Source organism: Ruegeria sp. HKCCE3926, assembly GCF_017872515.1.
In the GTDB taxonomy this organism is placed as follows: domain Bacteria; phylum Pseudomonadota; class Alphaproteobacteria; order Rhodobacterales; family Rhodobacteraceae; genus Ruegeria.
Window position 1 is genome coordinate 1 of the sequence record NZ_JAEDOU010000002.1, and the last position, 57,671, is coordinate 57,671.

Below are 57,671 nucleotides of genomic sequence, written 5' to 3' on the forward strand. Positions count from 1 at the left end.
TAGGGTCAGAATTCATAGCCAAAAAGATGACGGTAGCCGCCTGTGCGATGGCTGAGAGGAAGACCTTTGGGCACCTGTCGTATCGGGTAGCCACACGTCGCCAATCTTTCAACCTTCCGAACATGATCTCGTATCACTGCCCGACAGTGCATTGCACAGCAATGTCACGAGAGGGGGGTTGCGACTATGTAGCGACGCTTGTCGTACTTCACCGCTTTTTTTGGCTGCTTCCGGCTTGGGATGCACATGCGTATCCCTTTGTCTTTCAACGTTTCCCGGAACCAATCAGCGTCATATCCGCGATCTCCGAGCAGCCATTCGACATCTGGCAGGCTGCTCAACAATGCTCGTGCGCCGATGTAATCACTCATCTGCCCAGGCGTCACAAACATGTTGAGTGGGCGCCCCCTCGCTGTCGCGGATGACACGCCGTTTGGTGTTCATGCCGCCCTTGGTTCGGCCCCTCTCGGCAGCATCCTTCGGATGCGCCTGCCAGGCAGTGAATCAGGTGTCCACGCCCCCTTTTTGACGCTCATGCTGGTCGCTGTGCGGTGCGCCTTCAGGTAGGTCGCGTCCACTGCCCGGCAGTCGAAACGCAGTTTCGATGAGAGGGGATCATCACGGTCTTATCTTCTCCGTGCTCAGCGGCCAATCCGGCCATCATCCGGGCGAAGATGCCCTTGCCGCTCCACCGTTTCCAGTGGTTGTAGAGCGTTTCCCGGGCTTACGCGGCCCCACTGGGGCCACAGTCCCCTTCAACTGTGCGGGCCGTATTCCTTCGGCGCATCGCGCCAGCGCAAACCATTGCGACTAATGAAGACTATTCCGCTCAACACCCGCTACCTGGGCGTCGGTCAGCCAAAACAGATCAGACATGTTCACCGCTCGTTCTTCGCCCGCGCACGTGAGGTTAACGGTTTGCCGCGCAAGATCGTCATCGACAAAAGTGCTGCCAATACAGTTGGCATCACGGCAATCAACAAGATGCTCAAAAGCTTTGGTTGCCCGATCCTGATTGAGACGGTCAGGCTGAAATACCTCAACAACATCATTGAACAAGACCACCGCTTCATCAAACGAAGGATCAGACTCATGCTGGGGTTCAAATCACTCGTTTCAGCCGCATCTGTCCTGGCAGGCATAGAATTGGCAAACATGATCCGCAAAGGTCAATTTGCGCCCGGGCTTCGTCCGTTTCAGCAATTTATCCAGCTGGTGGGGTATTCGCCTCTCAAGTTTCGTCTATACAACTCTCAAAGAAATTTGCGACAGAACCCGCGCAAGTCCGGCGACCTTTCAGCCGGCCAGTTTCACCTTCCGCAAATAAGGCCGGATCTCTTCCCAACCTTGCGGGAACAGTTCCTTGGCGTTTTCATTCGGAATTGATGATGGAATGATCGCCGCACCACCAGGCACCCAATCGGCGGGCAGGGCCACGCATTTCGCGTCGCTGGTTTGCAGCGCATAGATCACACGCAGGATTTCTTCGAAGTAGCGCCCAACGCTGATGGGATAGGTCATGGTCAGGCGTAGCACCTCGTCGGGGTCGATGATGAACACCGACCGTACCGCGGCGGTTTCGGACTGCGCCGGGTGGATCATCTGATACAGTTTGGCGATCTTCAGATCAGGGTCGGCCACGATGAGAAAGGTCAGGTTCGTATGCTGGGTGTCGTTGACGACTTCGATCCAGCGCAGGTGTTCGGCGACGGTGTCGGTGCGCAGACCGATGGGTTTCACGCCACGCTCGGAAAATTCGTCGGCCAGCTGCGCAGTGCGGCCCATTTCAGTGGTGCAGACCGGAGTAAAGTCGGCGGGATGGCTGAAAAAAACGCCCAGTCGTCGCCGATCCAGTGTTGGAAGGAAAACGGGCCGGTCGTGGTGCCGGCCTGGAAATCGCGAACAACGTCCCCAAGAAGCAAGGTCATTGGTCTTCCTTTCGGTCTTTTGGGCTTTGTTTCATCGGTTCAGGTAGTTCCGTGCCGCATCCCGGTCAGTGACAAGATCGCCGAGCTTGCTAATAAATTATATTTAGAATAGAGGTTTAGAAAAGAGACGTACATGAAACTCACATCCTATTCCAATTTCGCTCTGCGTTCGTTGCAGTTGGCGGCGCTCAAGGCGCCGAACCGCATCCGCGTAGACGATGTCGTGCGCGTGCACGGGCTGGCCCGACCGCATATCGTGAAGATCGTGCACGAATTGGGCCGCGCCGGTTATCTGGAAACCACGCGGGGTCGGGGTGGTGGGTTCCGGCTGGCCAAACCGGCCGAGGACATCGTCATCGGCGATGTCATTCGCCTGACCGAAGGGCCACTGGACGTGGTCGAATGTTTCAATCCTGAAAAAAATACCTGTCCGCTGATCGGAATATGCAAGCTGTCACAGGCGATTCAAAAAGCGACCCGGGCGTTCATGGCGGTGCTCGATGATCTGACCCTCGCCGACATCGCCGCAAACCGGGGTGAGTTGCTAAACCGCATCGCGCCGATCGAGGAGGGCATCGTGGCACCCATGCGCAAGGCAAGATGACGATCACCGACTGGACCGAGCGTTTCCACGGCACCAGCCGCCTTCCCAAACCGGTACGGGAAAGGTTGCGGACAGCCGCCCGAATCCTGAGTTTCCCGAAGGGTGCCCAGGTATTCGGGCCCGACAATGTGCCCGACAGCCTGCTCTTTCTGTATCACGGCCGGGTCCGGGTCTCTCAAAGGTCGGATTCCGGGCGCGAGATTGTGTTGTATCGAGTCGAGGCCGGTGAAAGCTGTGTACTGACCACAGCCTGCATGTTGGCCGAAGAAGCTTATAATGCAGAAGGTATTGCCGAGACCGATGTCGTTGCCGTGGTTCTGCCGAAACTCTCGTTTGATCGTCTGGCCTCGGAAGAGGATGCCTTTCGCCAGTTTGTCTTCGAGGCCTATTCGCGCCGATTGATCGATCTGTTGCGGGTGGTGGATGATGTGGCCTTCGGGCATCTGGACGTGCGCTTGGCCGAGCGTCTTCTTGTCTTGGCCGAGGGGGGCGATGAAATCCGGGCCACCCATCAACAGCTTGCCAGCGAGCTGGGCACTGCGCGCGAAGTCATCACGCGGATTTTGCAGGATTTCCAAAAGCGCGAGATGATCAGCCAATCGCGCGGACGGATCACTTTGACCGACAAGCCCGCATTGGAAAGACAGGCTCAGGGCGTCTGAAAGTTGCCAAAGGGTTGCGGGTTTCGTGACTTTGTCACTGAACTGGTGCTTTGAAAGTTATATTTGCATTTCAACTTTAGATTCGCGCCCAAGGTGTCGAGGCCCTGAACAGAATCTCGGTTGCGGGCGGACCAAAACCCAGGAGACGGAAATGGATGACCGCAAAAACATCCCGAAGCTCGGCGGCATTGCCCTTGCGGCGCTTGCCGCTGCGGCGGTCGGTGCGCTCGGCACCTGTTTTCTGCGGCACGATGCACCCGGCCGCAAGGCTGGAAGGGCCGGCAGCCCGATGCGGCATCGCCACACAGCGGAAGAGCAAGGCCATGACGACGTGAACACGCCGGGGTTGCGCGGCCGAAATGCGACGCCCGAGGAAATCGCCAAACTGGCAGCGATGTTCCGCAACTTCGATACCATCACGCGAAATGTCGAAAACCTGCCGGACGGCATCCGTACCGTCACCCGGTCATCGGATACCCGGGTCATGGCGGCCGTTCACGAAATGATGATGACGGGCGGCTGACAAAGGCTCGACTCGCGCCCAAGAGGAGGCACGAATATGAACGATCAGAAGTCTATTGACACGCACAACCAAAGGATGACGGACGCGATCGCGACGCCGATTGGCGCCTATCCTGTTGACCAAAGCGTCAAACCCGAGGTTCAGGGGTTCTATGACGAGGCGACGGCGACGATCAGCTATATCGTCAAGGACCCGACGTCGAACGCCTGCGCGATCATCGACAGCGTGATGGATATCGACTATGCGGCCGGCAGGATCACGTTCGACCATGCCGACCTGCTGATCGTCGAGATCGAAAAGCAGGGTCTGAAGCTGGAATGGATCATCGAAACGCATGCACATGCGGATCATTTGTCGGCGGCGCCCTACATCCAGCAGAAGCTGGGCGGCATGATCGGCATCGGCGAGAACATCAAGATCGTGCAGGAGGTGTTCGGCAAGATCTTCAACGAAGGCACCGAGTTCCAGCGCGACGGCAGCCAGTTCGATGCGCTGTTTACCGATGGCATGACCTACAAGATCGGCAACATGACCGCCTTTACCATGCACACGCCGGGCCACACGCCGGCCTGCATGGTGCATGTCATGGGCGATGTGGCTTTTGTGGGTGACACGCTGTTCATGCCCGATGGCGGCTCGGCCCGGGCCGATTTCCCGGGCGGGGATGCCGGCACGCTGTATGACTCGATCCAGAAGGTGCTGAGCCTGCCGGACGAGACGCGCCTGTTCATGTGTCACGACTATGGCCCCAACGGGCGGGACATCCGCTGGGAAACCACCGTGGCCGAGGAGAAGGCGCACAACATCCATGTGGGCGGCGGCAAGAGTCGGGACGAGTTCATCAAGATGCGCACCGAGCGTGACGCGACGCTGGCCATGCCGACACTGATCATCCCGTCGATCCAGGTCAACATCCGCGCGGGCGACGTCCCGACCGATCAGGATGGGAATCAGATGCTCAAAGTTCCCGTCAACAAACTCTGATCTGCGGAGGTAACATGGATATCAGGAAAATATCAGACGCACTGTCGGTCTCGCCGCAGATCACGCCGGGCGACATGGCAACCGTCAAGGCGGCGGGGTTTCGGGCGATCATCTGCAACCGGCCCGATGGCGAAGGTGCCGATCAGCCCAGCTTTGACGAGATCGAGGCTGCGGCCCGGAAACATGGCCTTGAGGCGCGCTATGTCCCGGTACAGAGCGGGATGGTCAAGGATGATGACGCGCAGGCATTTGGCCGTACCCTGACCGAGTTGCCGGGCCCGGTTCTGGCCTATTGCCGGACGGGCACGCGCTCGGCCACGTTGTGGTCGCTGCACGAGGCAGCGCACAAGCGGCCCGTCTCCGAGATTCTGACGGCCACCAAGTTCGCCGGTTATGACCTGAGCGGCGTCGCCCGCCGAATCGCCAATGGCGGCAAGACCCCGACCGACACGGGGGATGCGTCCTTTGACGTGGTGATCGTAGGCGGCGGCGCCGGGGGCATCGCCACCGCCGCCAGCCTGCATGCGCGCAAATCCGACTTGTCGATCGCCATCATCGACCCGTCCGACGTGCATTATTATCAACCCGGTTGGACACTGGTGGGCGGCGGCGTATTCACGCCCGAACAGACGGCCAAGACGATGGGTTCGCTGATCCCGAGGGGAGTCAAATGGATCAAGGCCGCTGTGGCCGCGTTCGAGCCGCAGAACAACGCCGTGATTCTGGATGGTTGCCGGGTCGTCAAATACGACCGTCTGGTGGTGTCTCCGGGGCTCAAGCTGGACTGGGGCGCGGTTGAGGGGCTGGAGGAAACGCTGGGCCGTAACGGGGTGACCTCGAATTATCGCTATGACCTGGCGCCTTATACCTGGCAGTTGGTCGAAGGGCTGAAGGCGGGCCGCGCGCTGTTCACCCAACCGCCGATGCCGATCAAATGTGCCGGCGCGCCGCAGAAGGCGATGTATCTGTCGGGCGATGCGTGGGTCCGGCGCGGGGTTCTGAAGGATATCGACATCCAGTTCATGAACGCGGGCGGGGTGCTGTTCGGGGTAAAGGACTATGTCCCGGCGCTGATGGAGTACGTCAGGAAATACGACGCCACGCTGAATTTCTTTCACAATCTGGTTTCAGTGGACGGTCCCGCGAAAACGGCCACGTTCACGGTGGCCAAACCCGATGAGCAGCCCGAGCAGGTGACGGTCGAGTTCGACATGATGCATGTCTGCCCGCCGCAGGTGGCGCCGGACTTCATCCGGGTCTCGCCGCTGGCCGATGCGGCGGGTTGGGTCGATGTCGATCAGGCGACGCTGCGGCACAAGAGCTTTGACAACATCTGGTCTCTGGGCGACGTGATGAACGCCCCAAACGCCAAAACCGCGGCCGCCGCGCGCAAGCAGGCGCCGACCTTGGCCGACAACATCCTGGCCGATATCGAAGGGCGCTCGCCGGTGGCGGCCTATGACGGCTATGGCTCGTGCCCGCTGACGGTGGAGCGCGGCAAGATCGTGCTGGCCGAGTTCGGGTATGGCGGTGTTCTGAAACCCAGTTTCCCAAAATTCCTGATCGACGGCACCAGACCCAGCCGCGCGGCCTGGTTCCTCAAGGAAAAGCTGCTGCCACCGGTCTATTGGTCGGCAATGCTGAAGGGCAAGGAATGGATGGCCAAGCCCGAACCGTTGAAAGTCGCGGCTGAATAAGCCGCCCACCCCCGAAACCGACGCAAGTTCTGTCCTGTCTTCGCGCAAGTCAGGCCTTGATCTGGCGGTCAGAGCCATCTCGTGCTGACCGCCGCCTTTTCAGGACGAAACCCCATGCAGAGCCTTTATCGTTACCTTCCCATTCTCGACTGGGGCCGCCGGTATGATCGGGCGGCGCTGTCGAACGACCTGATCGCCGCGGTGATCGTCACGATCATGCTGATCCCGCAATCGCTGGCCTATGCGCTGCTGGCGGGGCTGCCGCCCGAGGCGGGGATCTATGCCTCTATCGTGCCGATCATCCTCTATGCGGTTTTTGGAACCAGTCGGGCGCTGGCGGTGGGGCCGGTGGCGGTGGTGTCGCTGCTGACGGCAAGCGCCGTGGGGCAGGTGGCCGAGCAGGGCACCGCCGGATATGCGGTGGCGGCGCTGACACTGGCCTTTCTGTCAGGCGGGTTCCTGGTGTTGCTGGGCGTGTTCCGGCTGGGCTTTCTGGCCAACTTCCTGTCGCATCCGGTAATTGCGGGCTTCATCACCGCATCGGGCATCCTGATCGCCACCAGCCAGCTCAAGCACATCCTGGGGGTCAGCGCGCATGGGCATACTCTGCCCGAGATGCTGGGATCGATCGTTGAGAATCTCGGCCAGACCAACGGGATCGCCCTGGTGATCGGCGTGCTGGCAACGGCCTTCCTGTTCTGGGTGCGCAAGAACCTCAAACCCGCGCTGCGACGCATCGGGGTGCCACCGCTGCTGGCGGATGTGCTGACCAAGGCCGGGCCAGTGGCGGCCGTTGTGGCAACCACCGTTGCGGTCTGGGCCTTCGGACTGGACGCGCGGGGTGTCAAGATCGTCGGCGAGGTGCCTCAGAGCCTGCCGCCGCTGACCCTGCCGGGACTGTCTTCGGACCTGATCGGCGCGCTGCTGGTGCCCGCCATACTGATCTCGATCATCGGCTTCGTCGAAAGTATTTCGGTTGCGCAGACGCTGGCCGCCAAGAAATGCCAGCGTATTGACCCGGATCAGGAACTGATCGGCCTTGGGGCGGCCAATCTGGGCGCCGCGTTCTCCGGGGGATACCCCGTTACGGGGGGATTCGCACGATCGGTGGTCAATTTCGATGCGGGCGCCGAAACCCCTGCGGCCGGTGCCTTCACCGCCATCGGGTTGGCGATAGCCGCGCTGTTCCTGACCCCGCTGGTCTACTTCCTGCCCAAGGCAACGCTGGCCGCTACGATCATCGTGGCGGTGCTCAGCCTGGTGGATTTCTCGATCCTGAAAAAGACCTGGGGCTATTCGCGGGCCGATTTTGCCGCCGTGGCCGCCACCATTCTGCTGACCCTGCTGGCCGGGGTCGAGACCGGCGTGGCCAGCGGTGTGGCGATCTCGATCCTGCTGTATCTGTACAAGACTTCGCGCCCGCATGTGGCCGAGCTGGGGCTGGTGCCGGGCACCCAGCACTTCCGCAACATCCTGCGCCACAAGGTCGAGACCGACCCCACGCTGGTCACGCTGAGGGTGGATGAAAGCCTGTACTTTGTGAACGCCCGCTTCCTCGAGGATCTGATCCAGTCGCGCGTGACCGAAGGCTGCGAGATCTGCAACGTGGTTCTGATGTTCTCGGCGGTGAACGAGGTCGACTTTTCGGCGCTGGAAAGCCTCGAGGCGATCAATGACCGCCTGCGCGACATGGGCGTCGGTCTGCATCTGAGCGAGGTCAAAGGCCCGGTCATGGACAGGCTGAAACAGTCCCACTTCCTCGACGACCTGAACGGCAAGGTCTTTCTGTCACAGTATGACGCGTGGAAATCCCTGACCGACCGCGAACCGGTGCGCGCGGCGGAATAGCCCTGTCAGATCAGTTCTTCATGGGCCTTGCGCGCGATGGTTTCGATGACCTGGCGACCGGAGCGGCCCACCATGGAATATTCCCACCGCCCATCCTGCCAGAACACGATGCCCAAATCCCCGTCGCGCCGGTATTGAAACGAGGTTCGAGCTGGGTCCGTGGTCAGATTGGCAAACAGGCTGAGGCGGTCGCCGGATTCGTTTTCGTACAGGAAGAAGGCCGCCGGGCCTTGGCCCAGTGGCAGCAGCCGACCTCCGATCAGCCGGTAGCCGGTCTCTCCCAGTTCCGGCGCGATCACCGGCGCGCCCAGCCGGTTGCTGAGCCAGGTTTGCAGATGCTCGCGCTCATCGGCGAACACCTCGACCGGGTGCAGAACCTCGGGTGAATAAAGGGCGTGTGCCGCTGCCGCCTGAATTGGTGCCTGCGCCATCAATTTCTCGGGCTTGACAGAATCCCGCGACAGGAGCAGACCACTGCCCAGACCCAAGGCAAAGATCGCCACCGCTGCGGCCAGCCGCCCTAACACACCGTGACTGGTGCCCTCGCGCGCCCTGTGCATCAGCCGGTCCAGTTGCGCGGGATCGGGCTGCGGCACCGAGATGCGCATTATTCCCGCCTGCCGGATCATTGCCGCCAGCCGCGTACGGTCGGCGGGATGTGCGGCAAGGTGCCGGTCCAGACGGTCCTGCTGAGATGGCGTCAACTGGCCGTCGACTGCGGCCTGAATCAGAGTGTCCATGTTCGGTTCGGTCGTCATGTCATGCTCCGCAATCGTGATTTGCCCGCCTGTTCTTCCGGGGCTTGCAGCCGTGTCCGGGCCCGGGACAACCGAGACATGACGGTGCCCTGCGGGACGCCCAGCAATCGGGCGGTCTCGGCATAGGTCAACCCCGCGATGGTGACCGCCAGCAGAACAAGTTTCTGATCCTCCGGCAAGGCGTCGATCCGACGCCACAGCCAGCGCAGTTCCAATCGCTCTTCGGCGGTCGCCCCGGGCGAGACCAGTTGATCCAACGCCCGAGGATCGGTTTCGGGACGGATCGCAGCGCGCCGCCGGTCATTGCGAAAACAATTAAGCAGGATTTTCATCGCCCAGGGCTTGACCGGGTGGCCCGGCCATCTGAGCCCCTTTTTTCGGATCGCGCGCAAGACCGCATCCTGCACCAGATCGTCGGCCAGGTCGCGATTCCGGGTCAGTGAAAACGCAAATCGCCACAGATCGGGCAAGGCGTCTTCGAGTTGCTGGTCGAATGTCCGTGTCATCGTCTAAGCCAAAGGCGGCCCGGTCGGACCGCCCCCTGGCGCCGCAATCAGGGCCGCGCGGTATGCCACACGCCCTTAACGCCGTCGCCGGTCATTTCTCCGGGTTGCTTGTCCTTGATCCACAGATACAGCGGTTGGCCCTTGTAGGCGACCTGCATTGTTCCATCGTCGCGCTGGATCAACGAATAGTTCTTGGGCAGTTCGGTTCCCGCGGCTGCGGTCAGCGGCGGCCAGTTCACTGCGCATTGATCATAGCAGTAGGACTTGCCCGTTTCGTCTTTGTCGAACGTATAAAGAGTCATCTTGTTGGCATCCATCAAAATAGTCTGATCGCCCAGTTTCCCGGTCAGGACCGGGGCGTCGCCAGCTGCGGCGGCGGTTGCAAGGGCGCATGCCATCAGGGTGGATGCGGTCAGCGCAAAAGAAGTGCGGGTCATTCGGGTGTTCCTCCGTGTCGGGCGTCTGCATCATCGCAGACATGACACTTACACGCAGGCGATCGGGTTTATTCCCCCGGGCTTGAATTTTATTCGCGCCCGGCAGGGTCATGCGTGCCGCGCCAAATGCCGGTTGATTGGACAAAGACATCGGGAAGTGGATGTCGCGTCGCTGCGGAGCGATCGGAACATCGTTGATGCCGCGCCCGGATCGCCCAGCAACATTGCGACAGCAGGACCGGTGATATACCGGCCAAAGTCGGCGACTCTCACGCCGGTCACCGGAAGATCGGAGAACGGCTTGCGCGTGGTTCCTCTGGGAAGTTGTTGAACCCGGATGCCTACAGGATTTATTGACCGGCCAGCATCCAGCCTGCGGCCTTTTCTGCAATCATGATCGTGGGCGAATTGGTGTTTCCACTGGTGATCTCTGGCATGATCGAGGCATCAACGACGCGCAGCCCAATCACCCCCTTCATGCGCAAATGCGAATCGAGAACGGCGGTTTCATCATCCTCTCGGCCCATCTTGATCGTACCAACCGGGTGAAAGATCGTGCTGGCGATGTCGCCTGCCAAACGGGCCAGTTCCTCGTCGGTTTGATACTGAATGCCCGGCTTGAACTCTTCCGGCTCGTAAGCTTCCATCGCGGGCTGAGACATGATTTCGCGTACCTGCCGCAAACTTTGAGCGGCAACCCTGCGATCTTCGTCCGTGTCGAGATAATTGGGGGTAATCTGGGGCGGCTGACGGAAATCCGAAGACGCGATGCGGACATGCCCGCGGCTGGTCGGATTCAGATTGCAGACGCTGACGGTGATGGCGGGGAAATCATGCAGGTCTTCGCCAAACGCCTCAAGGCTCAGCGGCTGGACGTGGTATTCGAGGTTGGCGTGTGGTCTTGCCGGATCAGACCGGGTGAAAGCCCCCAACTGGCTGGGCGACATGCTCATCGGGCCAGAGCGCTTCAGCACATATTCCAGTCCGATCTTGGCCTTGCCTATCAGCGAATTGGCCAGGGTGTTCAGCGTCTTGGTGCCCTTGACCTTGTAGACCGCGCGAATTTGCAGGTGATCCTGTAGGTTCTCGCCCACACAGGACGCATCCATAACGACATCAATTCCGTGCTTTTTCAGAAGCGCCGCCGGGCCGATCCCCGACAGTTGCAGGATTTGCGGCGAGTTCACGGCGCCCGCAGACAAAACCACCTCCTTTGAGACCTCGACCGCAACGGGCTGTCCTTTGTGGCAGACAACTGCCCCGGAACAATGCAACCGACCGGTCTCGCCTGTTTCGAAAGTCAGTTTCTCAACCTGCGCCTCAGTCCAGATCGTCAGGTTCGGGCGCGACTTGGCGGGACGCAGAAATGCCTTGGAGGTATTCCAACGCCAGCCAGAACGCTGGTTGACGTCGAAATAGCCAACCCCGGCATTGTCGCCGGTGTTGAAATCATCGGTCTTGGGGATGCCGTATTCGACCGCGGCTTCGGCAAAACTGTCCAGAACATCCCAGCGCAGTCGCTGTTTTTCCACCCGCCATTCGCCGCCATGCCCGTGCAGATCGGAAAACCGACTGTTGTCGCCGGTGCGCGGATCGGCGCCGTCATCCAACCGGTAGTGGTTCTCATGAGCCTTGAAGTCGGCCAGCGCGTTTTCCCAGTTCCATGCCTCTTCACCGGTGAGCTTGGCCCAGTTGTCATAGTCACGAGCCTGGCCCCGCATATAGATCATCCCGTTGATTGAGGAACACCCGCCCAGCGCTTTCCCGCGCGGGTAAAGCAGGCTGCGCCCGTTCAGCCCCTTAGCGGGTTCGGTTTTGTACATCCAGTCTGCGCGCGGGTTGCCGATGCAATAGAGATAGCCAACCGGAATGTGTATCCAAGGATAGGTATCGGGCTTGCCCGCCTCAAGCAGCAAAACCCGGTTCCCTGGATCGGTGCTCAGCCTGTTGGCCATCAGGCACCCGGCCGAACCGCCGCCAATCACAATATAGTCGTACCTGTTTGCGCCATCAGACATCTTTGTCTTCCACCTGTTCTGTCTTTTCGTTGCCAGTTGTGCGCCAGAGGGAACAAGGTATGCTGTTCTCTTGCAGGCTGCACGATTATGCGGCACGTTTTCTCCGCCACAAGCCAACGATGTGGTTCACGCCCCCTCCCGGAACGCTGGTTTTACCGATCTCTGCGGGAGCGGCAGGCAAAAAGCTAATGACAATTTGCACAATACCATATTAGTAAATTTTATATGGACCGGTTTTCGAGCATTAACACCATCCTGGCCTTCGTGACGGTGGCCCGGGAAGGCAGTGTTTCACGCGCAGCCGAGGTGCTGAACCTGACACAGCCGGCCATCAGCCATCAAATCAAGCGTCTATCCGAAGATACGGGGCTTACCTTGTTCAACCGAACCGCTACCGGGTTGCAGATCACTCATGACGGCACTGCGGTATTAGCGAAGGCTCAACACGTCCTCGATGCAGTCAGTGATTTCCAACGCAGCGCCCGCCTGCGCGTTGGGCGCTTGAGTGGAAAACTGACGATCGGTACGATCGTCGATCCGGAGTTCATCCGGTTGGGGCGTCTGTTGGCGAATTTGCGCGCAGAGCATCCTGATGTTGAAACCGAACTGAAGCACGGGGTCAGCGGAGATATTTTGACATGGCTCAAGCGGGGTCGGGTTGATGCCGGGTTTTACTTGTGTGGGCCCGATGACCTATCCAGCATCGGGTCGGACGGAGACGATCCGGTGCATGCCATCAAGTTGGCCGAATTCACGTATCGCGTGATCGGACCGGCTGGCTGGCAGAAGCAGGTGGAAGAGTCCGACTGGTCTTCGCTTGCAGCCCTTCCTTGGATCGGCACGCCCGAAGCCTCTGTTCACCATCGCCTTCTGGCCAAAGTTTTCGAACGTCACGCCTGCCGCCCGAACGTGGTTGCGCTGGTGGATCAAGAAGCTTCGATGCTTGAAATGGTCAGGTCCGGCATTGGCCTGAGCCTCTGCCGCGAGTCCATCGCGCTGCATCAAAAGCAATCCTTCGGGCTTGCCGTCTGCAATTCCGTGTCTGTTCCTGCGTGTCTGAGTTTCGCGGCATTGGAACGTCGCAAAGACAACCCGATGATAGCCGAGACATTTGACCTGTTGCTCCGGTCCTGGTGATCGCGTCTGGGAGGTTGCAAAATACTTCTGAGGCGTGTTGCAAATTGCCATCCGGCGCGTTCTGCGCGTGGTACGGCGGGCGGCGCTATAAACCTGGTCGGCCCCAAGTGCCATGTTCTGCACAGACAGCAAGTGAGCAAAGGACAACTTATTGCATAGTGGGGTGGGTTTCAAACAATGGGTGGTGACGATATCGGCCCGGCTGCTGCGAAGACCATGCATGGTGCAACCGTGCCGCCTTCGTTTCTTGTCGCGTTCCACGCCAAAAACATTGGGAAAGACGTTCAGACAACCTATGATCTGATCCCGGGCGACGACAAGAAACGACACTGGGTCGAGGACGGCGATACGTGACGCTTCATCGGCTGTAACCTCTTTGGCGAGCACCCCGAAACGAAGACCGAGTTCTGCAACCCGCACATAAGATGACGGCAAAGCTCATACGGGAACGGTCAAGCGATCCTGTAATTGACCAACCAAAATGGCAGAGGTCGCGGACTGACTCTGCCTTGTCAGTTTATCTGCCAAAGAACTCAACCACCGCATCCGACGATGCTTTTACCGCCTCGGGTTTGTAGTAGAAGTCCACGTGCGAGAACTGATCAAATGCCAGTTCCTCGTGCTTATTCGTTAGCTTTCCGACAAATTGCGTTGAGCTAGGGGCGGTGAAGGCCGTACTGCTGTAGATGGTCAGGGATGGCTGCACGATCTTGTCGGCTTAGACTTCTCCGATGGAAAACAGAGACTGCATGCCCCGACCGCCGATGAGCATGTTGGTATAGGTCGGAACCGCCTTCGGCCCTTTGACCCGGATCGTGACTTCGTCGAGCAATTGAAGGAAGCCTTGCGGCGCTGCATTGGGGTGATTACGGAAGAGACGGCCATCGGACTGAATCGGATGGTCATCTCAGAATTGATCCGTGACCTTGACCGGCCCCGGCAATTCTTCACTGAAACCGCGACACTTGATTACCCAATAACCAGGCTGTTCAGCGAAGCCGTGGATGTGGGCGTTATCCGAAAGGCTGATCCGGTTTTTGCAACCAACCAGCTATTGGCGCTGGTAAAGAACTTCTTTTTCTGGCCAGAGTTCTTCCTCGGTAAAAACCCGACGCCCAAAGATGTTTTGGACGATTGCGTCGCGATGTTTCTGGCGCACTACAAAGCAGACGTTTGACGCGTGATCGCGAACGCCCGCTTCGTACCGCGAAATGCACCTTCGAAAGGTTCAGGACTTTGCACCTGCGGCCAAAGTCCGGTCTGGCGGGCGCCGCAGAAGCGATGACCGGTCTGGGCCGCCCATGTCGATGCGTCATAGAACCAAAAGGTCGTGGTCATGCGTTGCATCTTGAACGACGATTAATCGCTTGAATTCGCCCCGCTTTCGGAGTTCATCCTTTCATCCAGCGTTTTCAGAAGCCTGTTCAAGTCTTTGGCTTCTGCCGAGGTTAGTCCGCGCAAAAGGCGATGCTGTGTGTCGACATGATCGACGACGGCTTTCTCGATCGTCGCAAATCCGGCTTCTGTCAAACGGATCAGAAACCCGCGTTTGTCTTCAGGGTTTGGCACCCTCTCGACGAGGCCGTGTTTGACGAGTTGATCGATGCGATTGGTCATTGTTCCCGAGGTCACCATGGTCAGATCCAGCAATGCTCCAGGGGATAAGCCATCGGGTTTTCCGGATCTGCGCAGGGTCGCCAGGACATCAAAGCTGGCGGCGTTCAACCCATGAGCCTTCCAGGTTCTTTCCATTTCGCCCCGAAGCTTGGAAGTCAATCGTGACAGCCGACCGATGATTTCCATCGGTCCGACATCAAGGTCGGGCCGGGCCTTGTTCCATTGGGCAATGATGCGGTCTACGTGGTCCATGAAACTATATTGCGAAGTTATCTCTTGACGTCAAGATAAATGGATATATCTTGACCTCAAGATAATGGAGATCCGCGATGAGACATCTCGACATTGCACTAACAGCCATTGCGCCGCTGGTTTGGGGCAGCACCTACTTTGTGACGACGGAATTCCTTCCTTCAGGGTATCCGGTGACGATGGCCGCCCTGCGCGCTCTGCCTGCCGGCCTTCTGCTGCTGGTAATGGCGCCGCGCTTGCCGAAAGGAATTTGGTGGCTGCGCATTTTCGTTCTCGGCGCGCTCAACTTCACGCTTTTCTGGGCCTTTCTGTTTATCGCAGCCTATAGGCTGCCTGGAGGGGTCGCGGCGACAGTCGGTGCGATACAGCCTCTGATCGTCGTGTTCCTGGCCGCGCTGCTGCTTGGGACAGCGATCAGAGCGTCGGCCGTGATGGCTGCCTTGATCGGCATCTTTGGTGTCGGGCTGCTTGTCCTAGGGTCAGGTATAAGGCTTGATCCCATCGGTTTGATTGCCGGAGTTTGCGGGGCGGCCTCGATGGCGGCAGGCACGGTCTTGACTCGGAAATGGCAACCTCCGGTGCCGCTGCTTACCTTCACCGCCTGGCAACTGACCGCCGGCGGTCTGTTGCTGGTGCTTCTGGCCGTCTTCATCGAGCCGCCGCTTCCAACACTGGATGCACGGAACCTCTCAGGCATCCTCTACCTAGCGCTCATCGGGGCTGCGCTCACCTATATCCTGTGGTTTCGCGGTATCTCACGGATAGAGCCAGGGGCCGTCTCGGCGCTTGGTTTTCTCAGCCCGCTCGCCGCCGTTCTGATCGGTTGGGCATTGCTGGGTCAGGCGCTGACACAGATGCAAATCGCCGGCGCCGCGCTTGTCTTTGCAGCAATCTGGGTTGGTCAAAGAGCGGCGCGTACCCGCCCATCTGAGCTTTTGAAAATCTCCATCCGCCACCCATTGTAAAGGAGAACTCCGATGAAACTCATAGTATTTGGTGCCACCGGCAATGTCGGTTCTCGCGTCGTAACGGAAGCGCTTGCTCGCGGGCATCTCGTAACCGCAGCTATTCGAAACGAGGCAGCGATTGCCAAGCTGCCCGAGGGTGTCAGACCGGTCATCGCGGATGCGACAGATCCCGCAACCCTCGTCGCAGCCATGGAGTCTCAGGACCTTGCGATCAGCGCGTTGCGCTCTGCGCCCGGGCGCGAAGGCGAGATCGTGGCTCTGACACGTTCGATCCTAAATGCTGCTTCACGCACGGGTCTTCGGGTGATCATCGTTGGCGGCGCCGCGCGCCTGCATCTGCCAAAGGGCAGTCCGCATACGGTTCTGTCAGATCCGGATTTCTTGCCTGACAACATCGTTCCAACAGCCCGCGCATCGATGGCGCAATGGGAGCTCTGCGCCTCTGAAACATCGGCAAATTGGACTTATGCCAGCCCTCCAGCCCTTTTGCAGCCCGGCCCACGCCTGGGCGCGTTCAGAACCGGCACCGACACGCTGCTGGTCGATGAACTGGGCAATTCGGAGATATCGATGGAAGACTTTGCCGTTGCGCTGGTAGACGAGGCACAATCAGCCAATTTCCAGTGTGCTGCGTTCACGGTCGGTTACTAGCACTTGTTCAAGAGCGCCAGGGAAAGGCAGACCGGCCAGCCGACCAGCAGGCCGGGCAGGGACCAGCGGGAGCGGGTCAGGCCAGATAAACCGTTTCACCGGTTTCAATTGCCTGTTGTGCCGCTTGCCCCATCCTGACAGCCCAGAGGCCGTCCTTCAAACTTACATCCGGTTTTGCTGTTTCGCCACGAAGCACGGCCAGGAACCCTTTGTGCTGATAATAGGTCGACCCATTGTGATCCCCTGCCGCCAAAAGGGTGGAGTCGACCGGAACGTCCATTGATACCGGACCTTTGGGGTTGCGCGGGCTCAGGATCACCTGCGGCAGCGGCGGGGCACCCAAATGGTCGGGCCAGAATCGTCCGGGTCCGGGAACAAACGCCTCGATCTTGGCGTCCGGTCCGACGGCCGATATTTCTTCTTGGTAGCGTGCGCCTTCGGCAAACATGCAAAGTTCCAACATCGCGCGCGCGCCCGAAGCAAAGTCGACCAGAACATAGCCGTGATCCAGAATATCCGGGGTTTGACCGTCGTAACTTTCGTCCAGATGGTTCACCGCCTGCCCGCCACTTGCCGTGATGCGCACCGGATCGGATCGCAATATCAGACGCATCAAGTCGAAGAAGTGGCAGCATTTCTCGACGAAAGTACCGCCAGTATTTCGGTTGAACCGGTTCCAGTTGCCGACCTTGTCGAGGAAGGGAAAACGATGCTCGCGGATCGACAGCATTTTCACCCCACCTGTCGCCTCGGCCTTGTCGATCAAAGCAGCGATAGGGGGCATATACCGGTATTCCATCGCAACCCAAATCGGGCAGGGGTAGTCGCGCTGCAACTGCTCGAGCCGGGGCGCGTCCTGCGGGTCGGTGAACAATGGTTTTTCTACCAGAAGCGGCAGAGGACGTGTTTCAGCGATTTCGCAGATCTGGTCCACATGAAGATGGTTCGGGCTGACAATGACGACGCAGTCCAGTTCCTCTACCGCCAGAAGCTGTTGCACGGAACCTGCCATGGTTGCAGTCGGCGCAATTGCCTTGGCGGCTTTTGCCATCTCCTGATCGGGTTCAAAGATCGCAGCCACACTGGTACCTTCCAGCAATCCGATATTGTGCAGGTGCTCTTGCCCCATCATTCCGCATCCAATCAGCCCGTAATTGATGGTCCGGGTCATGTGCGTTTCCTTCTACTTCAGACGTTGAACGTAGTTGGCCCGATCCGGGTCGAACCAGGTTTTTGAGAATTCGACGGGTTCGGCGCTTTCCGACCAGCTGAACCGCTCGATGTAACCGACTGCTTGGCCGGCTGGCTTGGTGAAGTCAGAAGGTGTCCAGTCCGGTAGAGGCCGGACCGAAACCCTGTCTTCGGCTCTTGCGATCCAAAAGCCCAACTGGCGCTGATAATAGCGATAGAGCGAGTCGGACAGCAGGCTCTGGTCGATCAGGCCCGCTGATTCGTCCAGCCAGATTTCTTCGACAGCGATGATTGTATCATTCAGGTAGCGCATCCTCCGGACACGCGAACCGGCGTCAGAAGCACCGAATTTTGGCAGACCAACCGGCTTTTTCAGATGGTCAACCGACAGGATATCCGCACGAGGCAGGCCACCCCCTTCGGGCAGTTCCAGCCTAAACATTGCATAGACGCTGCTTTGCGTACCGGTCTCGCGTATGTAGTTCCCCGAGCCTTGGATTCGCTCCAACATCCCCTTTTTTTCTAGCTCTGAGAGCGATTTTCGCAGCGTCCCAACCGAGACATTCAGCTCTGCGGCCATCTCGCGCTCGGGCGGCAATCGTTCACCGTCAATAAGGCGACCAGCCGCGATGTCACGGATCAGAAGTTCCGCGATCTGAATATATACCGGCAGAGCATTGGGGTTTCGGTTGGATGCAGGCACGGCAGACGCTTCACTCGGTCGCAGGAAAAATTGATACACTATTGATCTACATCAAAGCGATTGCTACGCAAGAGGAAAGTCAAAGATGTACGGAGCGTGAATCAAATGAGCATCGTCCCCATCACATCCCCCGATCTGGATGCGGCCGAAGTTTCGTGGTTCGCTGCCCTGTGTTCCGATGATTACCAGTTCCTTGGCGTTCCCGACGGTGACCTGCGGTCGAGTTGGAAGCATTGCTCGAACATTGTGAAAGAGGCCGAAGCGCAGGGTTTTCGCAACATCCTCTGCCCGTCCTCCTATCAGGTCGGTCAAGACACGCTGAGCTTTGTCGCCGGCTGCGCTCCGATCACCGACCGGATCAACCTGCTGGCCGCCGTACGCTGTGGCGAGATGCAACCGATCATGCTGGCCCGCACCATCGCAACGCTGGACCACATGCTGAAGGGGCGTTTGACGGTCAACATCATCTCATCCGACTTTCCCGGTGAGAAGGCCGACAGCGCGTTCCGCTATCAGCGCTCGCGCGAAGTGGTGGAGATTCTGAAACAGGCCTGGACGCAGGATGAGATCAATCATGCAGGCGAGGTCTACAACTTCTCGGGCCTGACCACCGACCCGGCCAAGCCATATCAGACCGGCGGCCCGCTGCTTTATTTCGGCGGCTATTCTCCCTCTGCCCTGGACCTGTGCGGTGAGCATTGTGACGTCTACCTGATGTGGCCTGAAACCAAGGATCAACTGGCTGAACGGATGAAGGCCGTTCACGCCGTCGCTGAAAACTACGACCGCACGCTGGATTACGGGTTGCGTGTCCATATGATCGTTCGCGATACCGAGGCTGAAGCACAGGAATACGCGGATTACATCGTCTCGAAGCTGGACGACGAATATGGTCGCGCCATCCGCGAACGGGCGCTGGATTCGACCTCGCTGGGGGTGGCGCATCAGGCCAGAAACCGCGATCTGGCGGATGAATACGGCTATGTCGAACCCGGTCTCTGGACCGGTGTTGGCCGGGCACGGTCTGGTTGCGGTGCCGCTCTGGTCGGATCGACGGATCAGGTTATGTCGAAGATCGAGGAATACCAGAAGATGGGCATCCGCGCTTTCATCTTCTCGGGCTACCCGCATCTGGACGAAGCCCGCCATTTCGGCGCCCGCGTGTTGCCGAACCTGAAAACCTGTTCCCTTCCCGAAGCTTACGGAAGGGTTCCCAAAACGACCCCGGCCACACCGCTGGGCAACGGAGAACGCCGCTGATGCAACGTGTGAAACTATCTGACTCGCTGGAGATGAGCCGCCTTGTCTATGGCATGTGGCGGTTGGGCGATGACAGTGACACGTCCGCGGGCCATGTCGAGGCCAAGATTCAGACCTGTCTGGATCAGGGTATCACCACCTTCGATCAGGCCGACATCTATGGCGGCTACCAGGCCGAGGCCGTGCTGGGTGCCGCCCTGCGCGCCAATCCAAACCTGCGTCAGAAGATGGAGATCGTCACCAAATGCGACATCGTCGCGCCGGTTGGCCGTTACGCGGATGCGAAGGTAAAATACTACGACACCTCGCGCGCCCACATTCTGAAATCGGTCGACACGTCGCTGTCGGAAATGGCGATTGACCACATCGATCTGCTGTTAATCCACCGCCCGGATCCCATGATGGACCACCATGAAACCGGAGCCGCCCTGGATGAGGTTGTCGCCAGCGGCAAGGTCGGCGCGGTGGGTGTGTCCAACTTCCGCCCGTGGGATTGGTCGTTGCTGCAATCGGCGATGAATACGCCGTTGGTCACCAACCAGATCGAAATTTCTCTGGGTCAGATCAGCCCATTCACCAACGGTGATTTGGCCTTTCACCAACAGCATGGCCATCCGTTGATGGCATGGTCGCCGCTGGGTGGAGGCTTGTTGATGGCCGGAAACCCGCCGGTTGGGGTCGTTGCCGATGAAATCGCAGCCGGGTTCGGCGTAGATCGCGCCGCCGTCGCTGTGGCGTTCCTGCTGGCCCACCCGGCCAACATCCTGCCGGTTCTGGGCACCAACAATCTGGACCGGATCAAACGCGCCTCGGACGCATTGAAAGTCAAACTGGATCGCGAAAGCTGGTTCCGCCTGTACGAGGCGGCACTGGGGCACGAGGTACCATGATGAACGCAATCTCAAAGGACATGACTCGCACCTTCATTCCACATAAGGACGACACACGTACTCTGCGCGACGCCTTCGGCCGCTTTGCAACCGGTGTCACCATCGTGACCTGCAACAGCGCGGACGGTCCGGTCTGCATCACCGCCAACAGCTTTTCGTCCTTGTCGCTTGACCCACCGCTGATCATGTGGGCCGGAGACCGCAACTCGCGTCGCTTCCCCTATTTCCACAAGGCCCGCCATTTCAGCGTGCATGTGCTGTCGTCGGACCAGGCCGAGCTGTGCTTCGGCTGCTCGAAAGACGCATTTGCACTGCGGGACATCAGCCACGAGCGCTGTGAGAATGGGACGCCGGTGTTGGCGGATTGCCTTGCGCGGTTCGAATGCGAACAGCACGCGTATCACGATGCAGGCGATCACGTTATTGTGGTTGGAAAGGTTCTCAAGGCCAGCATGTCGGATGGAGACGCGCTGACATTTTATGCCGGGAAACTCGGCCAATTCGCGAAAGTCTAAGCGCGATTTGATGACCGTGGGGGACACCCACGGCTGACCAAGGGAGGATCCGCATGGGCGGACTGGCATCGGTGCTTGCACCGATTGCATTCGTGAACGAAACCGTGCTGCGTCTGGGCCGGGCGTTTGGTGTTGTTGCGATTGCGCTCATGGTGATCGCAATCTTGATCCAGGTGTTTTTCCGATACGTTCTGGGCAATGCGCTGCCGTGGCCGGATGAGGCAGCGCGGTTCTGCATGTTGTGGATGACCGGTCTAATGGCGCCCACCGCCTTTCGGCGTGGCGGCTTTGTGGCCATAGACATGCTGGAACGCTTCCTTCCCCGTATCATCGGTCAAACGCTGAATCTGTTCCTGCTTTTGCTCTCGTTCGCCGTCCTGCTGGTCGCGGTCAATATCGGCTGGTCCGAGGTTACCGGCTTTGGCGGAAAATTCGCCACTGCCGCGCTGTATTTGCCCACCTCTTTCGGGTTCGATGAATGGTATCGCATTCCGCGCAGTTGGATGATGGCATCGCTGCTGGTGGGGATCATCCTGCTGATCTCGGTGAATATCGAGCTGATCCTGCGATCCTTCATCACCTTGCTGGGCGGCGGCCACCTGTTGCCTGAAATTCCTGATGCGGCAGTGGGGGCCGAATAAGTGCTGATCTGGTTCCTGCCCACCTTCCTGATTTTCCTGCTGATCGGCCTGCCGGTCTTTTTCGCTTTGCTGGCGGCGCCCGGTATCCTGCTGTGGCTGAACGGCCAGACGAACGACATCACGTTGCTGTATCGCAATGTCTATAACGGCATGGACAGCTTCCCTCTGATGGCGATCCCCTTCTTCATGCTGGCCGGAGAGCTCATGAACCGAGGCGGCATCACCATCCGCCTTGTCGAGTTTTCGCAGGCTCTGATGGGTCATCTGCGCGGTGGTCTGGCGCATGTGAACGTGCTGAGTTCGATCCTGTTTGCGGGCCTCTCGGGGTCCGCCGTGGCGGACACCTCGGCGCTAGGGTCGATGCTGATCCCGGCGATGGAGAAACAGGGTTATACCCGGAAATTCGCCGCCGCGATCACGGCGGCAAGTTCCGTGATCGGGCCGATCATTCCGCCCTCGGGCATCATGATCATCTACGCCTATGTGATGGGCGAAAGCGTGGCCGCGTTGTTCCTTGCGGGGATCGTGCCGGGCGTGATGGTCGGTGTCGGTCTGATGCTGATGATCAAACTGATGGCCGACCGCTATGACTTCCCCGTCGCCAGCCGCAAATACACATGGCCCGAGCGGCGTCAGGCCAGTTTGAAGGCCTTTTTCCCATTGATGACACCGGTCATCATTCTGGGCGGTATTCTGGGTGGTATCTTCACACCGACCGAGGCTGCGGCAGTCGCCGTGGGCTATGCCTTCATCATCGGGTTCTTCATCCTGCGGACATTGACATGGAAAGAGGTCCCCGAGGTGCTCAGCAATGCAGGCATGACTTCAGCCGTTGTTCTGCTGCTGGTTGGTGCTGCGATGGCGTTCAAGACGGTCGTCAGCCTCAGCCATGCGCCGGAACAACTGGCCTCGCTGATCCTCAGCCTGTCAGAAAACCCGCTGATCCTTTTGTTCCTGATCAACCTGCTGCTGTTCATCGTCGGCATGTTCCTGGACGCAGGCCCCGCGATCATCATCCTTGGACCAATCCTTGGACCGATCTTCACCAGTCTCGGCGTCGACCCGATCCATTTCGCCATCATCATGAGCGTCAACCTGACCGTCGGCCTCGCCACCCCGCCAATGGGCCTTGTGCTGTTCGTGGCCGCCGCCGTATCGCGCGAACGGGTTGAAACCATCGCCAAGGCGATCCTGCCGTTCCTGGCGGTCGAAATCATCGTGATTTTCCTGATCACCTACATACCCGCACTGTCCATGACGATCCCGAGGATAACGGGATTTGCCAACTAACTGAGTTCCACAGGGAGGAAACGCATGCTCAGAGAATTCATCAAAACCGCAGCGGTGGCCACATCGCTGGTGGCGGCGTCCGCCATGGCTGCGACAGCCGCCGATTATACGCTGCGCGCAACCGCAAATTCGAACGAAAACGATGAGGATTATGACGGTCTGATCGTCTTCAAGAACTATGTCGAATCTGCCTCGAACGGCGCGATCGAGGTCGAACTGTTCATCGGCACACAGCTCTGCTCGAACGGGGCCGAATGCTTGCAGGGCGTGGCAGACGGCACCATCGACATCTACATCTCGACCTCGGGCGGTGCCTCAGGCATCTTTCCTTACGTGCAGGTTCTGGACCTGCCTTATCTGATGGCAGATGACCGCGTTGCCGAGCATGTCCTGTCGGGCGATTTCACCCGCACAATGCGCGACATGGCGCTTGAGGACTCTGGCGGCGCGATCCGTCTGATGACCATCGGCAACACCGGCGGCTGGCGCAACTTCGCCAACACACAGCGCCGCATTGCCGAGCCCGCGGATATGGAAGGTCTGAAAATCCGCACCGTCGTCGCCGACCTGCCGCAGGAACTGGTCAAGGCGCTGGGTGCGTCGCCCACCCCGATCCCGTGGCCGGAACTGTTCACCAGCTTCCAGACCGGTGTCGTTGAAGGATCCAAGAACGGCATCACCGACATCATGGGCATGAAATTCCCGGATGCGGGCCTGCAATACGTAACGCTGGACGGCCACGCCTATATGGGCGCATTGTGGTGGATGAACAACGCCAAGTTCCAGGAGATGCCCGAGGATCTGCGCCGCGTCGTTGTCGACGGGTTTTATGCCCTGCAACAGGCCACTTTCGCCTCCCCCAAGCGCAAGTCGATCCAAGCCTATGAAGATTTCGTCGCCGGTGGCGGAGACCTCTATGTGCTGACACCCGATCAGAAGGCTGCGTTCAAAGAGGCCGCAACGCCAGTCTATGATTGGTTCCAGTCCAACGTTGCGCGTGGCGACGAGATCTTTGCTGCACTGACCGAGGCGGTCGCGGCGGCTGAGGCGGACGTCAACGCCGCTCGTGATGCGGATCTGAAGTGAACGGTTGGGCCGGGCTTTGCGGCCTGGCCCTCACCGAAACGGGTACATCCACCCTTTGTAGTCGTTGACCAGAACATGCGCCTTTTCGATCTGCTCCGGCGACATTTTCTTGACCACTTCCTCAAGGCTGATCGCCGCGTCGGGGTCGCCGCCAATGGCGCTGAGCGTGTACCACATATACGCTCGCACCAGATCGGGCGCGGGCATGCCCAGACCCAATTCATAGTACCAGCCAACGCCCGATTGCGCCCCCGGATGCCCCTTCATCGAGGCGCGCAGATACCATTCAAAGGCCCGTTCGTAATCCTGCTCGACTCCCAAACCCAGCCCGTACATCACGCCGATCAACTCTTCAGCCTCGGCGTTGCCCGAGCGCGCGGCTGGAAGAAGTTCCTCGCGCGCAGCTGCAAACTGTCCGGCTTCCATCATATCGCGCGCTTGTTCCAGTTCAGCCAGAGCCGGAGACGCAAATACGCAAAGAGCAAAAACAAGCTGGCGCATGGGATGGTTGCCTTCTTTTGGGTCGGGGCCGCTGTGGCACAGGATTTGCCGCGCCCGCTGACCGATGATGACTTTATCCCCTTTGATATGGAACAGGCCGCCATCGGTCATCAACTGTTTTACGACCCGATCCTGTCAGGCAACCGCAACATCGCCTGCGCCCATTGTCACCACCCGGATTTCGGCACTTCGGACGGGTTGTCGCTGGGCATAGGAGAAGGCGGGCAGGGGTTGGGGCCGGACCGCACACCCGGCACCGGGGCCGACAGAATACGCAAGCGCATCCCTCGGAACTCTCCGGGCCTGTGGAATCTTGCGGCCAAGGACATACACACCGTCTTTCACGACGGCAGGCTGAGCATTTCCGACGTCTACGGCAACGGCTTCAATTCCCCGGCGCAGGAGTGGCTGCCCGAGGGCCTGAACTCCCTGCTGGCGGCACAGGCTCTGTTCCCCCTGACCTCACAATTCGAGATGGCGGGCAATGTGGCCGAAAATGAAGTCACAGGCGCGGTGCATGATCGTATCGACAACGGCTGGCCCATTCTGGCGAAACGCGTCCGCACCGATCCGCGCTATGGTCCGGCCATCGTCGCCGCCTTTGATGAGGTCGAGACGACCGAGGACATCATGATCACGCAAGTCGCCAACGCTCTGGCCGCTTTCATGGCGATCGAGTGGCGTAGCACTGACAGCCCGTTTGACCACTATCTTGCGGGCGACATGAATGCCCTTTCACCTGCGCAAATCGAGGGGATGAGGCTGTTCTACGGAAAAGCCCGCTGCTCCGCCTGCCACCGCGGACCGCTCATGTCAGATCAGAAGTTCCATGCACTGGGCTTGCCACCCTTTGGGCCGGGTCGCACCCGGCAGTGGGATCCCTTCGTCCGGGATGTCGGCCGCATGGGTGAAAGCAACCGCCTTGAGGATGCCTACAGGTTCCGTACCCCTATGCTACGCAATGTTGCCCTGACCGCGCCTTACGGTCACAATGGCGCTTTCCCCGATCTTGAAAGCGTCATTCGCCATCATTTGGATCCGCAGGCCAGCCTGGACAAATGGACCCCTCTAATGGCTGCCTTACCCAAGGTGCCATGGTTGCAAAAAACGGATTTTCTGGTTTGGCAGGACCAATATGAAATGGCACGTCAACGCAAGAAAATTGATATTGATCCGATCCAGCTTGCGGAATTGGAAATCGAAAACCTGATTGCTTTTCTGCATTCGTTGACAGGTCGCAGCGTAGACTCTCCGATATTCGGTGTGCCGAAAGGATTTACTCCTTAGGGTCAGGATGCATTGATTTTCAAAGCGCTGCATGATTCACGGTTCGAAAGACGGAGCGGTGATATGAGCGACCTTTTCTGGCTGACTGACGAGCAGATGGCCAAACTTTCCCCTTTCTTCCCGCGGTCGCATGGCAAGCCACGGGTCGATGACAAGAGGGTGCTGAGCGGGATTATCTTCATCAATCGCAATGGGTTGCGGTGGCGTGACGCTCCCAAAGAATACGGACCGCACAAGACGCTTTATAGCCGGTGGAAGCGTTGGAGTGAGAAAGGTATCTTCGCTCGGATGATGGTCGGCTTGGCAGCCGAACACGGCGAGGAAAAGACCGTGATGATCGACGCGACCTATCTGAAAGCACATCGCACCGCGACCAGCATGGCCGCGAAGAAGGGGGGCGTGGTCGCCTGATTCACTGCACGGCAGGCGCATCCGAAGGATGCTGCCGAGAGGGGGCCGAACCAAGGGCGGCATGAATACCAAACTGCATGCTATCTGTGACAGCCAAGGGCGACCGATCAGCCTTTTTGTCACCGCTGGCCAAGTCAGTGACTACATCGGTGCGCGAGCGCTACTGAGCAGTATTCCAGATGTCGACTGGCTGCTCGGGGATCGTGGCTATGATGCAGACTGGTTCCGAGATGCGTTAAAAGACAAAGGGATACGCGCCTGCATCCCAGGTCGAAAGCAACGCAAGACAACCGTGAAGTATGACAAGCGCCGATACAAACGGCGCAACCGTATTGAGATCATGTTTGGTAGGCTCAAGGACTGGAGGCGCGTAGCGACACGTTATGATCGCTGTCCCAAAGTCTTCCTCTCCGCAATCGCACTCACAGCAACCGTCATCTATTGGTTATGAATCCTGACCCTAGGTCCGTTTCGAGCCGATCCTCAACGGCATTATCCGTCCCGGTATGACGACCTCGCCAGATTGGTATCGCTTGGGGTGTCCTCACACTCGACTCTTAATCTGCCTCACTCCACAAGGATTTTGAGACGCAAACTTGTATTGCCCTCCTTCCGAGACCCACGCATAAGCGTGGGTTTTCGTTTTTCTGGATGTAAGCTTGACTTGGGTTGTGTATTTGACAGCAACGACAGAAATGTGATCCGCGCCGGAAGCCGGGCTTTGCACAGTGCGCGTATCTGCGCGCCGTCGGATTAATTAAGCTGAAGACCGTGGCCAAGCGTTCGCAATTTACGACCCCAATGATGGGCTGAGCCGCAAACCTCCAATGCCAGCCACTCAGCGTAGGACCGTCTATCATAAATGGGAGTGACTTGGTGCGCTTGATTTCCTTATTAAGGATCCGTCGCTCGGTGGCTAAAACGCAGTGTACCTGAAAAACGCCCTTAGCCAGATCCAGACCTACATTTCTTCTCCGTAATTGGATGGCTCCTCTCTTTGCAGTCGATAACAACTGCACTTTGGCGCGTTCGATGCCGACGAAGGAGGAACTATCCACCTCATCCGGTAAGGACCGATTACTTCAAAAAGAGCGTTTGAAGTAGCAGTAATTCAGACTGCGAGAAGTAACTTTTGTTGGCGGAAAGGTAAGTTAACTGGTCAAAAGGCGAAATATCTCTGCATTTGACAAGTTGATTTCATTGGTCGGAGTGAGAGGATTCGAACCTCCGACCCCTGCCTCCCGAAGACAGGGGTTTTCCTTAAAAATATGAATAATATTGACCAACTTGCACGGAACGATCCGTAAACATATATAGAACCTACGCAATTTCGTGCAATCTTGAATGAATTGCACTCGTCCATCTTGCACTAATTGTATTGAGGTTCAAGAAAAGACGCTTCATATCAATGCGACCAACCTGCCATTGGAGACATTGCCACTAAGCAATCATGAATACCACGTCTTCGGTCTCTTGGGCGGTGAATCTCACTTCGCCTTCGCTGTCTGAATAGGTAAGTCTCAAGGCGGGGGTCTCCTGTTCTTCTTCATCTTCATTTTCATTTTCATTTGAATTTTCCTCTTCTGTTTCAGTTGCTCCAGAAGAGTCGGACTCTTCACTGTCCTCTGTTTTAGTCTGAGTACTCTCCTCGTCTTTCAAGGAGTCGCGAAATTCCCAAATACTAATCTGACGAGATTCCGGTGTTGTGTTGTCTTCGAAGGAAAATACTGTCCCATCACTGCGCAGTATCACGTGACTTTCGGAACCATCGCCCAGTTTCATGATTGTTGAGTACCCAATAATGTCGCCATTACTGTTGATAATTTTAGTATGTGAAGTAGCCAATAAATCTTGTTTTTTTGATGTGTCGTTCGTTGTATCGAAAACCATTGTCAAGAAACTCAGAGTCTGGCCCGACATCCCAACTCCTTGTTCCACAAGGAACGATAGAAACTCGATTGCTGCTTCATTCTGGATCATTTCCAAAAACTCTGGATGGCTCTCCTTGAATGTCTCCCACATCACCATCCATGCTTCGACAGTTTCCGGGTCTCCGATATCTCTAGGCGTATAGGCATGGATGTTTAACTGAGCGGACTGATGAGTTGTTGAACCGGGGGGCGTCTTTGTCCCAAGGTCCTTAAAAACCTTTGTGGGAGCCCCGCTACCTCCAGAGCTACCGCCTCCATACCACTTGCCCGCTCCGCCTAGCGGGAACGGAGCCACCGCAAGTGACTTAGCGGTTATTACTCCAACACCAAGATAGTTCTTTGATTTTGAGCCACCTATCCCAAGCTTCTTTAGAAGCGGGTCTTTGCCATACTTGTTTATAAAATCGTTATAATCTTGATTGGTTCCAAATGAAGTCAATTCAACCTCCTACTACCAAGAATATGCCGCCAAATTGTGATTGAGGGTTAATTTCCCTACTACACCTCTTGCTATTTTCCACAGTTCTTGAATTGCCAAACTGTGCAATTTTCCAACGTGTCTGGCCCATACACCTTCTTATGTGTTGCAATAAAAAAGTTGTCCTCAGGAATTACACGGCAATCCTTTGATTCATCAATAGAATTTGCAATAACGATGTAATTTTCGCTCGTCGTCACCCATGCAGCATTTTGATCCGCGATTATTGTTTTGAAGTTAACTACTGGAACTTTCTGCTCGCCTCCAGCATCTCGCACAATAACGCTTTCCCATATATCACTATCTTCAAACTGTAGGCTGATACTGTCATTCAGAACACCTGGGATTTCGAGGCAGTCTTTTTTTGTATAGAGAAAGAATTCATGAATTGGTGGAGAGACTAGATCAGTTGTCCGTTCGAGTTTTACGTGCCAATCTACGCAACGCACTTGCGCGCTGGCAAACAGTGTAATGGTATTGCCTTGTCGAACTGCTTTGTATTTTCCGTTGATCAATTGCTTGGACATAGAACAACTTTCTACTTGCAAATAAACTCAACCTTACCACGGGAATGCCGCTAATCAAGGTTGGGGTACTGTTTGGTTCGTACTGAAGGTATGCCATTAAGTCTTATCCTGCTCAAACACCGCAAGGATGTGATCTACGTATCGTTCTTGTGCAATAGAAATCGTTTCGCATGGAGCATTGAAATCCAGTCAACCCCGAACTACCCATGGGTGCATTGTTTAGTTCAAAATCATCCAAGGGGTATAAATGGCGTTCACAAATCTAGGTCGAGTTCTTGCTGTTCTGGCAATAGTGCTCGGCGTACTACGGATTGCTACTGCAATCGTGGTGCTGGCATCAGATGACCCCGCGAGCGCCGCCGGATCGATCTTAGGTTCAAAGTCCACTGGACAGGCAATTGACCAAGGCCTTTACACAATCGTCTTCGGTATCTTGGTCGGCGTGTTGACTGACATCAGTAGGTCGGTCGCCAAACTGCGACCCGACACGTCTGACAAAACTACCTGAGCTTACCCCGCACGGCATGGCGCGCGTGCGGGAAGCATTGGATGCTATTGAGTATTGGTAACGCGCCGTGCTACCAATATTTTCGGTCTGTACCGTGATGCTCTTGGCGATGGCAGTTCGGGCAAAGAGCGACCATATTCTCTTCGATATCTAGGCCACCGTCGCGCAGCCATTTCTTGTGATGAACTTCTAAGAACCAATCACCGTCAAGTGTCTCAAAGCCCCGTTCGCCACAGCTATCACAAAAACCGTTGGCTGCGTCTTTGACCTTCCTGCGTAGTTCAGAATTTCTAACAAACTGGTTTACGACAGCTTGTCGCTTCTGCTGCTTGAGATCATCCTTGCCCGTGTCGGGTGTTTGAAAACCGTTCCGCTGTTCTCTTCTATCTGGTGGCCAGAAGACAGTGTGTGGAGCCTGTAGTTCGGACAGGTCGCATCCTGCTACGCCCAATGTTCTTTTTGTCTGTGTGTCGAATTTTACAACGGGAAAGCCCATCTTGGCCAAGTCACGTTCATATTGCGAAGTGCTAAAACTTCTGGGAAACTCGTTACTTTTGGAGGTTTTCGAAATCGCGGCGGCGAGCGACATTACCGCTTTCAGGTCCCACAATTCGTGGTCAACAGGGCAGAGGACATAAGTGGACCTTGAGCGAGTCCGGTGTTTTCCGGGTTTTCCAGACTTCAACCGTTCCAAGGCTTCTTGAATGTCTCGTTTCTTGATGCTCATTTTATGCAGCAACCCCAATACTATGTGTTTGTAACCTATAAGGTTAGGATCCATCTTTCCGGCGTCGCCAGCAGTGTCAACCGTAGCGCTGAGTAAGAGTGTGAGCCCTCTATTGGGGAACTTTCCATTGCCTGTATCGTGACCCGTTCTATCGCGTTTTCGAGCCTCTGCGTTACAAGGTCAAAATCCCTGAACTAGGGTTTATAATTGGTGCGCATTTTCATCTCTTCGATGAACAACGGAAGTTCATCTTCCATCGCGCGGTCAAAACTACCGTGCCCGTTAAAGGGTAAATCGTGCTCCCTCGTTCCAGCTTGTTGATGCTTGATGAGCAGCCAATTCGAGAAATGGATGAACCCTTCAATACAAACGTCTGTAAGGTACTTACCAATAAAAGCGGCATTTCGGAACTCAGGGTCCACTGGCATTTTGTCACCATGAACGATTTCACTTCGCCTTGAATAGAACTCCGCAACCTTTCCATTCAATTCTGGACGCCAGCCAGAGTACTCAAGAAGAAGGCGCGAACGTTTCGCGAGTTGTTGTTTCTTACCTTGTTCTTTCGTCACGAAGATGGATTCGAGGCAGTTTGAAAAGGCGACTATTCTCTCGGCGTCACTGATCTGACTATTGCCAAGGTCGAGCCAAATCATTGCGGTAACAATCTTTGACTCAAGATAACTCCATTGCCCTAGATTCATTGCTTTGTTCAGAAAGGCTCCGAACAAGAGAAACCATGATCTTGAGCTCTCACCTAGCAGACGCACTACTACTTCTTCGTCCGTCCCGGTGGCGATGAATTGACGCCTCCACCCTAAACAAATCTTGGATGGGTCTTCACCGCTCGGTTCGGATGTAAGACTGTAGCGCAATAGTCCCGGCATTGATTGCTTCTCGTTGCCCAGCCATTGCGCATGCTCCCGTTCAAGGCGAGACTTGATAGAAGCAATGGCCAAGCGCACTATCAAAAAAGCCCTATCTTCGGAGCTTTTTTCATCAAATCCATCAATACGAACATGTGCGACCCAGTTCTGTACTTGATAAAATGACTTCAGCTCATCGACCTTTAGTGAATTGTCGGTTCGAATTCTCTTTGCGTCATTCTTTAGAAAGTACTCTTTTTTGATAAACGTGACTGGGCCAATCTTGAATGTTGTTACGCCCTTAATGCTTGGAGCTATGCAAGGAATATAGAACTCTCTGGGCTTTAAATGGATCGACAACGTTTTCCTTATACAGTCTTCAACGAAGTCTCGTTCGTCAATCTCTTTCCGTTCCCAGATCACACGCCCAAGCTCTTCTGAAAGTAGCTGAAAAAAGGGGTTAATTTTGACCTTTCCTACCAAGCGCTCGTCACTTGCTACAATTGCGCGCGAGAGGGCGGCTAGCTCGTCGTGTGCAGCCTTACCTATCAATCGACGCCGGTTGTCAGGAAATGGAATGTCGTAGGTCCAGCCCTCTTCTGTAATGAGCTGCCTGAGCTTTGTGATATTCGTTGAAATCTCTGAATAGCGAACCAGTTCACTAAGCACAAAGTTGAATGTTTTTCGGATTTGGCGTTTGGTTGGTCGCTTCGCCATTGTTGTGATCTTTCGACAGCGCTTTAAATTAGTTTCTTGTCCCCCGGCATCTAGGGAATCTTGAACACCCCCAGAATTTATTGCCTGCATTCGGTCCTTTTTTTGCAGTACGCCGGACCATCCGTGAACCACACGCTGGGCAATTGGGAGTAGTCGGTTTTGACATAGACGGAGCAGTCTTTCGAGGTGGCGGCGAGTGCTGAATTGTGGCCGAACTTGGTTTAGTTCGGGTGAAAGGTCGAGGTTGATAACTAGGGGATTTTACTGGATTTGACCTCCCAATTGCCGGAAGCGAAAAGGATACATTTGAGCTTGGGACGCTACCACCGAGATGCAAAATGTCTTGCGAAGCCTCTTCCCGACGCGCAACTGCAGCCAAAAGACCTTGATCTCGTTGGGCTGTCGAAGCCAAGGCGTCTACTCGGCTTTGGGCAGCTCGGAGTGTTTTCAAGCCATTGTGTATTTGCGCTACTAGCATACCCTTGTGGGCGGAAAACTTTGCTTTGAGGGCATTTTCGTCCGTGGCATCCTGAGCATTTGGTGCCGCATTGTATCGAAAATCTGCCTCCAACACACGCCTCCAAGCCAACAGTTTGCGGGACATAACCGTTCCAAATCCGGGAACGCCATTAACGGCTGCAAAGGATACATCAGCGGCAGTTTCGATGCCGAATGAAATGAGTTTTGCCTTCTTGGCCGGACCGATACCTGAAATCTGCGCGCCTCGAATTGGATGACGGTCGAGGAAGGAGATTAGCTGGCGTTCCTTTCGGGTAGATTTGAGTTTTTGTAATTCACGATTCAAATCGCTATCAAAACTATTGTACGAAGCGATTGCAGCTTTCGTATCACTTTGTACTTTTAGAATCTCTGCGAGACCACTTCTCTGAATAATGCTGTTCAGTTCGTGCTGAATGTTATCATCGGCCAGAGCAAACGCGTCTCTAAATGGCTGCGCGTCAACTTGCCTATCTCCTATCATTGACCATCCCCATCCACCTAGGCCCAACCATAGGAACCAAGCGGGGGAGGCAAAGATCAGGCCAGCAAGAGCGCCACATATCAACAAGGCTCCAAACAGCGCCTTACCTTGCTTTGAGCGTTTGGCCTCTTTGAGTTTTGAGCTTGTTCCAGCACTGGGTGAACTTTGAGGGATTAGGTCGTCGAGTGTAGGGAATTTGAAAGCTAGAATTTCCCGGATCGCCTGTTGGGTCGCGCGAGTATCTGTAGGGTTACTATGGGCGGCAACAGACAAATTTGGGAACATGTCGAAGCCGCTGGTTCCGGCTAGCGAACACCAAATACATTTTTTGGCACCAGTGGGGTAGTAGTGCGTCGATACCCTACTACACCTGCTCAAATTTCCTTCGAGTTTGGTTAGTGCATCTATCCAAGAGGACGCGCTGGGGCGATCCTGCGCACGGGTTCCGAATGCTTTTTCAAAGTTTTGGACTATGCCTTCAGGAAAGATGTCGAGCGGTAGTGTGCCGGGGGGCGGAGACGTCTGGGTTTCCACCCTCCGCGTTAGCGAAAAAGCGAAGCGGTTTTGGGCAATGGCTTCACCCATGGAAATATCCGGTCCATTGTACCGCCCCGCGTAGGGATGCCGCCCCATGAACAGTAAGTGGAAGATCGCGACTGCTAACCCGAAGTTGTCATGGCCTACGGTTCGATCCACAGACGCAAAGTTCTTCCCGTGGAGCTCTGGAGGTGTAAATTCAGGAACACCGACAACACAAGGATAAGCTTGTCCGTTCAGATTAAACTGGAAGCTATCGGCGTCGATAAGCGCTACAGTGGCATCATTTCCGACAAGTATGCCGGAATGGTTCAAATCGCCGATCACGCAACCAGTTTGGTGAACTTTTCCGACTGCCCGCGCAACGTTTGAGGCGGTATGAATCAGGAACCGATAATCAGCCTTCGGAAAATGACGCTGCCGCGACTTTGGACTATACAACTCGTGCAGCGGGCGGTAGCCCGAAACCAATCGCATCACAAAACCCAAGAATCCGCCTTGTTTGTCTGTGATGACTTCACCGGGGTAAGCGACAAGGTCGGTCTTCGATGCGAGACCTTCACTGACCATTGCGCGTACTTTGCTCTCCCGTTTCGTTCGCAAATCCGGGTTGTAGATTTTGGCAGCTTGTCCTGACCGCCCGTTTATCGCGTAGACTTCGCCTTCGCCCCCTTTCCCAATCAATTCAGCGATTGAATAGCGCTCGTTTCCGACAATAATTTCTTGCACCCTATCCTCCGGAAATGAGGATGAGCGTTTTGTCGTCATCGGTGCGTTCGCAGACCGAAGGTTGACCTAGGTATGCCGCCAGTCTTTCTGATAGCTCAGTTAAGCGCCCTTGTCCGATTGCATTGTCAATTGGACGCAGCATCGGATTAAAAAATTGAGGATGCGCGACCTCTTCTTGATACGCCAATGCCAAGTCGCCAACACCATCTGAGAACAACGCAAATGCATCATGCTCAGTTGGCCGCCGGGTGATAGTCAAACGAGGTTCTGGGTCATCGGTTACGAAGTACGTACTCGACGCGTATTCTCCGTTTTCAGGCCAACACAGAACGTCCCAACCGTCGGGCATCCTACCCACTACGGCACTGTCACCCACCTGCATGGTTAGGGTTTCATCGGGTGTAACTAAAACAGCGGCCAATGTTGCAGCAAACTGCCGGGGCGTACTCTCTTTTCGTACGGCTGCTGCGGCAATGCGATCCCTTAGTTCGTCAATCCAGTCGGTTAGCACTGCATCGTCTGGCACTGTGGAATTTTTGCGCATCCATTCGCGAAAATACACGGTCAAGGCTCGGCAGATAAGCCAAGCGCCTTGCGCCCCAAACTGTGCACTACCAGCTCCATCCGAAACGACAGCAAAAATGCAATCATCCCTGAGTGGGGAGACCGCATAGGCGTCTTGCAGCCTGCTGCCGGATCGTATGTGGGACGTACCGATAACGGACGCTGACGCCCATTTCCACGTCACTCGATTACCCCGCTACAGCCCAGCCGTCTGGGGCAGTAGGATTTGCAAGCGGAACGGCGTCACCGGGATTAGATTGGGAAACAGCGCTAAGCGAACTGGACAGCCAAAGAAATAGCTCTTTGAATGCAAGACCTTTGAGCTTAAGAGGTTGCCGTGTGGCAAGCTGAGAAAGAACTCCCATGTCCGCCTGTTCGACTCCGACCCCATAGAACATGAATTCTTTGCGCTCTTCCCCTTCGTGAACGCGGCGTTTGGCCTCGTCCCAATTGTCAGTCGGTGCGCCGTCCGTGATTAGAAAAACCCACGGGCGATAGTATTTTACGCCATTTTCCCGATACCGATCCTTACGCTGACGTAGCATGTCCAAACCGGTCACGACTGCTTCACCCATTGGAGTGGCCCCGCCAACTTCAAGAGTTTCTGGATAAAAGCAATCCACCGTAGCGAAGTCAGATCGGTTCTCGACTGGCCCAAAAGTTACCATTGCCAACTCGACGCGTTTGGAGGCCATCGGGTCATTTAGCAATTCTTGGCGTAATGTGGCCAACCCCTCGTTTAGCTCCGCTATCGGCGCGCCGTTCATCGAATAAGAGGTATCCAACAACAATACGACAGGGCATCGCTGCTCTGGGTTCTCAGCAAACTCTGCATCGCTAAATGGCTGCTGCTCAAAATCGTCCATTTTTGTCCTCAAAATTTCTCGCCAATCGTCTTCATCCCCTCGTGGGTTCTCAGATTGATAGCACAACTATAGATTAGGGAAAGCTGCATTCTGTATGCAGTTTCCGAGACATATTGACCGACGATTGCATTGGATCAGAACGCCCTCGAATTTGGCGTCAAATAGCGGACCGTGACCCGTCTGGCTTTTGACATTTTTTCTAATTTGTGGTAAACATAACAGCATAGGGACGAGACACCGGGGGTGTCTCAACCGACGCCGGGGGCGTTGTAATCTCATTTCATAAACAAACACTTGGAGGGGCTATGAGCCACGGACTCCATTGCATTGGCACGGCTGAACTGTGCCATGCCTACAGTATAACTTCACGGACTGCGCATCGCTGGCTAAATGAGCGCGATCCCGCGCCGCGCCATCGCGAGGGAACTGAGCAATTCTATGCGCTAGCGGATTTGGTTCCCCGCGTAGCCGATCCATTTCCCTTGTTGCACTATTCGCGTCAAGCGGGTGTCGATATACCTGCCGACATTGATCTGGGGCCAGCACCTCAGGCCCGGTCGAAGCGCCTGTCGGCCTCTCTCAGTGATGCTCAACGTGAACGAGCCGCCGAAATTCAGAACAGCTTTCGGGAGGCTATAGCACGCGTGTTCTGGGAGAAAGTTGTGCATTTGGATGCCACCTTTCTCTCTGACGTTTTGCTGATCCATCCCGCCGTAATTCACGCAGTCTTTGGCGATGACCTTCCCGCTGATTGGGAAGATTTTTGCATCGCCTTCACTCTCAAGAACACCTCAATCAAGGGCATTTGGCACTTGGCGAAGACACACACTTATCAGGAAGGACATAGGAATGTCGCATGAATCTGAATTTTCGATCACGGAAGAGATGATCGAGTTCCATGAAGAGTCCACCGGCGCGACGGAGGCTCTACTGGAAAATTTGAATAGTGCCAGCGCCGGTGCACGGCTGTCGTCAATTGTTGCGAAGGTTACGGCCATTGTGGCCCGAGAATACGGCGTTGAGATTGCGCCGGATCAGGCTCTGACGCTACCCGGCGTTAAGGCGGCAGTAATCGGGGGCGGTTCAGTGGAACGCGACACGATCATTACCAGCGCACGTAACAAGATTCCTGCTGTGGCATACGCCGCAGGGAACTGGGCAAGAGAACCGGGTGATGAGCTTCAGCAGCCCGCAAACTGGGACGATCTGCCGCCCGCTGAAAAGATCAATTGGGCGCGTCGCCATGGGCTGGCGCAATGAATGCCCGCCGACGGGCCTTTGCACGGTATCATCGCCGTTGCCAGCTTTGGCATGCACATAAATTTCTTTGTCGGGATTATACAGAATTCCGTCAGAGGCTTCCCAAAATTGAGGCCGCGATTGCTGCCCAATTGGACGCCGAGTTTCCTGAGTTTGCGCTAGGCGTTCCCAGCTAGCGCAGCATCGTGCCCCGGTTTGGCAACTATGTTGCCATGCCGGGGTGCGCCAACCCAATTAAATGAGACGCAAAAATGAGCAGCACCTACATTGAGCGCACGAAACAGCGCCGTGAATGCGCGCGCCTTATCCGGGCCATGACGACCAATCTCGACCTGAAGTACGGGCGCGGCGCTTACCGCATCCCGATCAAAGTCGCGAAGCGGCTTGAGGAGATCGTTGGACAAGATTTCAGCGACATCATGCAGGATGCGGGATTCTACCGCGATGCTACCGGCCGCTCGCATGGCAAACCGGGTATCTGGAGGACGGGCGGCAGAACCCAGCATGCTGGGGAATCGATTCGGGATTGGAACCCGAAAACTGCTCGATTTTGGGCAATGCTGGGCGCGGCAATGGGTCATTTCGCGCCTATTAGTGGTTGAAATCAGTACAACCCAAAATTTTTCCGAGATGGAAAAGTCACATAGAATGACAAGGTAATTGTCATTTATTCTGACAATATCGCTTTAGTGCTCAATTATCCCTCACCAAGTTTTACTTGAAGTAAATGTTTTCCGGTATCTGCCTAAATAAGTGGCGAAATCGAATGTGACTTTTTCTGACACTTGGAAAATCGGGCGGTGACCGAAGTTAAAAATTATGTTGTTTAACAATTAGTAAGCGTCTAGCTCAAAGGCGTCCCGCAATCATAGCGAGAAGTTAACTACGGAAGGGAATAATAAATGGAAGACTACGGCGGCGCTATTTGCGTGATCGGGCAGAAGATAAAAAACACCTCAGAATTGGACATGGGTATTTCAAGTAGTAGGGCGGAATTGAGGGCGTACTGCGCGGAATTGATTTCTCAAATTGATAAGGTCGGATAATGGACGTCGAGAAAGACCCCATCATTGAAGCCGCTGATACGGCCCTCGGCGCGATGCATTGGGATGGTCATGACCCTCAGCCCATTGGCGGTCTGATTTTAGTGCTGTCCGATGCATTGAACCACGCAGGATATGCATATCGGGATGTGGCGATCATGCTGGAGAAAACCGCAGCATTCCTGAAGGACTTTGAGGCGGGGCGCGTGTGATGATGGCCAAGCATCTGCCTGAACCGGACGACCAGTGTGAGAACACGTCGCCGTACCTCTACGCCGAAGAAGAATTGGATTGGGAAACGTACGCCGAAAGTGTTTTTGACTCGTATGTCGAGAGCGAGATTGACGCCTACTTGGAAGGCGCAGCGGTGAGCAATGCCCCGGATCACGATGAAGGCGAAATGCTTGCCCCGCCGTCCAATGGGCAGAGGCGTCGGCGAGGGCGGGGCGTGTGACGAACTGGAACGGACCGCGTTAGCGGTCCACCAACAACAACATAGGAGACGAGCAAATAATGACGGCAATAAAGAAGGTCGTGGATAACACGCACCCGTGGAATGCAGGGGATACGTGGAACCACGCCTATATCTACGGCGAGGCGTCTACCGAGTTTGACGACCTTATGAATCGCCCTGCGCCGTTGATTGAACGGCATTGGGGGCAGGACAATCCGAAGACTCGGGGATGGCGTGCAAAGAGTAAGACGTGGGGTGAATGGCTCGGTGACAGCCTAACGTATCACCGTGAAAGCGACAGGAAGGGCGGTGCGGGCTATGTATTCGGCGCAAGCGCAAATGGTGAGCGTAAAGCCGAAAACATGCGTGGCATGGTGGCCATCGGATTGGACGTGGAGCCAGAACAGCCGCTGGACGATGTGATTGACATTTGTGAGGCGTCGGGCTTGGCAATTGTCCTATACACGTCGCACAACTTCGACAGGACCTCGGACACTGCACCCGTAGACACTATTCTTAAGCACGGCGACGATGTGACTACTGACACTATTCGAGCTTATCTGCGGAGCAAGAACGCCTATTCAGAGAGCTTTATTGAAGAGTGCGAGTTGACCAACCCCCGCGACGATGTCGATGGTAAGATTCAGTGTGTGTGGTCTTGCCCGCCTTTGCAGAAGATGCGCGTTATCGTACCGTTTGAAAGGCCGGTGGACGTCACTGCACTGGATACCAGTCCGAAGAAGGGGCAGGGAATCTGGGCGAGCAAGGTCCGTGGTCTTGCTGACATGCTGAGGCTGCGGATTGACCCCGTCGCAACGGACCCCAGTCGAATTCTTTACCTTGCCAAGCACCGCCCCAACACGGAATGGTATTGCGCAGTCTTTCGCGGTCGCCCGGTCCAGTGGGAAGAAATTCCCGAAATGCAGAAGGGTGCGGACAACCCGTTCTTGCAGGCGGGCGGCGTCAAGAGCGGCTCAACCATTCCTGATGTGATCACTAGCACCGGAGTCGATGTGACCGCGCTTTATCGGCGCTACGGTAAGCGATGGTTGCTGGCAGATATGTTGGAAAATACGGACGCGGCAAAGCAGCAGGCTAGCAACGGCCTGCATGTTGAATGCCCCTTTTCGGACAGCCACACGACCGAAAGTGCGGTTAGTTCCACCACCGCATGGAACGCTCCTGATACTGAGCAAGGCTTCGCTAAAGTGCTTTGCTTGCATTCGTGTAAAGATCGTTACCATACCGTCGATTACATCGCCCAGTGGATTGAAGATGACGTTATTGATCCTGATTGGCTGGAAGACCCGGCATTCATGGTTGATGCCCCTGACCAGCCCGGACGATTTGAAGAATTGACCTCTGATGAAATCGCGGAACAGCGGGTACAAGAAGCAGAACAGGCCGCTGATTTTGAGGCGCAGGCAGCGGCATTCGACTACGACACCGCCAGCGAAACGGACGTTGAATCCTTCATCGACGAGGCTTACGCCGCAGGTATCGAAGATGCCGCCATGCGCGAGCGGATTTCGCAGAACCTGTCCAATAGCACGCCTCTGCGTATTCAACAGGTCAGGGATATGTGGGTGAAGCTTGACCGTGCTGCACGGGCTGACGCCCGCCAGCAGCTAGCCGAAGCACGGCGCAATTCCACCCCCGCGCCATATATCCCGTTGGAAGATGCTACGACCGAAACCGTCGAACGTGCCGCAGAAACCGCAGGGTGGTTGCCGTCATTTGTGACCTACAAGGGCGGTTGGTTCTACGCGCCTGACTTCGAGAAGCCGGAAGCGCAGCCCATGCGTTTGTGCCGCGCATTTGAAGTCCCGCACGTGGCATTTGGCGAGACCGAAGAAGGCCGGATCAATGAAATCACCATTCGCTACCGCCACCGGTCGGCGCAGCGGGGTATCGTCGAGTCTGTCTATTCCATCGGGGACGCCTTCCGGGATTCGGGTAGCCTGATTTCCCGCCTTGCAGACGATGGTCTCGAGATCGACGCCATGGCCAAGATTCCGGTTCTGGTGGCGTTGCTCAAGTCGGTACAGACCGACAACGAAGCGGTCTTGGTACAGAAGGCCGGATGGTATGGCGGCACCTATGTCTCGCCTACGGGGCGCGTGGTGAATGCAGGTGCGACCCGGTACATTCTCGATCCCAAGGCCCGCGTCAGCGGGGAGACCAAGGGAACGCTTGCGGATCACTTTGGATACGCCACTACCGCCCTGACGGGCGTCAACGGCAAGTATTTCATGCCCGGTTATTTGTCCGGTCTGGTGGGGATGGTTGTCGATTTCATCGAAAACGATGTATCCCCGATCCTCGCCCACGAAGGGGACGGCGGACGGGGAAAGACGTCAGCAGGTAAGGCCGGTGCTGCCCACCATGCCCCGCCCGATAGCACCGGACTGTTCAACAAGGCCGACGCTACGCCCGCGTTTGTGGAGACCAAGGCTGAACAGTCGAATGGTTCCGTCCGGGTGATGGACGAAGAAGGTGCATCAAAGCTGGATGCAGCCGAAAAGCAGCGCGTCTTGATGCAGTGGGCCGAGGGCATGGGTAGGGGACGTGCGACGGCGGACGGTGGAACTCGCCGCACGCGCACGTGGCGCACTTGTTTTGTAACTACCGCTGAGCGCGACATGTTGCGGGTGTTTGAGGCGGCGGGCGTCGATACCAAGACGGGCACGATTGCCAGGACGTTCTCGGTCAATTTCACCAACGCGGCTGAGTTGGACCCCCACAGTGATGAATTGGCAGCGATTAAGGCCCTGTCCGGGGATGACAAGGCCCCCGCCGTTTATGGCGTCACTGCACCGGTGTTTGCCGAAGCTCTTGCGAAGTTGGGGAGGGAAACGGTTAAGGCGCGCGTGAGCGCGATTATGGATGACTGGGCCGATTTGGCGGTTGGATCTTCTGCTCGCCGGGTCGTTAGGTTCGCCGCGATTTTTGCTGTAACTGGCGAGATCGCACAGGACGCCAGTCTATTTAGCGCGGATGTTCCCGTTCTCAACTACATGCGTGAACTTCTGGAAGACAACATGGATGCCCGCATGGTGCATCTGGACACTGACCGGCAGCAGTTGGAAGCTTTGCGCAGTGCTATCCGCAGGGGTATCCAGACGGGTAGTATTGTAAGTATGCACGAAGATCGCGAGTTCAATCGGCAGGAAGTTTTCGGGTATTATGGGCATCTATCGGAAAACGGTCAGCCAGACGACAGCGCCGCCCGGAAGCAGCAGGACCCGGAAACGGAAATGCGTATTCGGAGCTATGTTCTGCCTGTTGACCGGTTGGGGCCTTTGGGCATCACGACTGATCCCAAAGCCCTTGCAAATCGACTGCGCGATGTGGGCGGTCTGATCGAAAGAAAGAAGGGTGAACGTAAGCAGTGGTTCCATGACTACGTTCCCGGAGAGGGCCGGGGTAAGAACATTCGGGTATCGGGGGAATTCGTCCACGGCTAGGATGCTTCAAGGGCGCGTCAGCGCCCGTTTGTCCAAATGGCAAAGTATTGGACAAACGAACGGACAAATGAAAACTATTATTTTGCAATACCTTGCGTGCCGTTTGTCCATTTGTCCGTTTTGTCCGTCCAAATCAGCATAGAAGGTCTGATAAAGAACACCTAGGGCGGGTGTGTTTTTTCGCTCCTTCTGTTTAGCGAAGGTGTGACGGCTTAGTATATTTGGACAAATAGACAAATGGACAAATGAATACGAAAGGACCATGAAAATAAGGGGTTTCAAGTCGTTTCTCATTTGTCCACCATTTGTCCGCCCTGCCAAACGTGGACAAATGAACTTTTATACCGACCCCGAAAGCTTGTTTTCTGTTGCCCGCGCTAGTGGGTTGCTGCCCGCCTAAATATTGATAGTCTTGGCACATATGGGGCATGCTATCGACCTTGCAACCTTCCATCGTGGGGCGGATGTTCGTCTTTCATGCTTCCTTCGGTTTCTTTGATTTACGGATGATGAAATGACCAAAGATAACAATAGCAGTAGTGGAAATTCCAATAGCAGCACCGGCACTCGTACCGGCAACGAGTCCGGTGGTAGTAAACCTGCTTGGACAGGCAGCGGTGTACAGAAAGGCGGCGCATCCACCAATACACGCGGCGGTGGGGGCGGCAAAGAAAAGTGAGACCTCGCCCCGGCGTAGCCATCGGCTTTTGCGTGCGTTTTGGTTCTCGTTGATCGCAACTGCATGCAGCATTTCGTTCGCTTGATCTTGGCTAAGCTCCAACCAACTTTTGGGGCTTTTCAAGAAATAGTCGATGTCCTCTACTTTACGGCTAGTCGGGGCAAGTATCCCGCTTTCAACGCGAACCGAAAGCATCACTGCCGTGAAACACCAAGTAGAAATTAGCAAACAGGCCGCGAGCGCGCTGCCGCCCACGAGCATGGCAAGGGGCAAGGTGTTAACCTGCTTTGTAAGGTATCCGCAAATTGCTATGAAAGACGGTAAGGTGACCGTCAGCCAGTATTTTGCCTTTGCGTCAATGTCGCGGAAAGAAGATTCATGGTAGTTGAGTAGTTTCTGAAACTCCGCTTTTAATTCTGCGTATTTTTCTAACTGCTCATTTGTTTTCATCTTCTTCCCTCAATCCGTGTGGGGACTTTCTCATCATCTCCGGAGTAGGGCAACCGGTCCGCCCAGTAGCCCTCGGGAAGCTATTCTGCAACTTGACGTAGGGCAGTATTGTTGACGCGTAATTAACCGACAGAACGATCAAGTAAGGTGTTGAAAAGACTCGAGAATCATGCCTCACGGCCGTTACAACTGGCGTAGGGAGCCTTGGGCTAGATGTAATATGGAGGCATTGCCGTGAAGATCGTCGCATATATCCGAGTATCGACAGATAAACAGGGGCGAAGCGGCCTAGGGCTGGAAGCGCAGCAGGCAGCTATTGCAGCTTTCGCCAAGACCGCAAACGCGGCGACAGTGGCAGAATTTCAAGAGGTGGAATCCGGCAGAAACAACGCCCGCCCAGAGCTTGAAAAGGCCCTCAAAATGGCGCGTGTGATGGGGGCCAAACTCGTAATCGCCAAGCTGGACCGACTGAGCCGCAATGCTGCGTTTCTCCTTAAATTACAGGATTCGTGCGTCGATTTCGTGTGCTGTGACATGCCCGATGCCAACGCCCTGACTGTGGGGATTATGAGCGTGATTGCCCAAGCTGAGTCCCGGATGATAGGCGACAGAACACGTGCCGCCATGCAGGCTGCAAAGGCTCGCGGGCAGAAGTTTGGCAATCCTAATGGCGCAGCCGCCCTGCGCCGTGCTGGCAAGGGCAATAGCGCAGCCTGCGCCATTCAAAAGGACCGCGCTAACGCGCGTGCCAACGATCTGGCAGACGTGCTGGCGGACCTTGCAATTGGCGGATTCAGCACTCTGCGGGAACAGTCTGACGAACTGAATAAACGTGGCATCAAGACCGCTCGTGGTGGGCAATGGCACCCCAACACCGTGGCGCGTCTGCGGCATCGATTGGCTCAGACTTCTTAACAACGCGGAAGCGCGGTGCGTGGCCGCGTTAGCGGCTTGAAAACAAAGGCAAATCACATTGACGTTAATGGTCAAATAATTGCATAAGTAATTGATAATAAAGCACAATGGGACCCGTGACGGTATACCGGGCAGGGTGGGTAAGGCGCGTAGATGCCTCCTGCCAGAAACCGAGCAACCTCCCAAAAATAGTTGTTAATTACCCCGAGTTGTCATCGGTTCACATTTGCCCACTTTGGTTGCATTTTTCGCGCTGAGACGCCCTTTTTTGCACAACATCGGGAACCGAACGTACTTCGTTTTCTGCAACGAATACGGTAATGCGTTTGCAGCAAGTCTCGCGGATGCAAGTTACATATGCCGAAATTACGGGATAGTTTGATAAGCTGAGAATTTTCTGAGGGCGATGTTGCTCTCATTCTATTACCTGATACCGCCCACCGCTTTCCCATTTAACAATATCCGTGTCTTTGGGCACTTCCATGTCGTAGTAGCTGTATTCGGACGCCTGCTTGATCCACTTGTATTGTGCGCGGGAAAATCTCAGCATCATGAGATTTTCCCGAATTTCCAAGTGGATTTGTTTGATGTTGGCGTTTCGCGCAAATGCGGCAGAGACGAATTCGACAGTTCGATACCCTGAGCCAATGGTCCGTGCGCTACCATCCGCCTCCCACAATTGTTGACGCATCGCAGGGCCGTATGCGTCTCGCATGGCGGGCAACATTTGGGCCTGTTTGCGAACCAATAGTTGACGGAACTTCTCGCGCTTCTGTTGGGCCTCGTCGTTCAATTCCAGCTTCCCACCTTCCTCGTACAGCAATGCCCAAGCCCCGATCAGCAATAGACCCGTATTGATGGTGGACACGTCGCTGGTGTATTTCGAAGCCTGCACGGTCGGAATTGAAACAATTTCCCGGTCTAATTGTTCAATATGCGTGCGGACTTTAGACTCTTGTTCAGCTTGTCGTTCTTGCGCGGCTTGCGCGGCTTGCGCGGCTCGCTCCGCCGCTTCGGCTTCGGCCTCAGACTTTCGCGCGGCCTCTGCTGCCTCTGCTTCGGCTTTCGCCGCTGCTTCGGCCTCAGCAGTCTTTGCTTGTTCCTGTGCGTAGCGTTCGGGAGCCAATTCTTTCAATTCAGAAAGCCACTTGGATTGATCACGGAATTCAAGCTCTGCCAAATAAGCAATTGGGTCCGTCGCACGTAAATCGTCTAAACGCTGTGTTTCAGACATGAGGCCAAGGGACGCCAATGCTGTCACCAGTCCAACGAAAAACGCGATGGATGCACTGAACGCTCGGTTGCCTAAATGTAATTGCGGCAGTGGCTTGAAAATCGCGACCAACGGCACCACGAGAAATGCCAAGCCAACCCAAACACCGACCTGCGGCGCAACTGTTGCGAGAATCATGCCCGCAATTGCTAGGGCAAAAACGATGCCCGCTCCTTTGAGAAACGCTTTCACTTCGGCGAACCTTTCCAATCAGGGTTTATAAAGCGAGAACACCCCGCCTTCGAACAAGTACCACGCGGACTTTCGTGCCTCGTTGGTAACGAACGGATACATCACACGCCGTTGAGCAGGGTTGCCTTCGCCTTCGCAGGTTATCCGGTGAACAAATAGAGTGTCGCTGCTGAGCGTCATTTCCTCGTGCAGGGGCAAAAACAACTCAAACTCGGGGTTAGCAAAAAATTCATCATTGTCATATCGGGTGTATGTCGAAGATTGCCCCGCATAGTCGCAGTTGTAGAACACACCTTCGGCAAAACCACGATTGAAGGTCTGGGACTGACCGATAACGTCTTGTGCGTCGATGAACCAAGCCTCACCCGTGAAGCCGACAACCGACCATTGGGTGTCAATGAAATCGGCATTGGCACTAGCTGGGAAAGAGGCACCAGCCAGCGCAATCATGTATTTCAAGATAGCATTCATCGAACAGTCTCTTTGCTTTGGTCGCGTTAAAGCCCCCATGAGCAAGATGATTCAGTTGATTGGAGGACGTCTCTGAGATCAGAAATATCGAAGCGAACGATTTGCGGAGGGTCTCGATACGGCAAAAAACGGAAAACGATTGAATCGTGATCAAGTAAGGTGTGGATTGCGCTTCTCGAACTACTTACGTCCCACCAACCAAATGCCTTGTCATCTGTTGAGGTGTATAGTTGTCGTGTGTAGGTGTCTTCCCCATCTATGCGAATTTGCACATCAATTTGCTCAGTCTTTCTGTCCGGAGGCGCATAGCATCCATGGGAGACAAAGACGTTTGTCTGGCCTTCAAGGCAGCGAACGAAAAGCGTTGGTGTATTGCGATAGCTGCACTGCAAAGGGTTCTCCGCCAGCGTCGAAACGTACACGTCAGTTTGATCCGTGAAATCAGACTTTGTTGATCTTACTTTCCAGTTTGACGACGGCGTCGGGTCACCTGTTGGTGAGCGGCCAAGCGCCTGATCATAGCAAGCCAACCGCGCTAAATCTTCGTCAATCGCAGTACAAGCGCCCGCGTTTTCTTGTCCAAAAGCTGCGGCTCCACAGATCACAACAGAGCTTGTCAGCGCCAGAAAGAAGTGCTTTCTCAAATCAAGTTTTCCCCATAAACAGAACACGTTCTGATTGAATCAACTTGCTGTGCTGTTAAAGTTAAAGGAAGACAAAATGAAGGCATTTTTGAGTGTATCCGCGTTGGCAACGATGTTTTTTTCAAGCAGTGCGTTGGCTCATCAATGCGGTTCGAATTATTGGCCGGGAACACTTCCAGAACATGAACCTAACTCGGTGGCCGTTTCTGATTTGGATGTTTTCTTGGCAACTTTCCCGGCGGCAGAGGGGATAAAGTTCAAAGTTGAAGCTAAACCCGGCGAGCTTTGGATAGATGTTCTGGAGTACCCTAGCGGTGTGACCGTCGCGGCTGCTTCGCGCATGCTTTTCATCATTGGGCGCATCGCAGATGGAGAATTTGGTTCACTGGTTCTGGCAGATACCAATGAAGGTATGTTTCAAATTTCGGAAAATGAAATCAGAGCTATCGGTTGTCAGTTTGTATGGGGAGTTGAAGGACGCGGTGAAAATCCAATTGCGCTCATACGCCAGTTTGCTGATGGGCTTACCTACTACGATAGCGGACGCCGAGTCGCTGCACCCTTCAATGGCTCCTTACTCGGCGACACCAGTAAAGCAATGGCTGTTCTAAACGAAGCCGTCAATCCTCAATGGGTACTGAGAACAGTAGAAATAAAATGACAGTCGCGGCACCTAAGGCTGCACTGCCGCATCCGCTCGGATTGCATCGCTCCAAGTTCGAAGAAATCCGCAAGTAGCGCGAGCTGGACGAAATGGGCTTTCCGGAAATGCGGAAACCTGAACCGGATGAAGAGGCGGAAGAATCTGAGCGCTAGGCGCTTTCCGTGTATACGACACGATCACGCCAAAGTTGAGCCGCAAAGCGCTCATAGTTACCAAAATTGCTAAGTATTTTGGAGGCTTAAGTGAGAAAAGCTATCGCAGCAATTTTGCTGACTTCGACGGTTACAGCGTGCACTGAACCAGTAATTCAGACTGGTGCAAGCTACTCGGCAGTAGCGCCAGATCAGGTCAAAGTGTCATTCGCCGACACGCCGAACTGTGAGAATGCGCAGGAAATAGGTCTTATTCCGCAGGTTGGGTCGAATAAATATTCTCAGACAAGAGCTATCAACGAAATCAAACGGCAAGCTGGATCACGAGGCGCTAACTTGGTGTTACTTCAAACACGGGCGACGAGCCTCTTAGGTGACATGCTCATTGACGCAGAGATGTACCGCTGCCTGTAATTCAGCCTTGCTAAAACGCAAGGGCGGGCTAGCGCCCGCCCTAACCAGTTCACCTGATCGACAAAGCATCCCCTAACGCGGCTTCAATATCAGGTCGATGCATACTGTAGTGCTTTTTCAACACATCTTCCGTAGTGTTTACCGCCTCGGCAATGATGTTGAACGGCACGCCTGCGCGGACCATGTGTGTGATCGCTGTGCGCTTCATCGTGTGGTGGGAAACAGGCTTTTTGACGCCAGCTTCCTTGGCGACTTCGGCCAGACCTTTCTTCAAACTCTTCACGGGTTTTCCATTGTAGGAAATCACGTACGGCTGTTCCCGATCACCGCCAAAGAGCAAGTAATTCATCAAGCGCCAGTTTTGGCCTATCGGGATCGCAGGGCGTCGCTTGTTTCCACTGCCTGCACCGAAGTCGATATAGGCCCCACTGACGTTTTCGCCCGTTTCATAGTTCAAAGGCGAATTCCCATACTCCAACAACGCAGACTTGCGAGGTATTGCCGCATTGCCGTCCGCGTCATGGGCAACGCTACCGCGAATTTCGCTGGCCCTCTTTAAGACCGGCTCAGGAATGTAAACCTGATCCCATGTCAAAGAGAGGATTGCTTCTTTCCTTGCGCCCGTAGCGTATGCGATCAGCAGAAACGCTTCCAAGTGAGACCGGTCGCGTTCCCGGTCAACTTCTTTTCCGTTAACGAAGATGGGCTTGGGTTCGCATGCGGCAATCATCCGTTCCAGCTCTTCCGCAGTCAGCCATACCTTGGTTTCGCGGACCGGCTCACCTTCCTTGATGGAGAAGTCCGGCGGATAGCTGGTGTAGCGGTTCTTGCGTGCGCGCGTTAGCGCGGCACGAAGCACACGCAGGTCCTTGCAAGCAGTGTTACGGCTCGTCTTGCCGAACTGACCTTCCGACTTTTGGTGTGCGGTCCACCGTGGTTTCTCCATGCGCCATTCAATGTATTCATCCACTGTGTCCTGTACGATTTCATCCCAGAACAGATGTCCGAGATGTTCTTTCAGTGGTGCCACGTTTGCGGCCATTGGGCCTGACGTGGACTCTGCTTTTTCCCGGCAGATGTAGTCGTAATACTGATCAACCACCCACGTGATTGTCGGTCGGGTAGGTATTTCCGGTTTTGCTAGCTCTTGGATGAATACGGTGTGCGCCGCCTCTGCCCCGACTTGGAACTTAGTGCCGTGGGATTTCCGGCGCGTCTTGCCGTCTTCCATCCATACAGATTCCCAATATCCGTCCTTGCGACGGCGCAGACGTGGCGCATCAGGATCGACCGCGTCAGCGGTTGCGACCGGGTCAAACTCGGATAGCTTTTTCTCCGCCTCCGTTTGATCTTTGGTACCTGTAGCCTTGCGCTTCTTCTTGCCCGTAGTGGGATCGTCATAGACGATTTCCCAGTAAGAATCAGACCGTTGGCGCACATATGGGACAGGGTTCTTCATAAGAACATCCTCGCGATTTTGTGCAGCTCGTGCAAGATTGCACCAGTTGCAAGTTTCAATTTTCGCGTAAGTTCTTGATTTTGTTGGTCGGAGTGAGAGGATTCGAACCTCCGACCCCTGCCTCCCGAAGATCGGTGTAGAGAGCCAAGCTATTGATTTTTGGTCAAAAGAGCTCTGTTTTTCGGGCGCCATCTCCAATTAAACCAGCCAAGTTCAGGTCCGGCAGGTTCATTGAACCTAAGAGCACTGTCTACCCGCACCACTCCAAAAACATCCTGCTCGAGTTGAGAGTAACGCTTTCACATCAATTCATCACATTTGTCCGAATGCACAAGGAACAAACTCGAATACTCAGAGGACCCGAAAAGTGTGGCTCTTTTCTTTGGAGTCCAGAATTAAAAATTTCATCCGTTGAGGCACAACGTCAAGAGTCACGTGAAACTCTGGTTTCCTGCTAAGCTTGAATCGCGTATCAGCTTGGTTGTTGCGAGCTCATTGAACTCAACCCGAACATTATTGCGTAAGATTGAAGGAATTCGAGATTTGAGGACTTACTGTGTTTTCGAAGGTGGCGGCGCCAAAGGATATGCCCATATCGGAGTTCTTCGCGCAATTGAAGCGGAAGACTTTGATATTAAGGGTTATGCTGGAACTTCGGCTGGAGCGATTGTCGCAACTCTCGCTTGTGTCGGCTACAGTTCCTCCGAACTGGTTGATCCAACTAGTCGGTCGCATTTGTTGCATCAGGTCGTCGGCGAGGGCTCTAGACCTTTCAAATTACTCGGCCCCGGTGGTTGGTTGATTAGGCTTTTGGCTGGTGGCAGCTGGACAGCTGCCGTTGTTGCTTTCCTGTTATATTGGATGAGTTTGCCTCTGGTGGTTGTGGTTTTGCTTTTGTGGGTCTTCCTTTTCTGCATATTGAAGCTGACTTCGATACTTCCGGTCATTGGTAGTTGGATTGGAGAGCCCGCTCGTCCTTCATGGGGAACCATTCGTGCCTATTGGGCTAAGGCGAGAGACTGTGTTGAACGGCGTGTCTCGGGTTATGTTTTGTGGGTTAAAGGGTTCTTAGTCTTTGTATTTTATTTCTGCTTGTTTCAGGCAACAGGTCTCTCCAATACGAAATCTGCGAAAAGCGCCCTTGAGGCTGCAATTGAAGCGAAGCTACCTGGGTTTGGTCACGCAACATTTGAAGAACTTAAGTCGATTACAGGAAAGGAGCTGCGAATTGTGGCTGCGAACATTTCTACGCGACGCCTAAAACTGTTTTCGGCGGAAGAGACACCAGATGTAATTGTCTCCGAAGCCGTTTCTGCATCAATAGCTATACCTGGGGTGTTTTCGCCGGTTGAAATCGAAGTTCCGCGGGGAGCGTTGGGAACAACTGAGAAATGTTTGTTTGTGGATGGGGGCATTGTCTCTAATTTGCCCGCTTGGGTTTTCGACGACGAGAGACTGATCGATCGAGAGGCTATTACAATTCTGTCCGAGATCGTAGACGCTCCAGCGAAATCTCCAAAGAAGAACTTCTTTAGCATTTTGGCTCCAATTGCTCGAACATCAGTCTTTGGTGCCTCGCGATTGAATGTCCGGAGTATTGGTAGAACTTTGCCTTTGTCTCTGCCTATCGAACGAGACATATTTGATTTTGAGCCGGCTTGGACGGCTCTTGGGCAAGAATTGGATGATGTTCAAAACATAGCATCCATTGTGTTCAATGATGATCGAGCTATCGATTCATGGCTTGAGGCATTACAAGCCTATCTGGATGAAGTTTGCAAAAACCACGGGCTCTCAGATGGGCGCGTAAGAGCAGCGCTTGCAACTGCTTCTAGGGCCGAACCCTATGTTCTGGAGTATGCCGATGATGTGATTCAGCTAAGATTCTGCCAAGGATACGATGCGGACTCCGACTATCGACAGGCTCTTTCCTTCGAGCGTTCACTTCTTGGAGAAACATTTCGTGAAGAATACGAGCGTCGCACTGACAAATTTGGTTCGAGTGACACCGCGCCCCAAGGATATTTTGTTTCAAGAGAGAGTTTTCCAGACGGTGTGATCTCTAACGACCCACGAGACGTTCGTATGGTTTCTCAAATACCTCCGAGCTTGAAATGGTGGATATTCATACCGCTGAGAATATTGAATCCTTCGTTTCCCTACATAGATATAGCTCTGTGCTTTGACGGTAGCTATTCTTTTTCAAGTAGCGAAACGAGAAACGCAGTTTTGCAATCTATCCTCGACTATGCTATTGAAACAATACCGGCTGAGATGTCGGGCTGAGAGAGGCAATCTTTTTATGGTTAAAAATCAGAAACTTAGAGGGGTGGGCGTAGCTGTTGCTTCACCTAGCGAAAAGCGTGTGAAAGCGCGGGGGGAGGCCCAAAAGGTGCGCGAAGAGCTTCGTGTGTATATGGCCGACCGTTCTGATCGTCTTGCGAAGCTCGATGAGAATTCGCGCGCGCGGTTCACTGCTCGTCGCCCAGCAGCAATTTTATCTACTCAGTAGGCCTTTCGTTTATTGAGCTTTCCGGTGCTCGTTCAGCGAAAAATGACCGTTTCATACAAATCTTCCGGCAAAATGAGCGTCTAGTTAAATGAGGGACGTATTGATAGCGGTGGAGAGACTAAAGCGAAATTGAAAACCCCACTTAATTGAGTGCTATTCATAGATTTTGCAGTTCCAAGAGCACTTGAAACACGCGGGCAATTCGCGACCATAGATTCCGCTGCAAATCCCCATCCAGATCGTCGCTATAACGAAAACATGCAGCACACGTTGTATGGCTTTTGAGAGGATAGCGATGACAAATAAACCGTATGGAAACACCCGGATGGCGAAGTATGTCGAACGGAGGGTGCTCGAACTGAAACCTACGAAGAGCCAAGCCGAGATCGCGACGCAGGTGGGATACGTCAACCCGAACATGATCACGATGATCAAGCAGGGTAGTTCCAAGGTAGCATTGGATCGCGTCCCGGCTTTGGCTGTTGCTCTGGAAGCGGATCCTGCTTTCGTGATGCAGCTTGCCCTGGAGCAGGCGATTGGCCGGACGGCTGCCGAGGCAGTCGTCGAGGTGTTCGGTGAACCCGTCACTGCAAACGAAGTTGGTTGGTTGCAGGCGATCCGTAAGGCTTCCAGCAACACCGACCCCAGGCTGACCAGCAGGTCACAGGCCGCGATCAACGCGATTTTCGGGAGATAAGATCCATGTGTGATAAGAATGACGATCTGACACCTAACGAACGCGCCTGGCTGCACTTCCTGCGCGATGTTAGCAATGACAGCGACCCGGGCATTACCCTGCGCCGGGCGCAGCTATTGCGGCGCCTATGCGAGCTTTGGAGAGCCTGATGGAATTGCGTAGTAGGCAGGCGGGGAGGAATGGTTGAAGTGCTATGCCTCGCTGGATCCCGCTGGAAACATAAAAATTGTGGGTGATGTTTTAGTTAACGGCCACAAACACGAGTTCTGGCAAAACCACCTCCCATGCATCGCGGCGGAGCGTATGGTGGAAAGCTTCACCTGAGTCCTCTTTTCTCCATTTAAGGATGGCGGCGATTTCCCCCCTCTCAAACCGGGTATTTGGCGGCGGTGCGAAGGATTTGGACATGCGGCTCAGCACTTGCCCTTTTTCGTCGTGTAGCAACCAGCGGTCGCCGTCCTTTACCAATAACACTGCATCGCCGACGCGTGCCGCATTAACAGCACTCAGAGAGGAATGGCCTGGATGCAGGCGTCCAGCATAGGAAAGATCAACCATCCGCGCCTCAGCAGCCTGAAAAAAGCGACGGGGACCAGGCAACGCGTTCATGTCAGGCGTCACGCTACGGGTGATAACTGAAGGTGCTCCTGATGGTAGGTATTCATGGTTGTCGTTGCTCATTACTACAAGGCTGCGGCGGGCACGTGTCATAGCGACATAGAACAGTCGACGGGGTGCGTCCTGATCTTCGGACCGCGAGGGCCGCTCCCACCCGCCATCGAGTATAACTACATCGTCAAATTCCAGGCCTTTTGCGCGGTGGGCCGTCAGCAGCTTTAACCCTCTTTGTTCATCCCAGCTATCACGGGACCATTCCGCGAACCATTCGACAATGTCTGGGACGGGCAGGCTGCGCGACCCAATCTCGCGTGCCAGTAGGCCCAGTCCTTCACCAATACGATCGGTCCAGCGCGAATGCGAAAGTGTGTTCAGCACTTCGGTCAACTGATTGATCGAGTAAAGCTCTGCGGGTGTCTCGCGTAGGGCTTTGACAAATGCCTGCATCTCGCGCATCCGCCATAGGCTAGGTATGTTTTCGTTAGCCATTTCAACCGGTATTCCGAGGTTTTCAGCAAAATCGCGCACCGGTATCAGCTTTCGCCAATCGCGCGAGATAATCGCGGCGCGTGACCATGTCCAATCGGGGTCGAGATGAGAGAGGCGGATCAACTCGTCTAGTGCGGCCATAGCCTGCTCTTCATTACCAGCGGGGCACTCAAGGATCTGCACACGGCCCTGAGCTACTGGATCCAATTTGGCCAGAGATCCACCGGCGTCAGCCTTCGTCCGGGCCTGATCTACGGTAATATCATGGCCAAGTTTCATACGCGCGGCGGCCCCTGCGATCACGGCGTTGGCGGTGGCGACGATATGACCGGTAGAGCGGTAGTTCTCGGTTAAGAAAACCGGTTTTGCGGCGTAGTCCTGTTCAAACTGGCGGATGTAGCGGATCGATGCACCGGAGAAAGCATAAATATTCTGGTCGTCATCACCCACGGCAAAGAGACTGAGCCGCAGATCGGGATCATCCAGAGTTCTCCCTGCCACAGCAGCGATCAGCGCGTATTCATCTGGACCGATATCCTGATATTCATCCACTAAAATCCAGCGATACCCCTGTATCAGTGATTCACGCAGCGCCTCGGCCTCTTGCTTGCTTAGACTGTCACCTCGTAGCAGTGCCGCAGCCTTTTGCAATAGACCTTTGAAATCGGGGACGTCGGTTGTTTGAATGCCAGCGAAACTAGCTCCGACCAGGCGCATAGCCAGTGAATGCACCGTTGAGACGGTTACAAAGGTTGAGTCATCTCCAACTAACCGGCGCAGGCGTTCACGTATTTCAGCGGCCGCGTGACGGTTGTAGGTCAGCACGAGGATGCCGCGGGGATCCTCGCGTTTGATGCGCAGCAGATAAGCGATGCGATGAACCAGGACTCGCGTTTTGCCCGAGCCTGGACCTGCCAGCACAAGGACGTTGGTTTGTTCCCGGTTGTCACGCACAATTTTTTGCTGCACCGGATTGCCCAGGTTGTCGACAATTGCCTTATAGGTGGCGCCAGTGGCCTGGCGCCGGAATTCGGTCCCGCGCCCCGGCATCCATCGGCGCATGAAGGCTTCTTGCTCCAGCACGAAATAGTCGTCGGCCAAGCGCTGCGCTGTCTCAATGTTTTCCAGTCCTTTTTCCGCGTAGGCTGCCATCACATGGGTTTGGATGGTCTGTTCGTCATAGTGTTCCTCGAGTGGAGCGAAATGCTGGACGGTGAAACCACCGCCTTTGGAGCCAAGACGCACCGTCATGGCAGGGCGAAAGATGGACAGTCCGCGTCCCAGCGTAACCACCTGCTGTTCATGCATCCACAAAAGTGCTCGGTCCATTAAGCGGTTTGGATCTTTGATGCTGGTGCGCAAAAGCGTGTCGCCGGTAATTGTGGACAGCATCGCTCCCAGAGTGGTCTCGACCTGAATGTCCTTGCCGTGTGTGCTTTTCGGCACCAGGGTCAGAAGATGCGCCAGCAGGCGTTGCGCGCCCTGATGGCGCAAATCTGCGGTTTGAGCGACAAAGCGCCAAGACTGTTGAAGTCGCACAAGGATGCTACCGCGCACTGATTTACGCAGAGAAAGGTTGCCACGCCCTCCCTCCGTGTCACGTCCATCCTGTGCCATCCCGCGCAGCAGGGTCTCCACCTGATCCGGACGCACCTCGCCATGGCCGCGCTGTCGCAATTCCTGACAGGCAATGGAGAGGTTGAGCGGAATCGGTTCAGCCTGATCGGCATCTGGGGCCATTTCGCGCATCACGGCGATTAGGTCTTCTTCTAGTCGCGCGGCCCGATCCAGGCGGGCTTGCGATGCATCGGTCACGCCATAGTGCACAAAAATGGTTATGTTGGTGTCGTCGCTGGCAATTCCGATCGCCTCCAGATCGGTCAGCGCTTTGCGCAGTTCGGCGGAGGAGAGCCCGCTAGCTCCGGCTAATTCGTCGGTAGAAACTCCTTCTCCCACCGGGGTGTTAACGATATGGCGCACGATTGCCAGCAGTTGTTTGCGCCGAGTGCCCGAGATTTCTACCTTTTCCAGCAAAGCGGCTGCGGTATCCACATCGCGCACGAGTAGGGAAGCAGGGAAGACTTGCACACTGTTTTCTTCGCGCCGCAACAAGCTAGCTTCCTCCAGCCAAGAAATAGCGGTCTTTACGCGCGTGTCTTCAGTGTTGTTATCACGCAAGAATTCAAAGTCTTTTTCTTCTCGCACAATCTCGCCCGGAGTGGCGACGATCTTACCTTCGTCTCGAGTGCGCACATCCAACCGACGTAGTGCTTTAAGGATGGCACCTATTTCATGCCTCGCAAGGCGGGAACGGGCCGAAAGGCTGAATTGGCGTTCCACATCCTCAGTGTTGAACAATAACACGCAGCTGGCGGGGTCGCGGTCGCGTCCTGCGCGTCCTGCCTCTTGTAAGTAGTTCTCTAATGAGCCAGGCACGTCGCCGTGGACTACGAGGCGGATGTCAGGTTTGTCGATGCCCATGCCAAATGCGTTGGTCGCAGCAATTACGCGCAATTCGCCCGTCCGGAATTGCTCCTGGATCTCGTGCTTTTCTTCGGGAGGTAGGCCAGCGTGGAAACGTTCGGCGCTCACGCCCTGCTGTTTTAGGAATTCGGCCACGCGTTCTGTCGCGCCTCGAGTCGCGCAATAAACCACGGCTCCGGAGACGCCGGAGGCGGGCAAGCCCTGCTCGATCGCGTTCAGAATATCTGCGAGTTTCGTCGCGCGCTGGGTTTCACGCACCGAAAAGGAAAGGTTTGTGCGCGAGGCGCCACCGTCAAGCAAGATCAGATCCTGATCCAGTCGTGTTTTGAAATGCTCTCTTATGTCACGCACTACCTCGGGTTTGGCAGTGGCAGTAAGGCAAAGTATCGGAGCGAGGGCATCGCCGGAGTTTTCTTTGATGAACCGGCTGACGTAGCGGTAGTCGGGCCTGAAATCATGGCCCCATTTTGAGATGCAATGTGCTTCGTCTAGCACCCAAAGGCCAATTTCGCGTTGTGTCAGAGCGCCGCGAACTGACTTGTTGCGAAGCTGTTCGGGTGAAATCATCAAGATCGCAGCATCACCCATGCGCACTTTGGCCAGAGCGTCGTGACGTTCAGGCAGCGACAGAAGACCATTGATCGTGACAGCCGAGGAGATCCCGGCTCTCGCCAGGCCCTGCACCTGATCGGCCATGAGTGCGACAAGCGGTGAGATAACGACGGTCAGCGCACCGGTCTTGTCGAACCGTGAAAGGGCTGGAATCTGATAGCAGACCGACTTGCCGGTTCCGGTCGGCAGGATGCCCAGAACGCTTTTGCCTGCCATTGCCTCGGCCACAATGCGTTCCTGTAGGGACCGACCAAATTCGTCCATGGGTTCGGGTCTGAAGGACGGAAAGCCGAACCAGCGGTCTAGCGCCTGTTTGGGATCGTTGTGTTCGACGCACCATTGACAAGAGTCATCATTGCAAGCGGCCTCTCGCAAGTGGCGCACAATCAATGAAGCCTCACGGAATTGCATTCGAACCCAGGGAGGCATGACGCTGTCGCCGCCAGCAACAGAAATCCACGACAAGGCATAGGCCAAAGGCCAGGCAAGGTTCGGGTTTTCCATCCGGCTAAGAGTCTGTTCGAGTCGATGCAAGCAGACTTGTCCAGCCAAAACGCGGCGAACGGCGTCAAAAGCTTCTTGTTTATTGGGTCTGCCAGTGCCACGCACAGCAGTAAAAAGTGCGTCAAACCCTCCGCTGCGTGGGGGGCTTGTGGCAAGGAAATGATAGGCTGTCAGCGCATCTGGGGTCGTGGTGTTTAGCTTGGTGAACGCCTCGATCTGGTTTTGCAGAACCTCGAAGACCAGACGTGCATCCATTTCGGGATCGTTGACATGACCCGATTGCAACCGTCCGTCGTGATAGTGTTTGACTAAATGGTGATAGGGGTTGCGCGGGAAGGCCAAAGGATTGAGCCAGAGTGTGTCGATTGGTGCCTCTGACAAGGCGGCAAAGCGGGGCGCAGCAGCGGCCAGGTGGGGCAGGTCG

Annotated in this window: 50 protein-coding genes and 4 pseudogenes (1 of these 54 running past the window's edge); 31 read left to right on the forward strand and 23 right to left on the reverse strand. The window is 55.3% G+C overall.

Going from position 1 to position 57,671, the window contains the following annotated elements:
• Positions 1 to 876 (reverse strand): annotated as a pseudogene (locus I9184_RS08260) (IS5 family transposase); the annotation flags it as partial.
• 12 nt (positions 877 to 888) lie between these two features.
• Here I9184_RS08260 and I9184_RS08265 point away from each other — a divergent pair.
• A pseudogene (locus tag I9184_RS08265) lies at positions 889 to 1,221 on the forward strand (DDE-type integrase/transposase/recombinase); the annotation flags it as partial.
• A gap of 75 nt (positions 1,222 to 1,296) precedes the next feature.
• Here I9184_RS08265 and I9184_RS08270 read toward each other — a convergent pair.
• Positions 1,297 to 1,928, reverse strand: a pseudogene (locus I9184_RS08270) (peroxiredoxin).
• Between the two features lie 133 nt (positions 1,929 to 2,061).
• On the opposite strand from I9184_RS08270, the gene I9184_RS08275 reads away from it, so the two are divergent.
• The 6 genes from I9184_RS08275 to sulP all read left to right on the forward strand — a co-directional run bounded on the left by I9184_RS08275 (position 2,062) and on the right by sulP (position 8,246).
• Positions 2,062 to 2,532 (forward strand): Rrf2 family transcriptional regulator, encoded by a 471-nt coding sequence (locus I9184_RS08275; RefSeq protein WP_171638354.1) that lies wholly within the window; start codon positions 2,062 to 2,064, stop codon positions 2,530 to 2,532.
• A complete protein-coding gene (locus I9184_RS08280; protein ID WP_209833742.1) occupies positions 2,529 to 3,194 on the forward strand; it encodes a Crp/Fnr family transcriptional regulator in 666 nt (221 codons plus the stop codon). Before I9184_RS08275 ends, I9184_RS08280 begins: the two co-directional genes overlap by 4 nt.
• Before the next feature lie 151 nt (positions 3,195 to 3,345).
• Positions 3,346 to 3,717, forward strand: coding sequence for a hypothetical protein (locus I9184_RS08285; RefSeq protein ID WP_209833745.1), 372 nt, complete (start codon positions 3,346 to 3,348; stop codon positions 3,715 to 3,717).
• 75 nt (positions 3,718 to 3,792) lie between these two features.
• On the forward strand, positions 3,793 to 4,701 hold the full coding sequence (locus I9184_RS08290; protein WP_209834082.1) for an MBL fold metallo-hydrolase: 909 nt from the start codon (positions 3,793 to 3,795) through the stop codon (positions 4,699 to 4,701).
• 14 nt (positions 4,702 to 4,715) lie between these two features.
• Positions 4,716 to 6,398 (forward strand): bifunctional protein tyrosine phosphatase family protein/NAD(P)/FAD-dependent oxidoreductase, encoded by a 1,683-nt coding sequence (locus I9184_RS08295; RefSeq protein WP_209833747.1) that lies wholly within the window; start codon positions 4,716 to 4,718, stop codon positions 6,396 to 6,398.
• A 114-nt stretch (positions 6,399 to 6,512) separates the two neighbouring features.
• Complete coding sequence (sulP, locus tag I9184_RS08300; protein WP_209833749.1) at positions 6,513 to 8,246, forward strand: sulfate permease; 1,734 nt, start codon at positions 6,513 to 6,515, stop codon at positions 8,244 to 8,246.
• Between the two features lie 5 nt (positions 8,247 to 8,251).
• On the opposite strand, the gene I9184_RS08305 is transcribed toward sulP, so the two are convergent.
• The 4 genes from I9184_RS08305 to I9184_RS08320 form a co-directional block, all read right to left on the reverse strand.
• Positions 8,252 to 9,004, reverse strand: a complete 753-nt coding sequence (locus I9184_RS08305) for an anti-sigma factor (RefSeq protein WP_209833751.1) — start codon at positions 9,002 to 9,004, stop codon at positions 8,252 to 8,254.
• Entirely contained in the window at positions 9,001 to 9,510 is a 510-nt protein-coding gene (locus I9184_RS08310; RefSeq protein ID WP_209833752.1) for an RNA polymerase sigma factor, read from the reverse strand. Before I9184_RS08310 ends, I9184_RS08305 begins: the two co-directional genes overlap by 4 nt.
• Positions 9,511 to 9,557: 47 nt before the next feature.
• On the reverse strand, positions 9,558 to 9,947 hold the full coding sequence (locus I9184_RS08315) for a hypothetical protein (protein ID WP_171638368.1): 390 nt from the start codon (positions 9,945 to 9,947) through the stop codon (positions 9,558 to 9,560).
• Between the two features lie 350 nt (positions 9,948 to 10,297).
• On the reverse strand, positions 10,298 to 11,965 hold the full coding sequence (locus tag I9184_RS08320; RefSeq protein WP_209833754.1) for a GMC family oxidoreductase N-terminal domain-containing protein: 1,668 nt from the start codon (positions 11,963 to 11,965) through the stop codon (positions 10,298 to 10,300).
• A gap of 225 nt (positions 11,966 to 12,190) precedes the next feature.
• Here I9184_RS08320 and I9184_RS08325 point away from each other — a divergent pair, with 225 nt between their 5' ends.
• The 3 genes from I9184_RS08325 to I9184_RS08335 all read left to right on the forward strand — a co-directional run bounded on the left by I9184_RS08325 (position 12,191) and on the right by I9184_RS08335 (position 14,279).
• Complete coding sequence (locus tag I9184_RS08325) at positions 12,191 to 13,102, forward strand: LysR family transcriptional regulator (RefSeq protein WP_209833756.1); 912 nt, start codon at positions 12,191 to 12,193, stop codon at positions 13,100 to 13,102.
• Positions 13,103 to 13,279: 177 nt separating this feature from the next.
• Positions 13,280 to 13,456: a hypothetical protein gene (locus tag I9184_RS08330; protein WP_171638374.1), complete on the forward strand. Its 177-nt coding sequence runs from the start codon at positions 13,280 to 13,282 to the stop codon at positions 13,454 to 13,456.
• Between the two features lie 478 nt (positions 13,457 to 13,934).
• Positions 13,935 to 14,279 (forward strand): TetR/AcrR family transcriptional regulator C-terminal domain-containing protein, encoded by a 345-nt coding sequence (locus I9184_RS08335; RefSeq protein ID WP_210092974.1) that lies wholly within the window; start codon positions 13,935 to 13,937, stop codon positions 14,277 to 14,279.
• Between the two features lie 182 nt (positions 14,280 to 14,461).
• Here the strand turns inward: I9184_RS08335 and I9184_RS08340 are convergent, their stop codons facing one another.
• Entirely contained in the window at positions 14,462 to 14,971 is a 510-nt protein-coding gene (locus I9184_RS08340) for a MarR family transcriptional regulator (RefSeq protein ID WP_209833760.1), read from the reverse strand.
• A gap of 77 nt (positions 14,972 to 15,048) precedes the next feature.
• Here I9184_RS08340 and I9184_RS08345 point away from each other — a divergent pair, with 77 nt between their 5' ends.
• Complete coding sequence (locus I9184_RS08345; protein ID WP_209833761.1) at positions 15,049 to 15,936, forward strand: EamA family transporter; 888 nt, start codon at positions 15,049 to 15,051, stop codon at positions 15,934 to 15,936.
• A 12-nt stretch (positions 15,937 to 15,948) separates the two neighbouring features.
• A complete protein-coding gene (locus tag I9184_RS08350; protein ID WP_209833763.1) occupies positions 15,949 to 16,590 on the forward strand; it encodes an NAD(P)H-binding protein in 642 nt (213 codons plus the stop codon).
• 76 nt (positions 16,591 to 16,666) lie between these two features.
• On the opposite strand, the gene I9184_RS08355 is transcribed toward I9184_RS08350, so the two are convergent.
• Entirely contained in the window at positions 16,667 to 17,761 is a 1,095-nt protein-coding gene (locus tag I9184_RS08355) for a Gfo/Idh/MocA family oxidoreductase (protein WP_209833764.1), read from the reverse strand.
• 12 nt (positions 17,762 to 17,773) lie between these two features.
• Positions 17,774 to 18,484 (reverse strand): GntR family transcriptional regulator, encoded by a 711-nt coding sequence (locus tag I9184_RS08360; protein WP_171723837.1) that lies wholly within the window; start codon positions 18,482 to 18,484, stop codon positions 17,774 to 17,776.
• A gap of 105 nt (positions 18,485 to 18,589) precedes the next feature.
• Between I9184_RS08360 and I9184_RS08365 the strand changes: the two genes are divergently transcribed.
• From I9184_RS08365 to dctP, 6 genes are read left to right on the forward strand one after another with little or no spacing between them, the layout of a single operon-like run.
• Positions 18,590 to 19,744 carry an LLM class flavin-dependent oxidoreductase gene (locus I9184_RS08365; protein ID WP_209833766.1) on the forward strand — a complete coding sequence of 385 codons (1,155 nt, stop codon included), beginning with the start codon at positions 18,590 to 18,592 and terminating at the stop codon, positions 19,742 to 19,744.
• Complete coding sequence (locus I9184_RS08370; protein WP_171638390.1) at positions 19,744 to 20,634, forward strand: aldo/keto reductase; 891 nt, start codon at positions 19,744 to 19,746, stop codon at positions 20,632 to 20,634. The genes I9184_RS08365 and I9184_RS08370 overlap by 1 nt, the downstream gene beginning before the upstream one ends.
• Complete coding sequence (locus I9184_RS08375) at positions 20,631 to 21,149, forward strand: flavin reductase family protein (protein WP_171723835.1); 519 nt, start codon at positions 20,631 to 20,633, stop codon at positions 21,147 to 21,149. Before I9184_RS08370 ends, I9184_RS08375 begins: the two co-directional genes overlap by 4 nt.
• Before the next feature lie 53 nt (positions 21,150 to 21,202).
• On the forward strand, positions 21,203 to 21,790 hold the full coding sequence (locus tag I9184_RS08380; RefSeq protein WP_171638394.1) for a TRAP transporter small permease subunit: 588 nt from the start codon (positions 21,203 to 21,205) through the stop codon (positions 21,788 to 21,790).
• Positions 21,791 to 23,080, forward strand: coding sequence for a TRAP transporter large permease (locus tag I9184_RS08385; protein ID WP_152460165.1), 1,290 nt, complete (start codon positions 21,791 to 21,793; stop codon positions 23,078 to 23,080).
• 24 nt (positions 23,081 to 23,104) lie between these two features.
• On the forward strand, positions 23,105 to 24,166 hold the full coding sequence (gene dctP / locus I9184_RS08390) for a TRAP transporter substrate-binding protein DctP (protein WP_171638396.1): 1,062 nt from the start codon (positions 23,105 to 23,107) through the stop codon (positions 24,164 to 24,166).
• A gap of 30 nt (positions 24,167 to 24,196) precedes the next feature.
• On the opposite strand, the gene I9184_RS08395 is transcribed toward dctP, so the two are convergent.
• A complete protein-coding gene (locus I9184_RS08395) occupies positions 24,197 to 24,667 on the reverse strand; it encodes a tetratricopeptide repeat protein (RefSeq protein ID WP_171230701.1) in 471 nt (156 codons plus the stop codon).
• A 3-nt stretch (positions 24,668 to 24,670) separates the two neighbouring features.
• Between I9184_RS08395 and I9184_RS08400 the strand changes: the two genes are divergently transcribed.
• Together I9184_RS08400 and I9184_RS08405 are read left to right on the forward strand one after the other, a co-directional pair.
• The gene (locus I9184_RS08400; RefSeq protein WP_209833768.1) at positions 24,671 to 25,954 is read left to right on the forward strand and encodes a cytochrome c peroxidase; all 1,284 of its coding nucleotides are present in this window, start codon (positions 24,671 to 24,673) and stop codon (positions 25,952 to 25,954) included.
• Between the two features lie 63 nt (positions 25,955 to 26,017).
• Positions 26,018 to 26,816 (forward strand): annotated as a pseudogene (locus I9184_RS08405) (IS5 family transposase).
• 989 nt (positions 26,817 to 27,805) lie between these two features.
• Here the strand turns inward: I9184_RS08405 and I9184_RS08410 are convergent.
• The 7 genes from I9184_RS08410 to I9184_RS08440 form a co-directional block, all read right to left on the reverse strand.
• A complete protein-coding gene (locus I9184_RS08410) occupies positions 27,806 to 28,735 on the reverse strand; it encodes a hypothetical protein (protein WP_209833770.1) in 930 nt (309 codons plus the stop codon).
• Positions 28,736 to 28,806: 71 nt separating this feature from the next.
• Positions 28,807 to 29,301 (reverse strand): hypothetical protein, encoded by a 495-nt coding sequence (locus I9184_RS08415; RefSeq protein WP_209833772.1) that lies wholly within the window; start codon positions 29,299 to 29,301, stop codon positions 28,807 to 28,809.
• Between the two features lie 578 nt (positions 29,302 to 29,879).
• Positions 29,880 to 30,536 (reverse strand): HNH endonuclease signature motif containing protein, encoded by a 657-nt coding sequence (locus I9184_RS08420; protein WP_209833774.1) that lies wholly within the window; start codon positions 30,534 to 30,536, stop codon positions 29,880 to 29,882.
• A gap of 194 nt (positions 30,537 to 30,730) precedes the next feature.
• The gene (locus I9184_RS08425; protein ID WP_209833776.1) at positions 30,731 to 32,116 is read right to left on the reverse strand and encodes a HEPN domain-containing protein; all 1,386 of its coding nucleotides are present in this window, start codon (positions 32,114 to 32,116) and stop codon (positions 30,731 to 30,733) included.
• Positions 32,117 to 32,144: 28 nt separating this feature from the next.
• On the reverse strand, positions 32,145 to 34,364 hold the full coding sequence (locus I9184_RS08430; RefSeq protein ID WP_348539515.1) for a topoisomerase DNA-binding C4 zinc finger domain-containing protein: 2,220 nt from the start codon (positions 34,362 to 34,364) through the stop codon (positions 32,145 to 32,147).
• A 1-nt stretch (position 34,365) separates the two neighbouring features.
• Positions 34,366 to 35,112 (reverse strand): PP2C family serine/threonine-protein phosphatase, encoded by a 747-nt coding sequence (locus tag I9184_RS08435; RefSeq protein ID WP_209833778.1) that lies wholly within the window; start codon positions 35,110 to 35,112, stop codon positions 34,366 to 34,368.
• Positions 35,113 to 35,116: 4 nt separating this feature from the next.
• Positions 35,117 to 35,794, reverse strand: a complete 678-nt coding sequence (locus tag I9184_RS08440) for a VWA domain-containing protein (protein ID WP_209833780.1) — start codon at positions 35,792 to 35,794, stop codon at positions 35,117 to 35,119.
• A 305-nt stretch (positions 35,795 to 36,099) separates the two neighbouring features.
• On the opposite strand from I9184_RS08440, the gene I9184_RS08445 reads away from it, so the two are divergent.
• The 6 genes from I9184_RS08445 (at position 36,100) to I9184_RS08470 (ending at position 42,018) form a co-directional block, all read left to right on the forward strand.
• A complete protein-coding gene (locus I9184_RS08445; protein WP_209833782.1) occupies positions 36,100 to 36,654 on the forward strand; it encodes a hypothetical protein in 555 nt (184 codons plus the stop codon).
• On the forward strand, positions 36,644 to 37,054 hold the full coding sequence (locus tag I9184_RS08450; RefSeq protein WP_209833784.1) for a hypothetical protein: 411 nt from the start codon (positions 36,644 to 36,646) through the stop codon (positions 37,052 to 37,054). The genes I9184_RS08445 and I9184_RS08450 overlap by 11 nt, the downstream gene beginning before the upstream one ends.
• A 251-nt stretch (positions 37,055 to 37,305) precedes the next feature.
• Complete coding sequence (locus tag I9184_RS08455) at positions 37,306 to 37,656, forward strand: hypothetical protein (RefSeq protein WP_209833785.1); 351 nt, start codon at positions 37,306 to 37,308, stop codon at positions 37,654 to 37,656.
• A 443-nt stretch (positions 37,657 to 38,099) separates the two neighbouring features.
• Positions 38,100 to 38,309 (forward strand): hypothetical protein, encoded by a 210-nt coding sequence (locus I9184_RS08460; RefSeq protein ID WP_209833787.1) that lies wholly within the window; start codon positions 38,100 to 38,102, stop codon positions 38,307 to 38,309.
• Positions 38,309 to 38,551, forward strand: a complete 243-nt coding sequence (locus I9184_RS08465; protein ID WP_209833789.1) for a hypothetical protein — start codon at positions 38,309 to 38,311, stop codon at positions 38,549 to 38,551. The genes I9184_RS08460 and I9184_RS08465 overlap by 1 nt, the downstream gene beginning before the upstream one ends.
• 59 nt (positions 38,552 to 38,610) lie before the next feature.
• The gene (locus I9184_RS08470; protein ID WP_209833791.1) at positions 38,611 to 42,018 is read left to right on the forward strand and encodes a DUF927 domain-containing protein; all 3,408 of its coding nucleotides are present in this window, start codon (positions 38,611 to 38,613) and stop codon (positions 42,016 to 42,018) included.
• A 475-nt stretch (positions 42,019 to 42,493) separates the two neighbouring features.
• On the opposite strand, the gene I9184_RS08475 is transcribed toward I9184_RS08470, so the two are convergent.
• Positions 42,494 to 43,147 (reverse strand): hypothetical protein, encoded by a 654-nt coding sequence (locus tag I9184_RS08475; protein WP_209833793.1) that lies wholly within the window; start codon positions 43,145 to 43,147, stop codon positions 42,494 to 42,496.
• A gap of 234 nt (positions 43,148 to 43,381) precedes the next feature.
• Here I9184_RS08475 and I9184_RS08480 point away from each other — a divergent pair, with 234 nt between their 5' ends.
• The gene (locus I9184_RS08480; protein WP_209833794.1) at positions 43,382 to 44,062 is read left to right on the forward strand and encodes a recombinase family protein; all 681 of its coding nucleotides are present in this window, start codon (positions 43,382 to 43,384) and stop codon (positions 44,060 to 44,062) included.
• A gap of 415 nt (positions 44,063 to 44,477) precedes the next feature.
• Here the strand turns inward: I9184_RS08480 and I9184_RS08485 are convergent, their stop codons facing one another.
• Genes I9184_RS08485 through I9184_RS08495 form a run of 3 tightly spaced genes read right to left on the reverse strand, consistent with a single transcriptional unit; the run spans position 44,478 to position 46,642 of the window.
• Positions 44,478 to 45,527 (reverse strand): hypothetical protein, encoded by a 1,050-nt coding sequence (locus I9184_RS08485; protein ID WP_209833796.1) that lies wholly within the window; start codon positions 45,525 to 45,527, stop codon positions 44,478 to 44,480.
• 18 nt (positions 45,528 to 45,545) lie between these two features.
• Complete coding sequence (locus tag I9184_RS08490; protein ID WP_209833798.1) at positions 45,546 to 45,998, reverse strand: hypothetical protein; 453 nt, start codon at positions 45,996 to 45,998, stop codon at positions 45,546 to 45,548.
• Between the two features lie 26 nt (positions 45,999 to 46,024).
• On the reverse strand, positions 46,025 to 46,642 hold the full coding sequence (locus I9184_RS08495) for a type VI secretion system-associated protein TagO (protein WP_209833800.1): 618 nt from the start codon (positions 46,640 to 46,642) through the stop codon (positions 46,025 to 46,027).
• Between the two features lie 76 nt (positions 46,643 to 46,718).
• Between I9184_RS08495 and I9184_RS08500 the strand changes: the two genes are divergently transcribed.
• Complete coding sequence (locus I9184_RS08500; RefSeq protein WP_209833802.1) at positions 46,719 to 47,303, forward strand: hypothetical protein; 585 nt, start codon at positions 46,719 to 46,721, stop codon at positions 47,301 to 47,303.
• A 618-nt stretch (positions 47,304 to 47,921) separates the two neighbouring features.
• On the opposite strand, the gene I9184_RS08505 is transcribed toward I9184_RS08500, so the two are convergent.
• The gene (locus tag I9184_RS08505; RefSeq protein WP_209833804.1) at positions 47,922 to 49,331 is read right to left on the reverse strand and encodes a hypothetical protein; all 1,410 of its coding nucleotides are present in this window, start codon (positions 49,329 to 49,331) and stop codon (positions 47,922 to 47,924) included.
• Positions 49,332 to 49,766: 435 nt separating this feature from the next.
• Between I9184_RS08505 and I9184_RS08510 the strand changes: the two genes are divergently transcribed.
• The 3 genes from I9184_RS08510 to I9184_RS08520 all read left to right on the forward strand — a co-directional run bounded on the left by I9184_RS08510 (position 49,767) and on the right by I9184_RS08520 (position 52,689).
• The gene (locus tag I9184_RS08510; RefSeq protein ID WP_209833806.1) at positions 49,767 to 51,617 is read left to right on the forward strand and encodes a patatin-like phospholipase family protein; all 1,851 of its coding nucleotides are present in this window, start codon (positions 49,767 to 49,769) and stop codon (positions 51,615 to 51,617) included.
• Positions 51,618 to 52,138: 521 nt separating this feature from the next.
• Complete coding sequence (locus tag I9184_RS08515) at positions 52,139 to 52,540, forward strand: XRE family transcriptional regulator (protein WP_209833808.1); 402 nt, start codon at positions 52,139 to 52,141, stop codon at positions 52,538 to 52,540.
• Positions 52,541 to 52,545: 5 nt separating this feature from the next.
• On the forward strand, positions 52,546 to 52,689 hold the full coding sequence (locus I9184_RS08520) for a hypothetical protein (RefSeq protein WP_209833810.1): 144 nt from the start codon (positions 52,546 to 52,548) through the stop codon (positions 52,687 to 52,689).
• Positions 52,690 to 52,780: 91 nt separating this feature from the next.
• Here I9184_RS08520 and I9184_RS08525 read toward each other — a convergent pair whose 3' ends face one another.
• A protein-coding gene (locus I9184_RS08525) for a RecQ family ATP-dependent DNA helicase (protein WP_209834086.1) crosses the window boundary here: on the reverse strand, positions 52,781 to 57,671 show its 3' portion. It continues 227 nt past the right edge of the window; 4,891 of the gene's 5,118 nt are visible here — the last part of the coding sequence; its start codon lies off the right edge, out of view; its stop codon occupies positions 52,781 to 52,783.

What these genes read in the sequence shown, in the direction of transcription:
- I9184_RS08395 (WP_171230701.1), bottom strand. Translation starts at nt 24,667, where the DNA reads ATGCGCCAGCTTGTTTTTGCTCTTTGCGTATTTGCGTCTCCGGCTCTG.
- I9184_RS08520 (WP_209833810.1), top strand. Translation starts at nt 52,546, where the DNA reads ATGTGTGATAAGAATGACGATCTGACACCTAACGAACGCGCCTGGCTG.
- I9184_RS08340 (WP_209833760.1), bottom strand. Translation starts at nt 14,971, where the DNA reads ATGGACCACGTAGACCGCATCATTGCCCAATGGAACAAGGCCCGGCCC.
- I9184_RS08290 (WP_209834082.1), top strand. Translation starts at nt 3,793, where the DNA reads ATGACGGACGCGATCGCGACGCCGATTGGCGCCTATCCTGTTGACCAA.
- I9184_RS08365 (WP_209833766.1), top strand. Translation starts at nt 18,590, where the DNA reads ATGAGCATCGTCCCCATCACATCCCCCGATCTGGATGCGGCCGAAGTT.
- I9184_RS08295 (WP_209833747.1), top strand. Translation starts at nt 4,716, where the DNA reads ATGGATATCAGGAAAATATCAGACGCACTGTCGGTCTCGCCGCAGATC.
- I9184_RS08455 (WP_209833785.1), top strand. Translation starts at nt 37,306, where the DNA reads ATGAGCAGCACCTACATTGAGCGCACGAAACAGCGCCGTGAATGCGCG.
- I9184_RS08500 (WP_209833802.1), top strand. Translation starts at nt 46,719, where the DNA reads ATGAAGGCATTTTTGAGTGTATCCGCGTTGGCAACGATGTTTTTTTCA.
- I9184_RS08355 (WP_209833764.1), bottom strand. Translation starts at nt 17,761, where the DNA reads ATGACCCGGACCATCAATTACGGGCTGATTGGATGCGGAATGATGGGG.
- I9184_RS08460 (WP_209833787.1), top strand. Translation starts at nt 38,100, where the DNA reads ATGGACGTCGAGAAAGACCCCATCATTGAAGCCGCTGATACGGCCCTC.
- I9184_RS08465 (WP_209833789.1), top strand. Translation starts at nt 38,309, where the DNA reads ATGATGGCCAAGCATCTGCCTGAACCGGACGACCAGTGTGAGAACACG.
- I9184_RS08280 (WP_209833742.1), top strand. Translation starts at nt 2,529, where the DNA reads ATGACGATCACCGACTGGACCGAGCGTTTCCACGGCACCAGCCGCCTT.
- I9184_RS08315 (WP_171638368.1), bottom strand. Translation starts at nt 9,947, where the DNA reads ATGACCCGCACTTCTTTTGCGCTGACCGCATCCACCCTGATGGCATGC.
- I9184_RS08375 (WP_171723835.1), top strand. Translation starts at nt 20,631, where the DNA reads ATGATGAACGCAATCTCAAAGGACATGACTCGCACCTTCATTCCACAT.
- I9184_RS08425 (WP_209833776.1), bottom strand. Translation starts at nt 32,116, where the DNA reads ATGGCGAAGCGACCAACCAAACGCCAAATCCGAAAAACATTCAACTTT.
- dctP (WP_171638396.1), top strand. Translation starts at nt 23,105, where the DNA reads ATGCTCAGAGAATTCATCAAAACCGCAGCGGTGGCCACATCGCTGGTG.
- I9184_RS08285 (WP_209833745.1), top strand. Translation starts at nt 3,346, where the DNA reads ATGGATGACCGCAAAAACATCCCGAAGCTCGGCGGCATTGCCCTTGCG.
- I9184_RS08420 (WP_209833774.1), bottom strand. Translation starts at nt 30,536, where the DNA reads ATGAGCATCAAGAAACGAGACATTCAAGAAGCCTTGGAACGGTTGAAG.
- I9184_RS08505 (WP_209833804.1), bottom strand. Translation starts at nt 49,331, where the DNA reads ATGAAGAACCCTGTCCCATATGTGCGCCAACGGTCTGATTCTTACTGG.
- sulP (WP_209833749.1), top strand. Translation starts at nt 6,513, where the DNA reads ATGCAGAGCCTTTATCGTTACCTTCCCATTCTCGACTGGGGCCGCCGG.
- I9184_RS08515 (WP_209833808.1), top strand. Translation starts at nt 52,139, where the DNA reads ATGACAAATAAACCGTATGGAAACACCCGGATGGCGAAGTATGTCGAA.
- I9184_RS08275 (WP_171638354.1), top strand. Translation starts at nt 2,062, where the DNA reads ATGAAACTCACATCCTATTCCAATTTCGCTCTGCGTTCGTTGCAGTTG.
- I9184_RS08330 (WP_171638374.1), top strand. Translation starts at nt 13,280, where the DNA reads ATGGGTGGTGACGATATCGGCCCGGCTGCTGCGAAGACCATGCATGGT.
- I9184_RS08305 (WP_209833751.1), bottom strand. Translation starts at nt 9,004, where the DNA reads ATGACGACCGAACCGAACATGGACACTCTGATTCAGGCCGCAGTCGAC.
- I9184_RS08400 (WP_209833768.1), top strand. Translation starts at nt 24,671, where the DNA reads ATGGTTGCCTTCTTTTGGGTCGGGGCCGCTGTGGCACAGGATTTGCCG.
- I9184_RS08490 (WP_209833798.1), bottom strand. Translation starts at nt 45,998, where the DNA reads ATGAATGCTATCTTGAAATACATGATTGCGCTGGCTGGTGCCTCTTTC.
- I9184_RS08370 (WP_171638390.1), top strand. Translation starts at nt 19,744, where the DNA reads ATGCAACGTGTGAAACTATCTGACTCGCTGGAGATGAGCCGCCTTGTC.
- I9184_RS08475 (WP_209833793.1), bottom strand. Translation starts at nt 43,147, where the DNA reads ATGAAAACAAATGAGCAGTTAGAAAAATACGCAGAATTAAAAGCGGAG.
- I9184_RS08380 (WP_171638394.1), top strand. Translation starts at nt 21,203, where the DNA reads ATGGGCGGACTGGCATCGGTGCTTGCACCGATTGCATTCGTGAACGAA.
- I9184_RS08440 (WP_209833780.1), bottom strand. Translation starts at nt 35,794, where the DNA reads ATGGACGATTTTGAGCAGCAGCCATTTAGCGATGCAGAGTTTGCTGAG.
- I9184_RS08310 (WP_209833752.1), bottom strand. Translation starts at nt 9,510, where the DNA reads ATGACACGGACATTCGACCAGCAACTCGAAGACGCCTTGCCCGATCTG.
- I9184_RS08325 (WP_209833756.1), top strand. Translation starts at nt 12,191, where the DNA reads ATGGACCGGTTTTCGAGCATTAACACCATCCTGGCCTTCGTGACGGTG.
- I9184_RS08445 (WP_209833782.1), top strand. Translation starts at nt 36,100, where the DNA reads ATGAGCCACGGACTCCATTGCATTGGCACGGCTGAACTGTGCCATGCC.
- I9184_RS08320 (WP_209833754.1), bottom strand. Translation starts at nt 11,965, where the DNA reads ATGTCTGATGGCGCAAACAGGTACGACTATATTGTGATTGGCGGCGGT.
- I9184_RS08415 (WP_209833772.1), bottom strand. Translation starts at nt 29,301, where the DNA reads ATGTCCAAGCAATTGATCAACGGAAAATACAAAGCAGTTCGACAAGGC.
- I9184_RS08450 (WP_209833784.1), top strand. Translation starts at nt 36,644, where the DNA reads ATGTCGCATGAATCTGAATTTTCGATCACGGAAGAGATGATCGAGTTC.
- I9184_RS08470 (WP_209833791.1), top strand. Translation starts at nt 38,611, where the DNA reads ATGACGGCAATAAAGAAGGTCGTGGATAACACGCACCCGTGGAATGCA.
- I9184_RS08350 (WP_209833763.1), top strand. Translation starts at nt 15,949, where the DNA reads ATGAAACTCATAGTATTTGGTGCCACCGGCAATGTCGGTTCTCGCGTC.
- I9184_RS08345 (WP_209833761.1), top strand. Translation starts at nt 15,049, where the DNA reads ATGAGACATCTCGACATTGCACTAACAGCCATTGCGCCGCTGGTTTGG.